Genomic DNA, 55271 nt, shown 5'->3' on the forward strand with positions numbered 1-55271 from the left:
TGTCGCGGACCTGGCTGGTGAGGTTGCCCGCCATCGCGTTGACGGAGTCGGTCAGGTCCTTCCACGTACCGGAGACCGAAGGCACCTCGGCCTGGCCGCCGAGCCGGCCCTCGGTGCCGACCTCACGGGCGACCCGGGTCACCTCGGACGTGAACAGCGAGAGCTGGTCGACCATTCCGTTGAAGACGGTGGCGATCTCGCCGAGCAGCCCGTCCGCCTCACCGGGCAGTCTCGTGCCGAAGTCGCCGTCGCGCACCGCGGTGAGACCCGCGAGGAGCTGCCGCAGCTCCGACTCGCCGACGTGTGCGGAACCGGCCCCCGGCGCCGGCCGTTGCTGAGCAATGTTGGATTTCGTCGAGCCGGCCATCGACCATCGCCTCCGTCACCTTCGCCGGGCCCACGACCCGTCATTGCCGCCCAGTTGGTGGGGCGCGATGCCACGAGGACCTCACGAGATCCCCACCGCGCGTACACGCACCGCCGAGGAGGTTATCCCACCGCTCGGACCCCTCGGAGCCGACCGACCGAACTGCCGCGCCCCGGTGGGAGTCCGGGGCCCGCGCGAGCCTCCCGGGGCAGGTCCGGGGCCATCTGCGGGCCCATGCCGACGCCGCGAAGGTGGGCTGCGCACCACCATCCGATGCCCCCGGACCTGGACCCCGGCGCCGCCCGCGACGACCGGGATGCCCGACCCTGCGACCCGGCTCGGCCCAACCCGCCCCGGCCCGCGCGACGTTCCTCGACGCCGCCTCCCCGCCACCCGCTCCCCTTCCCCTCCCTCCGGGCGACCCGGTTCGAGCGGCCACTTCGCGACGCGATAAGTTGAACGTGTTCAAATACGCGGTGTGACACGCCCCGGCGGGCCACCCGGCACCGGCACGAGCAGACAGCGAGCACACGGATGTTCAACGAGTGGATCATCGCGGGCCTCTTCCCCGTATGGCTGATTGGTCTGATCGCGGCCATCTACGCCGTCGCGGCGTCCTTCTTCGTGAGCGAGGAGAAGAAAACGGGATGCCTGTGGATATCGGTGTCGTTCCTGGCGGTTCTCCTCTATCCCGTCCTCATGGTCTGGGTCAGCCTCTCGTGACCGAGCCGACTGGGGGCGCACGAACTTCTCACGCGCCGGGGCGCGTACGCCGTTGCAGCTGACGGTGCGTCAGGTTCTGTATTTGGTCACGCGTGGGGTTTCTCCGCCCCGGCGGCACCTTCGCAGGCCAGAGTGTGCGCGTCCGGCCGAACCAGCGCCGGGCATCCGCACGATTCGGCGCCCTCACGCTCGTGTTGGGGCGCCGCGAATTAGGGGTTCACATGTCTCCTCGTTCCATCCGCCGCATCGCCGCACTCGCCCTGGCCGCCGCGGGCCTCGCCACCGCGGCAGCCGTTCCCGCCACGGCGGCGGACCGGCCCGCTCCGCACTCGCCCGTCGTCCTGGGGGCCATCCAGTACGACAGCCCCGGGCGGGACGATCACTCCCAGAAGAGCCTCAACGCCGAGTGGGTCACCGTCACCAACACCGGCCGCGGCACCGTGAACCTCAAGGGCTGGACCCTGACCGGCCGCTCCCACCAGACGTACACCTTCCACGACCTGCGCCTGGGCGCCCACCAGTCCGTGCGCGTCCACACCGGCAAGGGCCGCAACACCAGCCACGACGTCTTCCAGGACCGTCGCGACTACGCCTGGGACAACCACGCGGACACCGCGGTCCTGCGCGACCACCACAAGCACACGATCGACACCAAGTCGTGGCGCCACCGCTGATCACGCGCTGATCGGGCACTGATCACGTCACGCCCGGTGCGCCACGCACCGTGAACGGGCCGGTGCCCGGCGCCCCGAAAGGGATGCCGGGCACCGGCCCGTTGGTGCGGCTCCCACCGACTACCACCAATAGGCGGGATATTCGGGGGCCGTTCGACGAATGCGGGACGCCGCGTACTCACCGAGGACGAGCAGCACGCAGGCACCCACGAGCAGCGGTACGAAACGCGACGCCGCGGGATGGTGGAGCACGACGACGACGGGGGTGGCGCAGGCCGGTGAGTGCGGGGCGCGGGCCAGGAGGGTGAGCGCGACGGTGGCGGCGCCGGCCAGAGCGGTGGCCCAGGGCGAACTGCCGATCGTGGCGAGGACCGCGTAGCCGGTGGCTGCTCCCAGCAGGTGGCCGAGGATGACGTTGCGGGGCTGGGACAGCGGCAGGGTGGGTGCGCCGTGCACCAGAGCGGCGCTGGCCGCGAGCGGCGTATCAGGACCGGCTCGAGAATGAGCGTGCCGATGGCCACCAGGGCAAGCAGCACGGTGGCGGCGGCACTGATCGTGTGGAACGCGGCGCCTGCCGCAGGGCGGGCCGGAGCCCGGCCCACCAGTCTTCTCCAGTCGATAGGCACGGTAGGGGCGGCGGACGCGGGACGGGTCCCGCAGGCGCGGCCCGGAGCGGACTCGTTCAGCTCCGACAGCTCGGAGAGCTCTGACAACGGGGATATGGGCGCGGTCTCCGGGCAGGCGGCCCTGGGCCGGGCAGGTCGACGGGGGCGGGAACGGTCGACACTGCGCGGGGCAGGTTCTGCGGTCGGCAGAGAACGTGACCTCGCGCCGGCCCGGGAGGGCCGACACAGTCCGCCGCTCGTGGTATCGAAGCCCCTGCGGCGCCGGGAATTCGGCAGCCGTGGGCGCGCGCGAACTGGCCGCCGTCCCCGGAGGGCGTCCACCCGGGGCTGTTCGCCGAGGTGTCCGGGCGGCTCCTCACGGGCCGGCCGCACCGACCCGGGCAGGACGGCTGCCGCCGGAGGACGCCGAGCCGAGGATGGAGCCGCTGGTGGAGCCGCAGATGGAGCCGCTGGTGGACCGGCTCGCGACATTCTGACGGGCCCCCGACCGCTTCCTCGGCCTCGGCGAGTGGGCGGTACTCGTCGCCCGGCCCGCCTGCGCCGTCAGGACGTACAGCAGGGCGAGGCTGATCAGCCAGTCGGTCACCGCGGAGAACTGGTTGAGCGTGAATTTGAAGGCCTGGCCGAGGAGGAGGTCCACGAGGAGCGCGGCACGCAGGCTGCGCAGGGCGGCGTCCCGGTCCCGGCGCAGCAACGTCGTACCGCGCAACGCGAGGACCAGGGAAGCGAGTGAGCAGGTCAGGACCCCGGCGATGGACGTCCACTCCGTCTCGTGGGCGAGGGCGCCCGTGAGCCCTGCGACGGCGACGGCGATGAGCAGGGCCGCCGCCTGCAAGGTCGTGCCCCAGGCCGCGATCCGCACGAGGCCCCGACGCCGCGACACCTGGGCGCTCAGCCACGCGCGGACGGCTCGCCACACCTCGTGGTGCGGGCCGGGCGCGCGCGCCGGGGCCTCGGGTACCGCTTCGATGAGGGCCGCCAGGGCCGCGTCCAGTTCGGTGGCGGGTGCGCCCGCGCCGCGCAGGCGACGCAGCGCCTCCTCCCGTTCGTGCGGGGTCAGACCGCACAGGACGCCGTGCAGTGCGGTGTCCGCGGCGGCGGCCGAGCGGGTCGCGCCGGGGGCCGCCTCCCTGTCCACGCGCGTGCGGCACGTGACCCACCAGGCCAGACCGGTCAGGGCGGCGAACGTGAGATAGATGATTCCGGCCGCGGGCCGGTAGAAGTAGCCGACGTCGGCGACCAGTTTGCCGACCTCGTCGATGAAGAGGCCGAACCCGACGCCGCCGACGAGGGCGCCCCGCCGCCGGGAGGCGACGCCGGTGAAGACGAGCATGACGAGAAGTCCCGCCAGCATCAGGAGCCCGCCCCACAGCATGTGGGAGATGTGCAGCCTGCCGGCTCCCGCGCCTCCCCCGAGTTTGGGGTAGCCGGTCATCGCGAGGAAGGCGCGGGTCGCCAGGACGGTGACGATGCCGGTGAGAACGAAGAGCCACAAGTGCGACGCGGCGCTCGCGGTGCGCAGGAATCCGTTGGTCACATGCGTACGGGGCATGGTTCGAGCGTCGCGGGTTCGGTCCGCCCGATCCATGGGGGCAGCCCCCCACTGGCCGACGGGCTGCCCCCCCCTGGGCAGTTGGGGGCCAGACGGTGTCCGCCCGCGTCCCGCGCCGAGCGGGCGGACGGCCGGGGCGCGCACGAGCCGCCCGCCGGCTTCAGTCGTTCCGCGGGCGCGCCGTCCTCGTGGCCCGGATCCGCTGCGTGAGGAAGAGAGCCGCACGGTCCAGTGCCTCGTCGGCCTCGTCCAGGATGCCGGCGAACGCCTGGAAGACGTGAGGTACGTCGGCGACGACATCCAGGACCACGTCCACCGCGGCTTCCCTCGCCCGAGCGGCGAGGCGCGTGGAGTCGTCCAGGAGGATTTCGTTGGTGCCCACCTGCAGGAGCATCGGCGGGAGTCCGGCCAGGTCGGCGAGGACGGCGGGGCTGAGCAGGGGCTGGTGCGGGTCCTGACCCGCGGAATACAGGGCCCCGGTGTGCTCAAGTCCCGCACGGGTGAAGTACGGGTCGGCGCCGGCCCTGGTGTCCATGCTCGGCCCCGTCCGGGTCATGTCGAGTCCCGCGGAGAACGCCACGATCGCGGAGGGCATGGGCAGACCGGCGTCACGGGCGGCGAGGCACGTGGTGACGGCGAGGCCGCCGCCGGCGGAGTCCCCCGCGAACGCGATGGCCGACGGGTCCTCGCCGCCATCGAGCAGGGCGCGGTACGCGCTCAGCGCATCCTCGATCGCGGCCGGGAACGGGTGCTCGGGGGCGAGCCGGTAGTCGAGCGAGAGCGCCCTGAACCGGGTTCGGCTCACCAGGTTCCCGGTCAGCGACAGCGCCGTGTGCGGCGAGCCGACCACGTAGGAGCCGCCGTGAAAATAGAGGATCGTCCCGGCTCGTGGGGCGTCGTGGGGCTCGACGAGCAGGGCGGGCCGGGCGCCGAGCGTCGCGGCTCGGGTGCGTATCCCCGTCGGGACGATCATCTCGGCCATCATCGCCCTGAACCCGGCCCGCAGCTCTTCCACCGACCCCGGGCCTTCTGTGCCCTCCGGGCTCTGCGAACCCTCTGCCCCGGCGGGTCCTTCGCGCCGCGGACGGCGGATCATCGCGTCGATCTCCGCGCGCTGCTGCCTGCTCATGGTCGCCTCCATCGCGAGTACATGCCCAGGAATCATATGCCTGGGCATGCAGGTAAGATATATGCCATGGCATCCAAGTCAAGTGACGGCATCGACCTGCCGGCCCTCTTCGCCGATCTCGTCCGCTGCGAGACGCGTCTCTACAACGCGCTCAACGACCGACTCCGTGAGGGGCACGGGATCCTCACGTCGCAGTTCGAGGCCCTGCGCTTCCTGCGCGACCGCCCCGGATCACGGGTGGCGGAGCTCGCCGTCGAGTTCGCGATCGGGATCGGGGCGAGCAGCAAAGGAGTCGACCGCCTGGAGAAGCAGGCCTGGGTCGTGCGGCGGCCCCATCCGTCGGACCGCCGGTCGTCGCTGCTGTACCTGACCGACGACGGCCTGCGGCTCACCGAGGCGGCGGAGGCGACGTTCGCACGGACGCTGGCGGAGCTGACGGCGGGCACCCTCGACGGCCCCGCGGGGCCCGCCGTCGCTCAGGTCCTTTCACGGCTGCGCTCCGCGCTCGAACGCGAGCAGATCGGCCTGCCCACGGGCTGACTCCGACCGGAGGGCGCCTGCGCGGGACGCGTCTTCGTACGTGACGCGCTCAGTTCGGCATACGACGCGCTCAGTTCAACGCGGCCGCGAAGGAGCCGACTTCGTAGGAACCTCCCCGCTGGTGCACGATCACGGCGAGCCGGTTCGCCGCGTTGATCAGGGCCACCAGGGCGACCAGCGCCGCGATCTGGTCGTCGTCGTAGTGCTTGCGCACCGCTGCCCACGTCTCGTCGGAGACACCCTCGTGGGCATCGGCGAGCCGGGTGCCCTCCTCGGCGAGCGCGAGCGCCGCCCGCTCGGCGTCGCTGAACACGGTGGACTCGCGCCAGGCGGCGACCAGATTGAGCCGTACCGCCGTCTCACCGGCGGCCGACGCCTCCTTGGTGTGCATATCGATGCACCAGCCACAGCCGTTGATCTGGCTGGCCCGCAGCGACACCAGCTCCTGGGTGGACGCCGGCAGGGGCGACCGGTGGATCACCAGGGCGGCATTGGCGAAGCGCTTGGCGAACTTCGCGGCGATCTCGTTCTCGAACAGGTTGAATCGAGCGTCCATGACCTCGTCCTCACTCGTATCGGCTCATAGCGTTGCGCTGGACGGACACAAGACGCCGCCCGCCCGCCCGCCGTGACAGATCCGCGATGTGACGTGGACCATGGCTCACGGATGTCACAGAACCGCGGGGTCCGGCGTCTCGTGGGCGTCCCAGTGGAGAGCGAAGAGCGAGGAGCAGCCAGTGAAGAACGAGCACAGCGAGGGGGCCGGGGAGACGGCCGGGCGGCTTCCCGGCGACGAGGGCGCGGGCCCCGCCACCGAGGCGTTCGTGGCCCACCGGAATCTGCTGTTCACCGTCGCCTACGAGATGCTCGGCTCGGCCGCCGATGCCGAGGACGTGCTGCAGGAGACGTGGCTGCGGTGGTCCGGTGTCGATCTCGCGGCGGTGCGGGACCGGCGTGCCTATCTGGTCCGGATCACCACGCGGCAGGCGCTGAGCCGGCTGCGGACCCTCGGTCGCCGCAAGGAGTCCTACGTCGGCACCTGGCTGCCCGAGCCCCTGCTCACCACTCCGGACGTGGCCGACGACGTCGAGCTCGCCGACAGTGTCTCGATGGCGATGCTGCTGGTGATGGAGACGCTCACGCCGACCGAGCGGGCGGTGTTCGTGCTGCGTGACGTGTTCGGCCTGGAGTACGACGAGATCGCCCAGGCCGTGGACAAGAGCCCGGCCGCGGTCCGCCAGGTCGCGCACCGGGCGCGGGCGCATGTCGCGGCGCGGCGGCCGCGCGGGGCCGTGTCCGCCGCCGAGACCAGGGACGCGCTCGACGCGTTCCGGCGGGCGACCGACACGGGTGATCTCCAGGGCCTCCTGGACATCCTGGCGCCCGATGTGGTTCTCCTCGGTGACGGTGGCGGGATCAAGCAGGCGGTGCTGCGTCCGGTCGTCGGCGCGGACAAGGTGGCCCGTCTGCTGGCCCACGGGCTCGGCAGGATCGCGGCAGCGTCGCTGCGGCCTGCACAGGTCAACGGCTGGCCTGCGCTGGTCCTCCACCAGGACGGCGACGTCGACACCGTTCTGGCCCTGCGCATCGACGACGGCCTCGTCACTGGGATCTATGCCGTACGCAACCCGGAGAAGCTGTCCCACATGGACCGTCAGGCCCCCCTTCTGCGTCACTGAGACCGGGTACGCGCAGGCATCCATCCGTTGTGCGAAGTGACATTTCGCGCCGCTTCCCACGGGCTTATACCGTCGGGTCCATACCGTTGAGTCCATACCGTCGGGTCCATGGGCTCGAATTTTTCGACGGCCGAGCAACTCACCGCTGCCTTGCGGGCCGGTGAAGTGATCTCCGCGGAACTGACCGCCGCGGCGATCGCCCGTTTCGAACGGGACGACGATGCGATCAACGCGATCTGCGTGCCGGACTTCGACCGTGCGCGGGCCGCCGCACGCGGCGCCGACCAGGCGCGTGCCCGGGGGGAGGACCGGCCCCTGCTCGGCAAGACCAACGTGCCCGTGGGGCTGCAGGACATCCCTCGGGCTGCTGGCGAGCCGCCGGTCTGCCCGCCACCGCCGTACCGACGGGCCGGTCGCCCGAAGGTCTGCCCGTGCGAGTGCAGCTCATCGGTCCGATGATCGAGGACCGCACCCCACTGCGGCTGGCCGAATTGCTTGAACGGAAGATCGGCGGCTTCCAAGTGCCGGAGTAGGGCGCGGACGCCATCCGGAACGGCATCCGCCAGTGCCAATGCGTCGGCGGTCGGCCGATGACCGAGAGGTCCAACTCTTCTACAGGTGGCGCAAACGAGCCATTCCGCTTATCGGACCGACATGTCCAAATGTGGGCCCTGCCTGGCCGAAATGAATCGAATGTGCAGGTGGGCAGCCGTGGAGCGCTTGGAGACCTTGCCGAATTAGTGTCGTCTCCATTGAGCCACCGCATCGAGCTGGGCCCACATAAAAGGTTGAGCCTCGCACGCAAGTTGGCCTTACTTTCTCTCGCTCGTCGCCGTTGCCTCGGTGAACCGATTGGCCGCGAGCGGAATATGACCGGGTCTGATACTCACAGTGCTTGAGGAGCCACGACGATGAAGAGAAACATCCGTAAGACCCTTGTCGGCTTTGCGTTACCGGAATGATGGCCGCCGGCCTCACCGTCGGGACCGCGGCAACAGCATCGGCTGCATCCCTGTGTCCCGGCTCGTTGATCGACACCTACTACAACAAGACGTCCGAAGGAACTGTCGTCAGCAAAGTCCAGCTGTACTACTCGTCGGCGAACAACGGAACCGACTGCGCTGTCAACACCGCGGTGCTGTATGCCGGGAAGACAACCCAGCTCTCCGTCTACATAGGGGTCGGGTCGACGTACGACGGCGACATGGGGAATTACACGTCCTACGCAGGCCCAGTGAAGGTGACTGGAACCAACGGTCGTTGCGTCGACGTCGGCGGGAGCGCCGCGAACACGCGCGACGGAGGCCCGGGAGAGATCATCTGGAGCGTCGACCCGGGTTCCGTGCACTGCGGATAGAGGCATGTGGACCAGGGACGTTCACCGCTCGGCGGATGAACGTCCCTGTCCATACGGCTCGTAGAGCGGGCGGACCCGGCGTCGAACGGCAACGTCCCCGGGGCGTCCGCCGCGTGACCGCCACTGAAGCGTGCCGGCGCGCTACACCCGCCCGGCGGCCATGCCGATCAGGCGGTCGAGTACGCGCCCGCCGCTGACCCGCAGTCCGTCGTGCTCCCATTCGTTGGTCACCCAGGCCCGCAGCCCGCCCACGGCGTCGGCGGTGGCCAGCGAATCGGCGGTGTCGACGTACATGTCGTCGTGGTAGACGGCGGCGAACACCGGGACCCGGTTGGCGGCCAGGACGTCGGGGGCGTACAGGTCGGGCCAGTCCGTGCGCCGGGCCAGGAGGTCGGCCGTCTCTCGCAAGGGGCGCAGCGCCGGGTCGGTGTCGAACATCCAGGGGTAGATCATCTCGCCGGTGAACCGCACGGGCGCGCCGTCGGACAGGGCCTGGGCCGCGTCGAACTCGGGGAACTCGTGACGTACCCGCTCGGCGGCCCAGCCCGTCGGCCCCGGGTCCACCGACCGCTGCCCGTAGATGGATTCGTGCAGCACGGCGTAGAGCGGGCCCTCGGCGAAGGAGAGCTTCGCCTGGACGCCGGCCAGGAAGGCGTCGGAGAGCTCGGGGCCGGCGCCGCCGTGCACCCAGGCGTCTTCGAGCAGGTAGTGCAGCACGTCGGAGCCGTTGCCGGTGCCGAGCATCAGGCCGAGCGACTGGAAGGCCTGAACGGTCAGGGTCGCGCCGTCGGGCAGTTCGGCGGGCGCGGCGAGCAGGTGCTCGGCCACCCGGCGGACGGCCTCGACGTCCTGCGGGTAGCGCGCGTAGTGCGCGGCGTTCTTGCGGGCGACCCGCGGATAGGCCGCCCGGTACACGTCCGTGGCGCTGCTGCGCAGGCCCGCGAGGCCGCCGGTGACCAGCGCCTCGCGCAGTCCTTCGGGGGCGAGCGACAGATAGGTGAGCGTGCAGAAGCCGCCGAAGCTCTGCCCGAGCAGGGTCCACCGGCCCTGATCGCCGAGCAGCCGGCGCCGGATCAGCTCGGCGTCACGGACGATCGAGTCGGCGCGGAAGTGGGAGAGGTAGTCGGCCTGCTGGGCCGCGCCCCCGCGCAGGGGCAGGGTCTGGCGGTTCGCCGGGGTGGAGCGTCCGGTGCCGCGCTGGTCGAGCAGCAGGACCCGGTAGTCCTCCAGCGCCCGGTCGAGCCAGCCGTCACGGCCGAGCGGCCTGCCCGCCCGTCCGCCGGGGCCGCCCTGGAGGTAGAGCAGCCAAGGGAGTTGGGAGGTGTCCCTGCCGGCCGCGACCACCTCGCGGGCGTACACCTCGATCTGCTCGCCGTGCGGCGCTTCGTGGTTCAGCGGCACCTGGAAGCGGTGGTCGGTCAGGACGACACCCGGCTGTCGGATCACGGCGGACATGAAGCTCCCTGTCTGCGGTCTGCGGTCTGCGGTCTGCGGTCTGCGGTCTGCGGTCTGCGGTCTGCGGTCTGCGGTCTGCGGTCGATGCTCTTGCGGGGCCCACGGCACCGGTGGTTCGGGGGCTGTGCTCCGCGCCCGCCCTCGCGGCCCGGCCGGGCGATCCCGTCCCGACACCGCCCGGCCGAGCGGCCGCCCGGTCGTGCCAGGCGCGGTGCCGGCGCCCCCTGCGTACGGTAAGCGAGGGGGCCTGCGGCGGTCGCGGCGGCCCGTGGTGTACGAAGTTCTACGTGACCGAAGAGAATCAGCCGCCGACCGTCCGCGTCTTCATAGCGCTCGCCCCGCCCGACGAGGCGAAGGACGAGCTCGCGCGGGCGCTGGCACCGGCCTACGAGGCCTACCCGCGGCTGCGCTGGAACCGCATCGAGGACTGGCACATCACCCTGGCCTTCCTCGGGGAGCTCCCGGCCACGACCGCCCCGCAGCTGGTTGACCCGCTCGCCGCTCTCGCCCGGACGCGTCGAGCGCTGCGGCTGTCCCTGCGGGGCGGCGGGCACTTCGACGAGCGGGTGCTGTGGAGCGGGATCGAGGGCGAGGTCGACGAGCTGCACCGGCTCACCGCCGACGTGCGCGGGGTGGTCGGGCAGTGCGGGGTCGTCTTCGAGGACCGCGTCTTCCGGCCCCATCTGACCCTTGCTCGGGCGCGCCGCGACGACGTGTCCAGCGTGCGGGAAGCCGCCGAGGGCCTCGCCGGGTTCGTCGGTCGGCCGTGGCTCACCGCACGCCTGCACCTGGTCGCCAGCAACGTGGGCCGGGGCCCGGGGCCGATCCGCTACCGGGACATCGCGGCGTGGGACTTCGACGGCGGACGCTGAGCCGACGCCGGCCGAGCACGGCCACGGTCGAGCCCGGCCGCACCCACGCGTGGGCCCGGCGCCCCCAACGGCCTTACCCGATCGGGTAGTTCAGCGTGCGCCGAGCAGATGGTCCATGGCGAGCTGGTCGAGGTGCTCGAAGGCCATGCCGCGCTCCCCCGCCGCCTCGACGTCGAACTCCTCGAAGGCGGTGCGGTCGGCGAGCAGCCCCGCGAGGCCGTCGTCGGCGGTGGGCCGGGCGAGGTCGTCCAGGCGAGCGGCGCGCAGCGCCTCGCGCACCTCGGGGTCGGCGCGAAATGCGGCCGAACGCTCCTTCAGGATCAGGTAGTTGCGCATGTTTCCGGCCGCCGATGCCCACACCCCTTCGATGTCCTCGGTGCGCGGCGGCTTGAAGTCGAAGTGCCGGGGGCCCGTGTAGTCGGAGGATTCCAGGAGGTCCACCAGCCAGAAGGCGTCGCGCAGGTTGCCCGATCCGAAGCGCAGGTCCTGGTCGAACTTGATCCCGGACTGCCCGTTGAGGTCGATGTGGAAGAGCTTGCCCGCCCACAGGGCCTGGGCGATTCCATGGGTGAAGTTGAGGCCGGCCATCTGCTCGTGCCCGGTCTCGGGATTGACGCCGACGAGCTCGGGGCGTTCCAGGCGTTCGATGAAGGCGAGGGCGTGGCCGATGGTGGGCAGCAGCATGTCGCCGCGCGGCTCGTTGGGCTTGGGCTCGACGGCGAAGCGCAGGTCGTAGCCTTGCTCGGTGACGTACTGGCCCAGCAGGTCGAACGCCTCCTTCATCCGGTCGAGGGCGACGCGAACGTCCTTGGCGGCACCGGATTCGGCGCCTTCGCGGCCGCCCCAGGCGACATAGGTGTGGGCGCCCAGTTCCACGGCCAGGTCGATGTTGCGCAGGGTCTTGCGCAGCGCGTACCTGCGGATGTCGCGGTCGTTGGCGGTGAACGCCCCGTCCTTGAACACCGGGTGGGTGAAGAGGTTGGTGGTGGCCATCGGCACGGTCATGCCGGTGGCGTCGAGTGCCCGCCGGAAGCGCTTGACGTGCGACGCGCGCTCGGTGTCGGAGGCGCCGAACGGGATCAGGTCGTCGTCGTGGAAGGTCACGCCGTACGCGCCAAGTCCGGCCAGGCGGCGCACGGTCTCGACCGGGTCGAGGGCGGGCCGGGTGGCGTCGCCGAACGGGTCGCGCCCCTGCCAGCCCACGGTCCAGAGCCCGAAGGTGAACTTGTCGTCGGGGGTCGGGGTGAAGCGGTGCGTCATGCTCGTCGCCACCTTCGCGCGGGGTGTGTCCGACGATCGCGACGATCGCCGTAGCTATTTGTTTTCTGTCTTACCAAATCCAGACTCCCCACATACTGCACGACCACATCGGGTTCCGTAACCCCGTCCGGTCGCCTAGGTTGGTCGAGCCCTTTTTGTCGCCCCCGATTGCAAATGGCATGTACGACGCAGGAGAGGTGCCCCGGATGTCGCACGACCCGGTCGTCATCGGCGTGGACAGTTCCACCCAGTCCACCAAAGCCCTGTTCGCCGACGCCGCCACCGGCAGGACGCTCGCCGTCGGACGCGCCCCACACCGCGTCACCGGCTCCGGGGGCGCCCGGGAGAGCGATCCCGATCAGTGGTGGCAGGCGCTGCGCGAGGCCGTCGCCAGGGGGCTCAAGGAGTCGGGCGCCCCGGCATCCTCCGTACGCGGCATCGCGATCGCCGGACAGCAGCACGGGCTCGTGGTCCTGGACCGGGGCGGCCGGCCCCTTCGCCCGGCGCTGCTCTGGAACGACACCCGCTCCGCCCCGCAGGCCGCGGCCCTCGCCGGACGGCTGGGCGGCCCGCGCGGCTGGACCGACCGCACCGGTTCCGTGCCCGTCGCCGCGGTGACCGCCGCCAAATGGGAGTGGCTGCGCGAGCACGAGCCGGCCACGGCCGAGCGCTGCGCGGCCGTCCGGCTGCCGCACGACTTCCTCACCGAGCGGCTCACCGGTGTCGCCACGACCGACCCCGGCGACGCCTCGGGCACCGGCTGGTACTCCACCGCCACCGGCACGTACGACCACGAGATCCTTCAACTCCTCGGCCTGGAGAGGCAGTTGCTTCCCGACCTGGCCGCGACGGGCGGCACCCGCGTCGGAGGTCTCACCGCGGCCGCCGCAGAGGCCCTCGGGCTCCCGCCCGGCGTCGCGGTGGCCGCGGGCACCGGTGACAACATGAGCGCCGCCGTGGGTCTCGGGCTAGGCGGCGCCGGCCTTCTGGACCACCCCGCCCTCAGCCTCGGCACCTCGGGCACGGTCTTCGCCGCGACCCGCCACCGCCCCGCCGACCCCGCGCTGAGCGGTTTCGCCGCCACCGACGGCGCCTACCTCCCGCTGGCCTGCACCCTGAACTGCACACTCGCCGTCGACCGGATCGCAGCGCTGCTCGGCCTCGGGCGCGACGACGCGGCACCCGGCGGCGAGGCGGTCCTGCTGCCCTACCTCGACGGCGAGCGCACTCCCGACCTTCCGGCCGCCTCGGGACTCCTCACCGGTCTGCGCCACGCCACCACACCGCACCAACTCCTCGGCGCCGCCTACGAGGGCGCCGTCGTCACCGTCCTGCGCGCGCTGGACGAAGTGCTGCGCGCCTGCGGCCTCGACCCCGCCGCGCCCGAGGTCGCGACCCGGCCGCTGCGCCTGATCGGAGGCGGAGCCGGGGGGCGCACATGGGTCGAGACGGTACGCCGTCTGTCCGGGCGGCCCCTGATCGTTCCATCGAGCACGGAACTGGTGGCGGTCGGTGCGGCCGCGCTCGCCGCCTCCGCCGTGTCCGGCGCCGACCCCGTCCTGATCGCCCGCTCATGGAAGGCCGGCACCGTCCGCGAACTGCCGCCATCGGAAAGGGACTTGGCCACCTGGGACCGCGTCGTTTCGGTGCTCGACAGCGCCACGACGACGTTGCTCGGCAGCCCGTAGCGAAGGGGCCGCGCCCGCGACGGGGCCCGCGGCCCCTTCGGCCCGCCCCCGGCGGGACAGCGGCGCGGGGCCGATGACCGCCGCCGCGGCGACCCGATCCGGCCACGGGCGGAGCGTGACGGCGCCCTCGTCATCGTCACCTTCGCCTCGCGTCCGCCGCCGCCACCTTGTCCGAAACTCGCACCATCACGCACCGTCACATACGTGAGATCCTCAGATCATCGGGGCATGAGGACTACCAGGGGGTTTTCCATACACCTCCCCTTCACGCCTCGGCGGGTGCGTCACAGAGAGTGAAATTCTTTGGGGCGCTGACGCCGTTCCAAGCACCGGGACTCAAGAGACAGGCAGGGCACGACGTGGGCGCAGACGAACTCGCCTTCTGGCTGCGGGCGCGCACCGTGGGCGGCACCATCATCATCGAACTGCACGGCGAGCTGGACATGCTGGCCCACGGCGAACTCGGGCCGCGCATCCACGCCCTGGTGTGCCGGGGCGGCGCCGACGTGATTCTTGACCTGCGGGCGGTGACCTTCCTCGACGCCGGCGGCATCCGACTGCTTCTGGCGGTGCGCGACCACGTGGCCCGGTGCGGCGGTGTGCTGCGGCTGATACGCGGCACTCCCCGCATCTCCCACGTGCTGCGGATCGTCCGCCTCGACGGCTCCTTCACCATGCTGGACGCGCTCCCCCGCGCGTTCGCCGGGGAAGCCGGCGCAGACACCGGCGCCCCTTGCGCCACCGGGACCGGTGCCGACATCACCGGCACCGGCACCAGCACCAGCACCGGCGTCAACACGGGCTCCGATGCCGGAATCAGACCGTCCGCCTGACCGCCGATCAGCAGCGCCGGTCTCGCTGCGACTACGCGTCCCGTGCCGGGTTCCGCAGGGCCTGGACGAGTCCAGCCACCAGGTTGGCCCGTTCGGCCATGGTGTCCACCACCACGTATTCGTGGTCGGCATGGGCGCCGCCCCCCACCGCCCCGAGCCCGTCGAGGGTGGGCACCCCCAGGGCCGCCGTGAAGTTGCCGTCGCTTCCGCCCCCGACCGCCTTCCCTTCGAGGCCGGGCACCAGTCGCTGGGCCACCGCGAAGAGCCCGGCCGAGGCGGACTCGGGCATCGGGGGCCGCCCCACGGCGCCCTCGACCCTGAGCTTCGCCCCGTCGAGGTGCGGGGTCAGCGCGGCGAAGGCGGCCTCGATCCGCTCCTTCTCCTCGGCCGACTCGACCCGTACGTCCACCGTGACGGTGGCCGCGGCGGGTACGACGTTGTCCAGGGTCCCCGCGGACGCCACGGTCGGGGTGACGGTCGTGCCGATGCCGGGCCGGCCGAGCGCGGCGATCTCCAGGACCTGGTGAGCCGCCTCGACCAGGGCGTTCACCCCGGCCTCGGGTTCGAGACCGGCGTGCGAGGCCCGTCCCTCGACGAAGACCTGGAACGTGCCGCAGCCCTTGCGGCCGGTCTTGACGCCTCCCCCGTCGGCCGCGCCCTCGCACACCAGGACGGCGCCGCACGCGAGGGCGCGCTCCTCGATGAGCGCGCGCGAGGCGCGGGAGCCGACCTCCTCGTCGGCGGTCACCAGGATCTCGACGCCCGAGCGGTCGTCGAGGGCCGCCACCCCGTGGACCGCCTGCACCAGACCGCCCAGCATGTCGAAGACACCCGGTCCCGTCACCCGTCCGTCCGCGACCCCGAACGGGCGGCGCCCAAGGGTGCCCAGCGGAAAGACGGTGTCGTGGTGGCCGAGGATCAGCACCGCGGGATCGCCCCCGCCGGACCAGTGGACGTGCGGTCCCGCCTCGCTCTCCACGAGCACGGCACGGCCGCCGAGACGGTTCTCGATGACCGTGGCCACGGCTCCGGCCGATGCCGCCAGGGCGTCGAGGTCGCGCGACGGCGACTCGACCTCGACAAGAGTCCTGAGATCCTCGATCATCGCGTCCACACTCACCGGGACCGCCGTGCGCATCGTCATCCGGCCAGGTTAGTGAACGCGCACCCGGCCGCCCCGGCCAGGTCCCCGCCCGAACTACTGCCAAAAGGACATGTCGATGGAGCCGCACAGCGGGTACTCGCCCAGTGAGGCCCCGAAAGCGGCGACGTACGGCATGCAGAGGTGAGTGATGTGACCGCACCCGAGGACGGGACCACCCCGGATACCCGGACGGGGCGAGACAGGGGGAACACCTTGATCGGCGTGCGGCCCCGCACCGATGTGGACCTGGCGCTCAAGTACCTGACGGCACGCTCGGAGGCGCCCGCCCAGTTCGCCCTGGGTGTGGCCGCCGCCTACAACTGGGCCACCGGCCGCGCCCCCCGCGCCCCCGTCACGGGCACGGCCGCCCGGCATCGCGTACCCGACCTGCCCCTGCTGACCGCCGAGGTGGACGCGGCCGTCGTCCAGCTCGAGGATCCCACCGCCCAGAGCGGCGCCCGGGACTTCACCCGCGGTGTGCACGACGGCCTCGCCTGGGTGTGCGGCTACAGCGACCAGCGGATCTGAGCGGTACGGCCCCCGGCCCCGTGCCGTCGAACCGCCCCGGCACGGACGGTCAGGACACGTCCGTAGGGAACGGTCAGGACGCGTCCGTACGGGAGAAGACGTGCTCGTCCAGGATCAGCCCGATCGCGACGGCGACCGGGATCGCGACCAGGGCTCCGACGATGCCGAGCAGCGCGCCCCCGAGGAGCACGCCCACGACCGTGACCAGCGGGTGCACGTCGACGGCGAACCGCATCACGCGGGGCACGATCAGATAGTCCTCGGCGACCCGGAACGCGACGTAGAACCCGGCTGTCGCGAGGGCCACGGGCAGGGAGACCGACAGCGCCACCAGGCTGACGACGAAGCCGCCGATGGTGCTGCCCACGATGGGGATGAGGTCCATCAGAGCGATGAAGACGCCGAGCGCCGCGGGATAGGGCACGCCGAGGGCCACGCACCACAGGAACGAGGCGAGGCCCGCGATCACCGAGGTGACGACGTTGCCGAGCATGTAGCGGCCCACCCGGTTCAGGATCTCGTCGGTCACCTCCTTGGCGTGCGGGCGCTTGCTGGCCGCGACGAAGCGCAGACAGAACCGCTTGAGGGACGGCAGGAACGCCATCACGTACACGGTCACCACGATGACGACGACCGCAGAGGTCACCGCCCCCACCACGACCCGGCCGGCGCCCAGCAGACCGCCCGCCAGCCCGGCCGCGCCGCCCGACGAGAACTGCTGCTTGACCTTGTCCAGGACGTGGTAGCGGTCCTCGAACCTGCCCAGCGTCGAATTGTGGTCGTGCACGTCCCGCAGCCAGCCGGGCACCGCCTTGGCCAAGGCACTCACCTCGTCGCTCACCGGCGGCACGACCAGCGCGAGGAACCCCGCGAAGACGCCGAGGAGCACGACGAGCACCACGAGTACGGCCCAGACGCGGGGCAGCCGGTGGCGGGTGAGCCAGGCGACGACGGGTTCGAGTGCGAGCGCGCTGAACACGGCGAGCAGCAGCAGGGTCAGGAGACTGCCGACCTCCAGGACGGTCTGGACGGTCAGCCACGCCAGTGTGGCTCCGAGGCCGAGGCCGAATCCGACGGCGATCCACGATCTGCCGCCGACCACGACCCTTCTGCCGGCGCTCCGGGCGCCCGCCGGGCCCACCGTGGACCGCTCGACGGGCTCGGGGCCGTCGCCCTCAGGCCGGGCCGCTGCCATCACGGTCCTCGTCTCCGCCCGGCGCGAGTGAGGCGCGGGCGTGCGGTGAGTGCATCTCCCAGTACCTCTCTGCGAGGCCGCCGTTGCCGGTCGCTTCCAGCTTCGACCCTAGGCAGGGATCCGGCCACCGGCGTCGGGCGACGGTGGCGCCGCCGCCATCCGGCCGAGGGCGGCGGGCGGCCCGCCGCGCCGGGGCAGCAGGTGCACGGAACCTCTGCGCCGGCCGGCACTCCGGTCACATCGGCGACCACGTGGCCTGGCTGCTGGTGGGCACGGCCCCGCTCGATGGCCCGGCCCTGCCGGGCATCCTCATCGGCTGACCGGTCGCGCGCGACACGCGCGACGGCCCCTCGTTCGCTCTGGGGGCGCGAGGGGCCGTCGTGACGCGGGCGCTCCGTCACATGGGGTCGATGCCCCTGCCCTCGGACGCCATCCGGCTCTGCTCCTGCAGGTGACGCGCCTTCTCCTTCAGCCGACGGCGCTCCTCCGGGTCGGTGGCACGCTCCGCGGTCCGCTCCAGCTCCTCGGCCTTCTGGCTCAACTGCCGGGCACGCGCACCGAACTCGTCTGCGACGCTCATGATCACTCCTGCGAATCGGGTGGGGTACAGCTGGCCCAAGCCAAACAGGGCCCCGCCCTGAACGCATCCCGAACAGTCACACACGGTGACAACTCGGGGTAGAGGACGTCTCCGGGGAGGAGCTCAGCCTCCGGCCGTCTGCGAGTGGGCGGCCCGGTCGGACAGGTCGTTCAGGTCGAGCGGCCTCGCCGGCGGGTCCGGCACCGCCAGTCGCTGCTCGGCCCGGCCGTCGGGCGTGACGCGGAGCAGCATGCCGGGCTCCATCAGACGCCAGTCGGGGTGATCGTCCATGGGCTCGCTGGCGACGACACACGCCGGGGCGTCGGCCAGGTCCCCGGAATGCACACGCATCCGGCCCGCGGTGCCGCTGTGGTCGAGGTGCCGGGCCCCGTGCGGGCCGCCCGCCTCACGTTCCAGTACGTACAGCTCGTGCGTGGCGGGGTAGCGCAGCGCCCAGAGTTCGTCCGCGGTGATCAGGACGAAGTTGAGGGAGTAGACCGGCAGTTGGGCGGCGATCCAACGGGTGGCGCGCTCGATGCCCCGGCCGATGTCGCCGCCCGCGTCACGGACCTCACGGGTGATCAGGGCGAAGACCCGTTCGGAGTCCGTGTCGCCGCGCACCAGGCCCATGTCCTCTCCGAGGTGGGCCTCCAGGGCGGGGAGGTCCTCGATCACCCCGTTGTGGGCGAACAGCCGGCCGTCCTGCTGGAAGGGGTGGGTGTTGGCGGCGTTGAGGCCGCCGGTGGAGGCCAGCCGGATGTGGGCGAGGAAGGTGGCCGAGCTGATCCGGCGCGCTTGGCGGGCGAAGTCACGGTCCGCGTACGCCGCGTCGGGCGCCTTGCGGACCTGGGGCGCTCCATCGGCGTCGAAGTATCCGAGTCCCGTCCCGTCCGGGTCGCGGTGGCTCTGCGCGCTGAGGCTGTCGGGGGCGTCCAGGAGCCAGAAAGTCGCCCGGCTGCGGCGCGGGGCACTGCTCAGTCCGAACAGACGGCACATCGACGCCACCTCCACGCTCGCTCACAGACCTGGGCCCGTCGGGGCATCGTGCCCCGCCGGCCCGATGAACGCAACGCGCCGGGAGGGCCGGCCGCGTGCGAGGCGGGAGCCCGCCGGTGGTTGGTGGTGGGGGGTGGTTCAGGCGGGGGTGCTGAGGGTGAAGGTGGCTCCGTCGGGGTCGCTGACACGGACCCAGGGCCCCGCGGGTGAAGTGCCCTCGGCAAGCACCGTCGCACCGTTGGCACGGGCGGTACCGGCCACCGCCTCGGGATCCTTCACCGTGAAATGCGTGTGCCAGTGCGGACGCAGACCCGGATCGGGAGCCGCCTCCACGGCACCCGACGTCAGCCGCGCCACCACATGCCCGCCGTGCCGCAACACCACCTCGTCGTGCTCGTACCGCACCTCACAGCAGCCCGGCCGCTCACACGCCCAGTCCAGCACCTCCCCGTAGAAGATCGCCGCATCGAACGCATCCCGCGTCCGCAACCGCGTCCACGCCGGCGACGTATCCCGCCACACCTCCCACTGCGACACCAACGGACCCTGCCACAACCCGAACACCGCCCCGTCCCGGTCCGCCGCCAACACACCCCGCCCCGTATGCAGAGCCACCGGACCCACCCCCACCGTGCCACCCCGCTCCTTGATCCGCGCCACCGTCACATCCGCGTCCTCCACCGCGAAATACGGCGTCCACGCCACCGCCACCCGAAGCGCCGGAGCCAACGCCCCGATCCCCGCCACCGGCACCCCACCCGACGACGCGATACGAAACTCCTCACCCAACGCCCCCGACCGGAACGACCACCCGAACACCGCACCATAGAAATCCAGCGCCGCACCCAGATCCCGAGCCATCAGGCTCACCCAGCACGGCACACCGAACACGGCCTCACCAGAGCGGAGTCGGGCGGTGGAGTCTGTCGATGGGGGCGTCACGAAGGGCCTCTTTTCCAGGTTGTTCCGGGTGGCTGCCGGGTGGCTTCCGGGTGTCGGCGCACACCGGTGATGGTCGTTCCACTATCCCGCCGCCGAGTCGGGGGTGCCCGTCGGCGGGGACGGGGCCGACGGGGGACGGCGCGACGTCCCCCGCCCCCCTTCCCCCGTGCGGCGGAGGTGGCTCGTGTTGCGGATGCCGCCGTACGGGTCATGCTGGAGGAATCCGCGCTGTGCTCACCTGGCTACTTTTAGTAGTCCTTGCGTGGCTGCGGACGCGGGAGTGGCCGGCGAGCCGCTCCCGCCGACAAGGGAGCCGTAGTGGTAGCCAACGACAGTCCCCGCCAGTACACCCTGAGCCTGCTCGCGACGCCGGACCGCATACCTCAGGTCCGCCGCATCGTCGCCGCTCATCTGCGCCACTGGCGGTTGGAGAACATCATCCAGCCCGTCAGCCTCGGCGTGTGCGAACTTCTCACGAACGTCCACCGCCATACCGAGGGCGATCGGCCCTGTGTGCTCGAACTGCGGTGGGCGCGCGGGCAGTTCGCCGCGTCCGTCGCGGACGGCGACCCGCGCCTGCCCCGCCTCCAGGGGCCCCGGCCCTTCGCCGAGCGCGGTCGCGGACTCGCCCTCATCGCCCACCTCAGCGACAGCTGGGGCACTCAGCCCACGTCGGACGGCAAGGTCGTCTGGTTCACGCTCACCGCCCAGCCACAGGCGCTCCGCCCGCTGCGCGCGCTGCCCCCGACGCCGACGCTGAGCACCACCGTGAGCGTGTCCGACCTGCCGCGCCTCGACACCCTCGTCCACGAGCGCCCGGCGCGCCCCGACCAGTGGTGCCTCAGCGACGCCTGAGACCACGGGGCGTGGGGAAGGCAACCCCTGCGCGCGGGGTGCCTTCCCCAGGTGACCTGACGGTCGCGGGAGGGGCGTCAGGCCGCGAGTTCACCGATCAGGGTCTCGCAGAACGCCTTGAGGTCGTCCGGCTTGCGGCTCGTGATCAGGGTGTTGGGACCGCCGGTGCAGACCTTCACCTGCTCGTCGACCCACGTGCCGCCCGCGTTGGTGATGTCGGTGCGCAGGCTGGGCCACGAGGTGAGGGTGCGGCCGCGCAGCACGTCCGCCTCGACGAGCGTCCACGGCGCGTGACAGATCGCGGCCACGGGCTTGCCCAGGTCGAAGAAGCCCTTCGCGAAGGCGACGGCGTCCTCGTTCATGCGCAGCGCGTCGGGATTGGCCACGCCACCGGGCAGCACCAGCGCGTCGTAGTCGTCCGGCCGTGCCTGGCTCACGGTGCGGTCCACCGCGAAGGTGTCGGCCTTGTCCAGGTGGTCGTAGGCCTGGACGCGACCCGAGTCGGTGGAGACCAGTTCCGGGGTGTGGCCGGCGTCCTTCACGGCCTTCCACGGCTCGGTCAGCTCGACCTGCTCGATGCCTTCCGCCGCCACGAGAAATGCCACCTTCATGGTGTCGCTCCCTTCCGAGTGCACCGCGCCGATCGCGGTGAGGTTCATGTCGTGTGGATGAGCTTCGCGTCTTCCGAGTGAGGCTCAGGTCTTCTTGAGGTACCGGCGCGGCGCCCACCCCGCCGTGGCCGGCGCGCCCGACGCGGTGTCGGCGGCAAGGGCGGGGTGGTGGGCCGTCATGGCCCATGTCCTCGCGCTGCCGCGAGCCGTACCCGGTTCTGGCCAGGCAGCGCTCGCCGTGCGCGGAGCCGACTCGGACGATCGTTCCCCCGTCGTGGGGGAGCATGCGTGCCAGTGCGGTGTGCGTGCCTTGCGCGAAGCCGAGGTGGCTCGCGGCCGAGGCGGCTCACGTCGGTGACGCGCCGGAACTCCTCCGCGCCCGAAGCGGGGCTGTCGGGCACGTGCATCACTCCACTTTTCCGTCGTCGCCGTCGCTCGCTCCCCGGCCCGCGAGAATCCGTGCGCGGGGGCTCACGCCCTCCCTACGGCTACCCGAGGCCGCCCCTCCCCGCCACTCGGCCGCTCACCGCCTTCTCGCGCGTGCGGGGGCGGGGGGCCGCCCCTAGGGTGACGAGGGACGGGCCCCCGCGCCGCGGAACTCGTGGCCCCGGGGCGGTTTCCCCGTGCCCGCTACGGCCACCCGGACGGGGAAACGTCGCGTCAGCCACCCGTGAGGAGTCCCCATGACGGAATACGGCTACTTCCTGTCCAGCGAGGAGCACACGCCCGCCGAGCTGGTGGAGCAGGCCAGAATGGCGGAGCAGGCCGGCTTCACCTCGCTGTGGATCTCCGACCACTACCACCCGTGGAACGGCGAGCAGGGGCAGAGCCCGTTCGTCTGGTCGGTGATCGGGGCGCTCTCCCAGGCGGTCTCGCTGCCCGTGGAAACCGCCGTGACGTGCCCGATCGTCCGGATGCACCCGGCCGTCGTGGCCCAGGCCGCGGCCACCAGCGCCGTGCAGCTCGACGGGCGGTTCCGGCTGGGCATCGGCAGCGGGGAGGCGCTCAACGAGCACATCCTGGGCGATCCGTGGCCGGAGGCCGCCGTGCGCCTGGAGATGATGGAGGAAGCCGTCCGGGTGATGCGCCAGCTCTTCACCGGCGAGCAGGTCAGCCATCACGGCAAGCACTACACGGTGGAGAACGCCCGGCTCTACACCGTGCCCGACGAGCCCGTGCCCATCGATGTCTCCGCCTTCGGACCGCTCGCCGCGGAGGTCGCGGGACGGATCGGGGACGGCTTCATCACCATGGCGCCCGACGCCTCGTCCATCGAGCGGTTCCGGCGCAGCGGCGGCGGCAGCAAGCCGGTGATGGCGGGGCTGAAGGTGTGCTGGAGCGCGGACGAGGACGAGGCGCTGCGCACCGCGCACCGGCTGTGGCCCAACGAGCAACTGCCCGGCGAACTGGCGCAGATCCTGCCGACCCCGAGCCACTTCGAGCAGGCGTCCGAGCTGGTCACCCCCGACCGTGTCCGCGAGAACGTGACCTGCGGACCCGACCCGGACGCTCATGTGGCGGCGGTCAAGGGGTATGTGGATGCGGGATTCGACACCGTCTACATCAACCAGATCGGCAAGGACCAGCAGGGCTTCTTCGACTTCTACCGCACCAAGGTGCTGCCGCAGCTCGGCTGAGTCCGCCCCGCACCACCGCATCAACGCACCGACCACGGGAGTGACATGACCCACCCGCACCAGCAGGACACCGGCTCTTCCGATTCCCACTCGGACACGGCGCTCGACGAGGTCCTCAAGGAGTTCGAGGACGCGGAGACGCGCGACCCCAGGCGGGCGGGGTACAAGGACTCCCACGACGGCGAGGCCGGCGATGCGCTGACGCCCAACGAGGGGGCGCAGGAAGAGGCGTCGGACGACTGAGCCGCACGACGGGCCCGGCACCGCACGGCCGGGCCCGCACGGCACACACGAGGGGCGTCTGGCCGGGTACCACTCACCCGGCCAGACGCCCCTCGGCTGCGCCCGCTCCCGCTCCCGTGCGGACGCGGGCGTACGGACGCGCTCAGTCCTTGCGTTCCATCTGGGCGAAGATGCTGGTGTCCAGGCGGGAGAGGAGTTCCGCCGGATCCCCGTACACGGCCAGCGCGCCCGCCTCTTCGAGGTCGGCACGGGCGATTCCGCCGGCGAGCAGCGCCACGGCACGTACGCCGGCCGCAGCGGCCGCCTTCATATCCCAGACCGTGTCCCCCACGAACACCGCCTCCGCGGGCTCGGCCTCGGCCAGTTCGAGGGCCCGCTCGACCGGGTCGGGGGCGGGCTTGCCGTTGCTCACGTCGTCCGCGCTCGCGACGCCCGCGATGACGTCGTCGGCATCGATGGCACGCCGCAGCGCCTTCAGCTCGGGCCCGCCCGCCGAGGTGGCCAGCACGATCCGCCACCCCCGCCCGGCCAGTTCCCGCAGCAGGCGACGGGCACCGTCGAGGGAGGGCAGGCGCTCGAAGTAGGTCCCGTACAGGGTGGTGTGGGCGGCGCTCAGGGTCTCGTCCTGGTCCTTGTCGCGGTCCTCGCCGAGAAGGTGCTCGATGAGGTCGTCGGAGCCCAGGCCGACGGCGCGGTGGATGTCGTGCATCGACACGTCGTGCCCCGCCTGGCGGAATGATTCCCACCAGGTGACCACGTGCAGATGATTGGTGTCGACGAGGGTTCCGTCGACGTCGAACAGCGCCGCACGTGCCATGCGTCCAGGCCTTCCTTCGTTCCGTACTCGGGTGTGTTCCCGTACTCGGGCGTTCCGTGTCCGGGTTCCGCCCCGGCTTCCGCCCCTCTGCCGATCATGCCGTGATTCGCCGTCCCCGACATCCGCAGGGCGGCTCGTGAATCATGCCGCGGGCCGCTCCTGTGCGGGTGCGGCTCCGTACGGCCGCACCCGCTCCGGATCACCCGGCCCGGCCTCCGGCAGGTCGGGCACCGCGACCAGGTGGCGACCGGGTGGCGCCTGAACCGGTTCTTCCCCGCCCAGCATGAGTTCTTCGTACCTGGCCAGTGCCAGAACCGCCATCAGCATCAGCGTGGGCAGGAACACGGCTATGAGGACCACGACAACTCCTTGCAGGGGAGACGGGTCTGCTTGGACCGGGTTGCCCGGGGCGCGCGCTCGAAACATGTCGGGCGGAAGTCGTCCGCGGGGCGCATCCTGGCCGCGTACGTCCCGTGTGGGCGGGTACGCGGCGTGCTGTCGGCCGCACGCCGGGCGGGACGGAGGTTTTGGCCGCAGCCGATCGGAAAAGGGTGATTTATGGTGCAAATCGGCTACACGATGATGACAGAGCAGGCCGGCCCGCGTGCCCTCGTCGACGACGTCGTCGCGGCCGAGCGGGCGGGCTTCGATTTCTCCGTCACCTCCGACCACTACTTCCCGTGGCTGACGTCGCAGGGCCACGCCCCCTACGCGTGGAGCGTGCTCGGGGCGGCGGCGCAGGCGACCAGCCGGATCCCCCTCATGACGTACGTGACGTGCCCTACGGTGCGTTATCACCCGGCGGTCGTGGCGCAGAAGGCCGCCACGATGCAGCTCCTGTCCGAAGGCCGCTTCCGGCTGGGCCTCGGCTCGGGCGAAAACCTCAACGAGCATGTGACGGGCGAGGGTTGGCCCTCCCCTCAGGTGCGTCTGGGCATGCTGGAGGAGGCCGTCGGCATCATCCGGGCGCTGTTCGAGGGCGGCAACGTCAACCATCGGGGCACGTACTTCGACGTGTCCGACGCCCGCCTGTGGGACCTTCCCGACGAGCTCCCGCCGATCGGTGTCGCGGTCTCGGGCGAGCGCTCCTGCGAACTGGCCGGCCGGCTCGCCGATCTCGTGATCGCCACCGAGCCGAAGAAGAAGCTCATCGAGTCCTTCGACCGGCACGGCGGCCGGGGCAAGCCGCGCGTGGGGCAGCTGCCCGTCTGCTTCGACACCGACCGGGACGCGGCGGTCTCCCGAGCACACGACCAGTTCCGCTGGGCCATGGGCGGCTGGCCGGTCAACTCCGAACTGCGCGGCCCGTCCGGCTTCGAGGGCGCGACGAGCTTCGTGACCCGTGAGGACGTGGCGGACGCGATCCCCTGCGGCGACGACGTCTCCGCGTTCGTGGAGGCCGTACGCCCATACGCCGAAGTCGGGTTCACCGAGGTCGCCCTCGTCCAGATCGGCGGCGAGCAGCAGCGCCCCTTCATCGACTGGGCCGAGAAGAAGCTGCTTCCCGCCCTGCGCGAACTCTGACCGGACACCCCGAGTCGGACACCCCGAGCCCGACGCCCCACCTCCTGGACACCCGTTCCCGGACACCCCGGTATCCGGGAAGCCCGCAACTCAAGAGCACGGAGAACAGCGTGAACGACACATCTTCCCCGGCGTCCCCCGACGTCTCCCCCGACTCCCCCGACCTGGTGCACGTCATGCTCGCGGAGTGCTCCCCTGCCGACGCGGACGCGGTCTTCGAGGTGCTGGGCGCCCACTTCGCCTCCGATCGCGCCGGGGTCGTGCCGCACCGCGGCGAGAGCCCGCAGCCGGCCGCCTGGACCGGCAGTTTCCGCGTCGACCACGCCCCGGAGCAGGTGGCCGGGGTGCTCCTGGCCGGGCCCGTCACCGCCGATCTCCAGGGCGGCCCCGTGGCGGTGGACCGGCTGCGCAAGACACTGGCCGAGGCTTTCGCGGTGGAGGCCGCGGGCATGTCGGCGGGCGACCAGGAGGTCGACGTCCAGATCCGTCTCACGAGCGCCTAGGCGGTCAGGGGCGCCGCCGACGTGCCCCCCGGGAAGGTTCGTCGTGTGCGAACCGGTCCCGTATCGGTCGCATGGACATACTCTGGTACGAGGAGCGGGAACCCTTCACGAGAGCGGAGGACATCATGATCGTCCTCGGAATCATCCTGCTGGTCGTCGGCTTCGTGGCCGGCATTTCCATCCTGTGGACCATCGGCGTCATCCTCGTCGTCCTGGGCGCGATTCTGTGGATCCTGGGATCCGTGGGTCACGCGGTCGGTGGACGGCGGCACTACTGGTAACGGCTCGGAGCGGACGCACTCCGTCCGCCGCACAAGAAGCGCCCCGGGGACCGTGCCCGCCCATGCGCGGCACGACCCCCGGGGCGCGCGCGTTCAGAGGCCTGATTGAGCGGCCTGGTTCAGAGCCCCAGGACGATCAGCGCCGTGTCGTCGGTGGCGCCGCCGGTCGGGAGCAGATCGGCCAGAACGGCGTCCGCGAGAAGTTCGGGGCCGGCGCCGCAATGGCGCCCCAGGGACCCGGCGAGCCGCTGGAGACTGGTGTCGATGTCCTCGTCGCGGCGTTCCACCAGGCCGTCGGTGTAGAGAACGAGACTCGCGCCCGTGATGAAGGCCGCCGTGGCCTGCGGGCGGTCGACGTGCTCGGGGCGGGCACCGAGCGGGGGATCGGTCGCCGCGTCGAGGAATTCCACCGTGCCGTCCGGGTGCACGAGCGCCGCGGGCGGGTGCCCGGCGCTGCTGTACGTGACGGTGTGCCCGGCCCAGTCGACGACGGCCAGGAAGGCCGTGCTCGACTCGGCGCCGGCCACCGAGCGCGCGTACAGGCCGAGCACGTCCAGGGCGCGGCCCGGTCCTTCGGCCACGCGTGAGGCCGCGCTCAGGGCGCTGCGCAGCTGCCCCATGACCCCGGCGGCGGCCAGACCGTGCCCGACGACGTCGCCGACGGCGACCGCGACCCTGTCCCCGGGCAGTTCGGCCAGGTCGTACCAGTCGCCGCAGACGTTCAGGGCTCCGACCGCCGGGCGGTAGCGCACGGCGGCGTCACGCCGCTCCAGGTGGTCGAACGCGGGCAGCATCGCGGCCTGGAGGGACAGGGCGACCTCGTGCTCCCTGGCGTGGGCCTGACGCAGCTTCTCGTTGACTTCCTGCAGGTCCCGGGCCCGGCTGTAGAGCTCCGCCTCCAGGACCCTCGCCCCGTCCCCGCCGGCCCGGCCGGCCCGGCCGCGGGCACGGATGAGTTCGGTGACCTCCTCCACCCGGTGCAGGAGCAGGACGACCTCGCCGTCCGGCCCGAGGACGGGGGTGTTGACGGGGCTCCAGTACCGCTCCTCCCACACCCCGGGCCGCGTGGGGTCCTCCACGTCGTAGCGCTGCAACGCCATGGTGTCGCGCTCGCCGGTGGCCGCCACCCGGCGCAGCGAAGCGCCCAGGTTGCGCATCCCGCTGGCGCTCTCGTCGTCGGGGTTGTCGGGGAAGACGTCGAAGAGGTACTGGCCGACGAGCTGCTCGCGGGTCCGGCCCGTCAGCGTGGTGAACGCGACGTTGACATCGGCGTAGACGAGATCGGTGGTCAGCAGGGCCACCGGGGCGGGCAGGGCCCGGAACACCGCCTCGTAGTGGATGCCGGACCCGTTCACCATGCACCTGCCCGCACGCCGCCGCCTCGCCTGTCGTGTGCTTTTCACGATAGGCGGCATCGGTCGGGCGGGCCCGCCGGACGGCCCGCGCCCCACCCGTACGGGGATCGGGCCGTCCGGTACGGGCGAAGGGCAACCGGATGCCGTCGCATCCGGTTGCCCTTCGATCCGGCGTGCCGCTCGGGTCAGAGCGCGGGCACCGGGTAGGTCGGGTACTCCACCCCGGAGACGTGCTGGACGACGCGGATGACCTGGCAGGAGTAGCCGAACTCGTTGTCGTACCAGAGGTAGAGGATCGCGTTGTCGCCGTCGACCTTGGTCGCGCCGGCGTCGACGATCGAGGAGTGGCGCGAGCCGACGAAGTCCATGGACACGGCGTCGGGAGCGGTCGTGAAGTCGATCTGACGCTTCAGCGGCGAGTGCAGCGACACGTCGCGGAGGTGGTCGAGGACCTCTTCACGGGTGGTCTCGCGGCCCAGGCGCAGGCTCAGGATGGCGATCGACACGTCCGGGACGGGCACGCGGATGGAGCTGCCGGTGATCGGCGCCTTGAGGTCGGGCAGCGCCTTGGCGACGGCCGACGCGGCACCGGTCTCGGTGATGACCATGTTCAGCGGCGCGGAACGGCCGCGGCGGTCGGCCTTGTGGTAGTTGTCCAGGAGGTTCTGGTCGTTGGTGAACGAGTGGACGGTCTCCACGTGGCCGCGCAGCACGCCGTACTCGTCGGCCATGGCCTTCAGCGGCGGGACGATCGCGTTGGTGGTGCAGGACGCGCAGGACAGGATCTGCTCGTCCGGCTTGATGGTGTCGTGGTTGACGCCGTGGACGATGTTGGGCACGTCGCCCTTGCCCGGGGCCGTCAGGACGACCTTGTCGATACCGGGGCGCAGGTGGTTCGAAAGCCCCTCGCGGTCACGCCACTTGCCCGTGTTGTCGATGAGGATGGCGTCCTTGATTCCGTACGCCGTGTAGTCGACCTCGGACGGGTCGTTGGCGTAGATCACCTTGATGGTGTTGCCGTTGGCGACGATCGTGTTCGTCGCCTCGTCCACCGTGATGGTGCCCTGGAACTGGCCGTGGATGGAGTCGCGCCGCAGCAGCGAGGCCCGCTTGACCAGGTCCGCCTCGCCGCCGCCCCGGACGACGATGGCGCGCAGTCGCAGCCCGTTGCCCGAGCCCGCCTTCTCGATGAGCAGGCGGGCGACGAGGCGGCCGATGCGGCCGAAGCCGTACAGGACGACGTCGCGTCCCTCCCGGCGCTCGATCTTGTTCGCGCCGGTCGCGCCGATGACGGCGTCCGCGGTGAACGCCTCGACCGAGAGGCCGCGGTCGTCGGCCTTGTACGTCGCGGCGAGCATGCCGATGTCGATCTGGGAGGGGCCGAGATCGAGGGTGGTCAGAGCCTGCAGGAAGGGCAGCGTCTCGGTGACCGAGAGCTCCTCCCCGGCTATCTGCCGGGCGAATCGGTGGGTCTTGAGGAGGCTGACCACCGACTTGTTCACCAAGGAGCGGCTGTGCAGCAGGATCGTGACGTCCCGCTCCCGGTGCAGCTTCCCGATGATGGGGATCATCGACTCCGCGATTTCCTCGCGGTTCTTCCAGTTGGTGAACGAGTCGTCATTGACAGTCACGGGTTCATCTTTCGAGCTAGGCGGCGCTCATATGCTAACCCCCTCGACTTTTGATCGTTCATCCGGTGCCCCTTGAAGGAAACGGCTGGTGGGAGGGTGGGACCCGGTCGCAGCGACGGGCCGCGCGGCGACCGGGTCCCGGCGTCTCAGCCGATGGTCCAGCGCTGCAGCGCGGAGCCCGTGTCGGGCTGCTGGGTGACCAGTGCCCCGTCGGCCGTGGATGCGGTGGTGAGGAGCAGTCCCCCGGTCTTGGAGGCGAGCGTGTAGCGGCCGTCGGCCGTGGCGGTGACCGTCCAGTGCTGGTTGGCGCCGCCGGTGCAGGCCCACTGGATCACCTTGGCTCCGGCCGCGTGGGAACTCGCTGTCACGTCGGCGCACAGCTTCGACTCGGCGTTGACGATCTGGTAGCTGCCGTCGGGCTGCCGGGTGAAGACCCAGTTCTGGTTCGCTCCCGCGTTGGGGCTCCAGGTGATGAGCTGCGTCCCCTGCTCCGTCGAGTGCCCCGGGTCGTCGAGGGACGCGTCCGACGCCGAGAGGGTGTGGGTGCCGTCGAGGGATCCGCCGCTGGCGGCTCCGGTGGCGGTCAGGGCCAGCGTCTGTTCGGCGGCGGTGCGCGATCCGCCGACCGAGCCGCCCGTGGTGTCGCTCCAGCTCCGGGTGGGCGTGGTCTCGGCGAGCCGGCCGGACTTGGCGGACAGGCCGAGCACGAGCCCGCTGTAGCGGTTCACCAGCCGGTAGGAGCCGGTGGCGGCGACGGGCACGACGAACCACTGCTGACCGACGGTGGGACCGCCTGCCCCGGCGGCGGCGAGCGCCGGCTGGGCTCCCCAGGCGCGCCCGGCCTTGGAGGTGGCGGGGACTCCGAGGAGCTTGCCGCTCGACGCGGCGGCGACGCGGTACGAGCCGTCGCCGTTCGCGGCGAACGTCCAGGCCTCCGCGGCGGACCCGGCGGGGGCCGCGAGGGAGGTGACCGACGTGCCGTCGGCGGCCTGGGCCAGGACCCGGCCGTCACCGCTGCCGATGCGGTAGCTCTTGGTCACGTCGACCGGAGGCGCTGCGGGCGCCGATGAGCCCACCGTGATGTCCACGTATTCGCCGTCGGCACCGCCCTGGCACTCGATGGAGCAGTACGACCGGAAGGTCTTGCCGACGATCGCGGAGTTGGTGCGGTTGGCGCCGTCGAGGAACCAGCGGTACCAGGAGTTGTTGGTGTAGCCGCCGGTGTCACCCAGCAGACGCCACTTCTGGCTCGCGAGGTCGTCGGTGGCGTAGATGCGCTGCGGCGCCGTCCCGTTCACCGCCTCGGGCTCGCCGATGTAGAGGCCCAAGTACGCGTCATAGGTGATGTTCATGACGAACAGCGGTGATTTGGTGGGCAGTTGACCCGCCGCGATCTGCTGCGCCACCGTGCCCGCGTGGGCCGGGCTGTAGTCGCCGGCGACCGGGGTGTACCCCGTGGAACTGGAGGCGTCGACCGGCACCATGTTGCTTTCGAGGCCGCCCACGCCCGGCTGCGACCAGTGCCCGTCGTACCACTTCTGCCAGGAGCCGCTCGCCATCTTCGAGGAGATCGGCGCGCGGGCGACGTGCGCCAGGCTGTCCTCCCAGTTCCCGCCCTTCGCGACGATGCGGGAGCCGTAGTAGACGTAGAAGTAGCCCGACTTGGTGTCGACGAAGAGCCGCTGGTCGCCGTCGCCGTAGGAGTACGTCTCGTGCGGGAACTGCGTGGTGTCGCCGCGCTTGGTGCTGTACGGCGAGGTGATGGCGTGGTCCTTGATGGTCCAGGTGCGGCCCTGGTCCTTGGAGACCGCGTAGTCGATCGCGTCGAAGTGGATGCCGTCGGAGAACGGCGCCGGGGTGAACTCATTGTGGACGAGCCCGTACCAGTCGCCGGTGTCCGGGTCGACCCACACGCCGGAGAGGTCGCAGTAGTTCTTCTGCGAGTAGCCCGCGTTGCCGACGGCGTAGCTCGCCCCGACACCGGTGGGGCTGTTGTTGCAGCGCCAGGTCGTGTCGTTGTTCTTGTCGGCGGAGTTGGCGGGGTTCACCGCGTCGCTGATCGCGCTCGACCGGGAGGCGCTGTCCATGTCGGTGCCGGTGAAGAAGTCCCAGTAACGGGGGTCCTTGGCCCCGTACAGGGCGGCCGACTGCTGGAAGTAGAAGGTGCCGTCCTTGTCGATGTACGTCGAGGCGGGCGTGTCCGTCGGGTGCGCGTACGGCACGGGCGAGCCGACGCCGATGGTGTAGGTCGCGTCGCGGGGCGCGGCCGACGCGGGCGGTGCCACCGCGGCGGCCAATGCCAGAGCCGCGGCGCCGACGGCCGCGGCGACTGCTCTGAAGGTGGGGGATGACACGGGCGCTCCTTCTGTGACGGCCCACGGATGTGGGGGCGGGGAACGGCGCTCGCCGGCGACAGGGCCGCCCGCGTGCTGGGCAGTCTGTGCACCGCCGTGGCCGCCGTCCACGGACATCCGTCGGCCGGGCTTGGACTTTTGTCGCCTCGGCGCGGCGCCGCCGTGCCGTCCTGCGCGCCGCGCGAAGCGGCCCCGCGCGAAGCGGCCCCGCGCGCAGGAGGGGTCGCACGGCCCGCCGCGGCGAATGCGCCGAATACGTACGCAGTCGAGCCACGCGGCGGAATGTGTGGCCGAAAACCGACTCGAAGCCAATGGATTCATGAGCATCGCTCACCCCTGCCCGACTTACCAAAGCGCACGGAACCAGATATTCCGGGCGACGAGTTTCGATGGGCCTAAAGGATGAGTAAGGTGTGGGTCGCTGTCGGTGAACCTGCGTACGAGCTCGGGCTCCGGCTGAATTCCGCATGGCTGGGATTCGTAGGGCGCGGGGTGTCGTCCGCGGGGACACAGGGAGAGGATCGTGGCTGCCGGCTCGTTCGAGGGACACTACGTGTGGCATCCGGCGGCCGACGATCGCGAGCTGGCACGGGCGTGCACCGATGTGCGGGCCGGGCGCTACCTGGGCGCCCACAACGTTCTCCAAGAGACGCGCGGGGACTACGAGTTGAGGGCCCATCGCTCCCTGGTGCTCGCCTCGGAGGCGGCCGACTCGGACCTCGCGGAGCGCTGGCTGGCCGAGGAACCCGGCCCGGAGGCGGCCCTGTTGGCGGCGCGCGTGGCGATGATCCGCGCGCTGCGCACGGCCGACGCCGGTGACGCACGCTCCGACACGCTGCTGCGCATAGCGCAGGCGGCCTGTGTGCGGGCGGCCCGGCTGCTGCCGAACGATCCCACGCCGTGGGCCGCCCAACTGGCCCTGGCCCGCATCGACGGGCCCCGGGACGCGGCGCCCAGGGGGCTGCTGACCGCGCCGGCCGGGCCCTGGCAGATGTTCGCCCACGTGCTGCGGCTCGACCCCTGGCACCGCGAGGCCCACCACCGCTTCCTGGCCTGCTTCTTCACCCGCCACGGCGGCTCGGCGAGCGCCCGGTGGGACGTCGCCTCCTTCCTCAGTCACCGCGCGCCCGGCACCTCGGCGCTGCGCCTGCTCCCGCTGGTCGCGCTGGTCGAGGACTACGACCCCAACGCGCTGTTGGCGAACGAGACCTGGCAGCAGCCGCAATGGGCGACGACGGCCCTGGGTATTTACCACAACTGGTTTCCCCAGGCGGCGAGTTATCGCTTCACACCCGTCCTCGACCTGGCGTATCTGGCGCACGCGCTGTTCATGGCGAAGCGCGAATTCGAGGCGCGTGAAGTCCTCACGGCCATGGGGCCCTACGCCTCGCGCATGCCCTGGAGCATGTTCGGCGATCCCGGGGAGCAGCTGACCCGGGCCAGGAAGTCCTGTGGCCTCCCGACCCCCGCGCCGACCTGATCACGGCCGGCGCGCACGGCCCGCCCGCGAGACCACGCGTCTTTTCATCCCCGAGGAAAGGTTGCCCCTGTGTCCGAGCGCACGTCCCCCGCCCGCCCGTCGACCCGTCCCGTGGAACCGTCGTCCACGTTCGACGACGACGCCACGCTGCACGCGATGGGATATCCACGGAAACTCACCCGTAGATTTCACGCCTTCGACAATTTCGCCATATCCTTCACCATCATCAACATTATCTCCGGCATCTTCTCCGCATTTGGTTTCGGAATGGGCGCGGGCGGTCCGAGGATTCTTGTCTTCGGCTGGATAGGCGTCTCGGCCATGGTTCTGTTCGTGGGCGCCGCGATGGGTGAAATCGCGTCCGCCTACCCGACGAGCGGCGCCCTGTACTTCTCCGCCGGCAAGCTCGCGAAGCGGCATCGCGGCGCCTGGTCCTGGTACACGGGGTGGTTGAACTTCGTCGGGCAGGTCGGCGGAACCGCCGCCACCAACTACGCCGCCGCCACCTTCATCCAGGCGTTCATCTCCATGCAGTGGCCCTCGTACGAGGCGACGCCGCAGCAGACGGTCGGCATCGCGACGGCGATCCTGCTCGTCCAGGCGCTCGCCAACACCTACACCGTGCAGCTCGTCGCCGTGGTGAACCGGATCTCGGTGTGGTGGCTGCTCATCGGCATGGTGGTGATCGTGGTCGCGCTGACCGTGAAGCCCGGCTCCCACCAGCCGGTGTCGTTCGCCACGCACTTCGCCAACAGCACCGGATTCAGCAACGGCTGGTACGCCGCGATGCTCGGCCTGCTCGTCACCAGCTGGACGTTCACCGGCTTCGACGGCAGCTTCCACATGTCCGAGGAGACGGTGAAGGCCACCGTGAACACGCCCAAGGGCATCATGCGGGCCATCCTCTACTCGGCCCTCGCCGGACTTGTCCTGATGCTGGCCCTGGTCTACTCGATCCGTGACTACGCGAGCGAGATCGCCGCGTCGGCGCCGCCGGTGCAGATCCTCATCGACGCGCTGGGCCTCGGCATGGCCAAGCTGCTCCTGCTGATCGTCATCGGCGCCATGCTGTTCTGCGGTCTGGCCAACATGACCAGCAACACCCGCCAGATCTTCGCCTTCTCGCGCGACGGGGCGATGCCCGGGTCCCGCTGGTGGCATTCGGTGTCGCTGCGCACCCGCACGCCCGTCAAGGCCGTCTGGCTCGCCGCGGCCTGCGCCCTGGTGCTGATCATTCCGGGCTGGTGGTCGCACACGGCGTTCACCGCCATCGTCAGCGTCAACGTGGTCGGCCTGTACCTGGCGTACGGCGTGCCCATCTTCCTGCGGCTGCGCCTGAACGACTTCGAGCCCGGTCCGTGGAACCTGGGCCGCTACGGCAGGCCGGTCGCCGCGGTCGCCGTGGTGTGGATCGTGCTCAGCAGCGTCCTGTTCATGCTGCCCCAGGTCTCCCCCATCACCGCGGATTCCTTCAACTACGCGCCGATCGCGCTCGGCGCGGTCCTGCTCATCGCCACCGTCTGGTGGTTCGCCACCGCCCGCCGGCGCTTCCAGGGGCCGGTCAGCTACGGCAGCCCCGACGAGGTGGCCGCGATGGACCTCATCTAGGGACGCTCGCAACCCGCTTGCAACCACCCGCGTGGTGAGGTGAGCGGGGCCGGTCCGCGCGGCGGCGCCCACAGGGGCCCGCGCGCGGACCGGAGGAGCGAGGAGAGATGACGCCCGCGCAGCACCCGGAGCCCGCGCAGCACCCGGAACCGGCCCGCCGGCCCGCCGCCGCCCCTGCGGCAGCACCGCACGACGGCGCGCCCCTCGTCGAACTCACGTCGGCGGCCCACGAGTTGCTCCGCGCGCTGGCGGCGGCCCACGGGCCCCTGATGTTCCACCAGTCGGGCGGCTGCTGCGACGGGAGCGCCCCCATGTGCTATCCGGCGGGCGAGTTCCGCACCGGCGGCTCCGACATCCTGCTCGCCTCCCTCGCGGTGGCCGGCGTGGCGGAGCCCGTGCCGTTCTGGATGTCGACGAGCCAGTACGAGCTGTGGCGGCACACCCGGCTGATCGTCGACGTGGTCGAGGGCCGCGGCAGCGGGTTCTCCCTGGAAGCGCCGGAAGGGGTGCGGTTCCTCATCCGGTCGCGCCTGGTCTGAACCCGCCGCCGCTCCTTCCTCAGCCCCGGTCGTGCACGGCCACGATGCCGTTGAACACGCCGATGTAGGCGGTGCCGTCCGGGCCGATGGTGATCGGGGCCCAGTTGTTGTCGTAGGCGGGGCCGGTCCCGGTGAGCTTCTTCCAGCGGACGGCGCCGGTCCGGAAGTCGACGGCGGTCAGGTACCACGCGTCGATGCCGAGCGCGTTCGGCTCCTTCTCGTAGAAGTACACGAGCCCGTTGGCGGTGGACAGCTTCGGCACCACGGAGGGCGAACGCACCGCGCTCTGCCACACCGTGTCGCAGCCGCTGCCGTCCGCGCGCACGTCGATCCGGGTGGCGCCGCCGACCACACTGCGGCCGAAGGTGAGCGACGTGAGATTCTCGTAGCCGTAGTTGTTCTCGACGACGAGGCTGTTGCCCCAGCTGATCAGGGAGTTGTCGGTGGTCGACTGCCCGGATCCGAACACCGGGATCCGGCACACCTCGCGCCGCCCGTCCGGCACATCGTTGCCGCGGCGGTAGACGACGACGTTCATGCGGTCGTCGGCGTTGTCGGTGATCGCCACATAGCCGTCGCCGAACAGGTCGGGGGTGGTGCCCGAACCCTGGTTCACGGAGCCGGGCTTGGTGCCGGTCCCCCGGTCGTAGGTCTGGCGCCACTGCACGACGGGCGTACCGTCGGCGGCGGCCCGGAAGCTGTAGAGGGCGTGGTCCGAGACGATGGACACGCCGTCCTCGGCCACCGAGAAGGAGTTCTGGATCTCCTCGCCGGCCAGTTGGACGGAGTGGACGGCCCCGGTCGCCGGGTCGACGGTGCCGACGCGGCCGAGCCGGGTCACCCACCAGACGCGCCCCTGCCAGTCGGGCATCACCGAGGTCACCGGGTCGCAGGTGCCGCTGGGGAAGAGGTTGGTCCAGCTGACGCAGTCGTGCGGGACAACGCCGGTGAGGTCCCAGTCGTCGTCCACGGCGAAGGACCAACTGCCGTCCGCCGCTTGGTGGTGGGCGATGCGCAGGATGTGGTGGCGGGAGTCGGCGAGGACCACCCGGTCCTGGTTGTCGAGGTAGAAGTAGGCGCCGCCCGAGGTGTCCTTGAAGATCTTCTCGAAGTCGAGCCGGGTGATCGCCTCGACGGTGGAGGAGCGCTGCGGCAGCTGGTACTCGGCGAGGGTGGCCAGGCTGTGCGGATCCAGGAGCTTCAGCTTGAAGCCCTGGAAGGTGCCGCACACGGTGAGGAGGCGGCCCGCCGCGTCGAAGGTGGCGGTCGCGCACTCGCCCCCCAGCGGTGCGATCTGCTCGCTGGTGACCTGCGGGTCACGGCCCAGCGGCCCGGAGTAGGGGTGGGTGCCGCTCCCCCAGGAGTCGCCGTGCATGCCGTTGCGGCCGTTCGCCGCCATGAACGGGTTCTGTGCCGGGGCCGGAGCGGGGACGGGCTGCGCGGTCGCGGGGGCGCCCTCGTACTGGCTGACGAGACGGTGGCCGGGGGCCTTCGGTATCTCGGCGGCCCGGACGCCGGCCGGGCCCACGAGGGTGCTCGCGGTGACGGCGAGCGTGAGGGCCAGTGCGCGGGCGAGCGCTCTGCGGGACATGCGGCTCCTTGGGGTGCGTACCTACGACAGTTGTCGCGCCGCACCGGACGTTAGGGCCGGCCGCTTGAAGTGTCCATGGAAGATGAGGCTGTTTCATGTTTGCTTCATGCGGGCGCAACACAAGCCCGCGGAAGCCCTGTTGGAGACACCGGCCGGGCCGTGCCTGGCCTTCATCGGGCGAGCCGGCGCTCCAGCGGAGTTCGGAAGCTCGGCTTGATGCGCACATCGGCGAAGAACGCGGCGATCCTGGCCGCCTCGCCCTCGATGGCGGCGCGGGCCTCGCGCCCCACACCGCCCGGCGCGAGGAGCTCCGTGACGATCTCGCCGTCGGGCCGCTGGGCCCAGCCGCCCACGATGCGCCCGTCGCACCACACGCTGGGCCCGATGTTGCCGTTGGTGTCGAACAGTTCGGACTTGTGGCCGACGTCGAAGTACCAGCCGCGCTCGCGCCAGCCCATGGGCGTGGGGTCGAGCGCGGGCAGCAGCGCGACCCAGGGGCCGGGTTCGGCGGGCGCGTCGAGATGGGCGGGCAGCGCATGGCCGGGGCCGGAGTCGAGGTCGGCCTCCACCGCTTCGGTACGGGCCAGGGCCTTGCGGGTGTCGGTGAGGGTCCAGCCCGTCCACCACTTGACGTCCTCGGTGGTGGCGGGGCCGAACGCCTCCAGGTAGCGGGCGGCCAGCCGCGCCTTGGCCTCGTCGGCCGGCAGGTCGGGGTGGGGCTCCGCGGGGATCCAGCGGTACTGGCTGGAGGCCCACGTCCCGAGCGGGCGGCCACGCCGGATGCGCCCCTCGGCGGCCATCACTCCCAGGAAGCGACTGGTGATGCGCGGCCGGGCCTCGTACGGCTTGCCCTCGGCCTGGACGATCTGAGACTTCAAGCCCGGTACGGCGTCGGCCAGTTGGGCGGCCGTCGCCTCCCCTCGCTCAGCGAGTGCGGCAAGCACCGCGGACTCGGTCGCGGCGAACCAGCGTTCGTCGAAACCCAGTTGCTCCTGGATGACCTTGGTGAGGTTGCGGCGTTCGCGGGCCGCCACGGCGCGGGCGGTCGAGGCGTCCACGACGGGGGCGAGCTCGCGCGGCACCACGAACATGGTGCGCCGCATGCACAACATCCGTACCAGCGTCCGGTCCTCGTACAGCGCGCGCTCCAGCTCCGTCACGGACGGGTTCTTGAGGCGGGCGGCGACGGAGAGGTACACGGAGGCCGGGTCCGTGGCGTGCAGCCCGAGCAGCGCCTCGGCGACCGCCTCCGGGGTGCTCGCGCGCGCGGCGGGCGCGAGCAGATGGCGTGCGCCCAGGCGGGCACGGCGTTCCTCAGCGGTGATCTTGGGGCGGGCCTTGGTCATGGTTTGAGGCTACCGACCACACCCGCCGTCGCGTTCAGGCCCTCCAGAATCGTCGGAGCCATGCTCGTACCGGCCAGGAAGAAGCCGAGCAGCGCGCAGACGACCGCGTGCGAGATCTTGAGACCTCCGCTCCGAAGAAAGATCATCGCGAGGACCAGCAGCAACAGCACCACCGAGATCGAAACAGCCATGACGAGCCTCCTCCACCGCGCCGGAATGGCGGCGTCCGGGCGTCAGTGTGGCGGAGGAGGTGCCGCGGCCCGCACCAAGACGTGTCCGCCGTACGGGTGTTGACTGCGCGTTACTCCTCACGCGCCGTGCCGGTCAGGCGGGCACGCCGTCCGCCGGCGGCGCGTCCCAGATGACCGTGCGGTCGCACCAGGTGGCGAGAAGCGCCCGGTCGTCGCCGACGGCGAGCAGGGACGCCCTCGTCTCGCGCCGATAGCCCTGCACCGCCGCGATGAGGGCGGCGGCGGTCTCGGCGTCCATGAGCGCGGTCATCTCGTCGCAGACGAGCACACGCGGCCGGAGCACCAGGGCGCGTGCGAGGAAGGCGCGTTGGAGCTGGCCGTCGCCGACCTCGCGGATGTCCCGGGCCAGGAGGTCCCCGCCGAGGCCGACGGCGTGGGCCAGTTCGTCGACCCGCTCACGGATCTCGATCCGCCGTCCGGATGCCTTCAGCGGCTCGGCGATCAGATCGCGCAGACGCAACGAGGGGTCGGCGCCGGCCCGGGGCGCGTGGTGGACGAAACCCACGGTGGTGCGCAGGGCGCGCGGGATGCGGTGGCGGTGCCCGGCGACGGGGGTGCCGTCGACGACGACCGTCCCCTCGTCGGGGCGGTGGAGCAGGGCGGCGACCCTGGCCAGGGTCGACTTGCCGCACCCGCGCGGGGCGAGCAGTCCGACCGCCTCGCCGCGGGCCACGGCCACGCTCATGTCCCGCACGACGGGCTTGCCCCGCTCGTAGCCGGCGGTGATGTTGCTGAGTTCAAGCACTGCGGTAGTCCTCCCCGTGGGCGTGGTGGCAGGCGGACCGGCCCTCGGGCCGCGCCCCCAGCCCCGGCGGAATGTCGGGGATGAGCCTGAAGGAACGTTCCGTCAGGATATCCAGCAGACTACGAGCGTAGCGTCCCGCGGTGCCAGGGCGGAGCGGCGCTGGAGGGCCAAAGCCCCTCCGGAAGGACTTTGGCCGCGGGTCGTGGGCGGCTGTGTGCGCGGTTCCCCGCGCCCCTGGCGGGGGCCGGGCGGGCGGCGTTTGGGGGACGGGCCCCTCCGATGCGGTGCCGGCAGGGAAACGGCCCCGGCTCGCGCGTCGCGCGGGGCGGGGCCGTGGGTGGGGGTGGGGCGCTCGTCGTCAGGGGGCTGTGAGGTTCACGAGTCCGGCGATCGCCGCCCGGTGTTCGCCGGCCGAACCCAGGGCGATCTGGGCCGACTTGGCGCGCTTGAGGTAGAGGTGCGCCGGGTGTTCCCACGTCATGCCGATGCCGCCGTGCAACTGGACGCACTCCTCGGCGGCGTGCACCGCGACCCGGGCGCAGTACGCCTGGGCGACGGCCACCGCGAGCGGCGCCTCGGGGCTGCCGGTCGCGAGCGCGTCCGCGGCGTTGCGGGCGGCGGCCCGCGCCGAGACGACCTCCAGCCAGAGCTGCGCCATGCGGTGCTTGAGCGCCTGGAAGGAGCCGACCGGCCGGTTGAACTGCTTGCGCTCGCGGGTGTACGCCACCGTCTCGGTCAGGCACCACTCGGCGACCCCCAGCTGCTCCGACGCGAGCAGCCCCGCCCCCGTCAGCAGACCCCGGCGCACGGCGGCGGCCGTGGCGTCCGGGCCGGCCAGCAGTGTGCCGCTCACACCGTCGAGGGTGACGGCGGCCAGCGGTCGGGTCAGGTCGAGCGGGGTGAGCGGGGTGGTCGTGACGTCGGCCGCGTCCAGCGCGTACAGGCCCTGTCCGGTCGGCACGAGCAGCACATCGGCGGTCGCCGCGTCCGCGACGGCGGAAACGGTCCCGGCGAGAGTGACGGGCAGCCGCACCGAGTCCGGCCCCGCCGAGAAGGGCACGACCAGGGCGGCGGTCCGATGGCCGGCCGCCAACTCCCGTACCAGTGAAGCCGTTTCGGTGTTCTCGGCACCGAGCGCGAGGAGGGTTTCCGTCGCGATCACGGCGCTCGTGAGGAACGGGACCGGTGCCACCGCCCGGCCGATCTCCTCCAGGACCACCGCGGCTTCCCGGTGCGAGGCGCCCTGGCCGCCGAGCTTCTCCGGCACGAGCAGTCCCGCGAGCTCCATGCCCGCGCCGAGCGAGCGCCACAGGTCCGGGTCGTACGGCGTGTCCGACTCGGCGCGGGCGAGCGTGGCCGGGGTGTCGGCGCGGTCGGCGAGCAGGGATCGCACGGCCGCCCTGAGATCGTCCTCGGCCTCGGAGTACAGCAGGTCGACGGTGGCTTCTTCGGCGCTCTGTGCTGTCTGCGCTGTCATCGGGTCAGGTCCTTCCAGGCGACGTCCTTGTCGTTGCGCGGCTCGGCGGGCAGCCCGAGGACGCGTTCGGCGACGATGTTCAGGAGCACTTCGCTCGTGCCGCCCTCGATGGAGTTGCCCTTCGAGCGCAGATAGCGGTAGCCGGCGTCACGTCCGGTGAAGTCGACGAGTTCGGGCCTGCGCATCGTCCAGTCCGAGTACAACAGGCCGTCGGAGCCCAGGAGTTCCACTTCCAGGCCGCTGATCTCCTGGTTGAGGCGGGCGAAGGCGAGCTTCATGCCGGAGCCCTCGGGGCCGGGCTGTCCCGCGACGAGTTGCTGTCGAAGGCGTTCGCCGGTGAGCCTGGCGACCTCGGCCTCGACCCACAGGGTGAGGAGCCGCTCGTGCAGGTCGCGGGTGCGCAGTTCCGGGCGCTCGCGCCAGGTGCGGGCGGCCGGCCCGATCATGCCGCCCTCGCGCGGGATGCGCATGCCTCCGATGGAGACCCGCTCGTTCATGAGGGTGGTCTGGGCAACCTTCCAGCCCGCGCCGATCTCGCCGAGCCGGTGCGCGTCGGGGATGCGCACTCCGGTGAGGAACACCTCGTTGAACTCGGCCTCGCCGGTGATCTGCCGCAGCGGCCGCACCTCGACGCCGGGGTCGCTCATGTCGCAGATGAAGTAGCTGATGCCCTGGTGCTTGGGCAGGGCGGGGTCGGTGCGGGCGATGAGGATGGCCCAACGGGCGAGGTGGGCGCTGGAGGTCCACACCTTCTGCCCGTCCACCACCCAGTCGTCCCCGTCGCGCACCGCGCGGGTGCCGAGCGCCGCGAGGTCGGAGCCGGCGCCCGGCTCGCTGAAGAGCTGGCACCAGACCTCCTCGCCCACCCACAGCGGGCGCAGGAAGCGCCGCTTCTGCTCCTCGGTGCCGTACGTGAGGACGGTCGGGGCGGCCATGCCGAGCCCGATGCCGATCCGGCGCGGGTCGTTGTCGGGCGCTCCGGCCGCCGCGAGCTCGGCGTCGACGACGGGTTGCAGGGAACGCGGCGCGTCGAGGCCGCCGAGCCCCACCGGGTAGTGCACCCAGGCGAGCCCGGCGTCGAAGCGGGCCCTGAGGAAGTCGAGCGGTTCCGTCGTGGCCGGCGGGTGGGCGACGAGCAACTCGCGTGTACGGGTGCGCAGTTCGGCGGCGTCGGTCATCGGTCCGCTCCGTCCGTGAGGACGACCACACGTCCGGTGGTCGTGCCGTCGGCGACGCGCTGCACGGCCGCGGCCGCGTCCTTCAGCGGGACGCGCTCGCTGATGAGCGGTTTGATCGCGCCGTCGGCGGCGAGCCGGGTGAGCCGCTCGTGGCAGCGGAGGATCGAGGCCGGGTCCTTCTGCGCGTACAGACCCCAGTGCAGCCCGACGATCGAGTAGTTCTTGACCAGGGCGTGGTTGAGGGCGGGTGCCGGAACGGAGCCGCTCGCGAAGCCGACGATCACGATCCGCCCCTCGAAGGCGACGCACTTGGCCGACTTGGCGTACGCGTCTCCGCCGACCGGGTCGTAGATGACATCGGCGCCGCGTCCGCCGGTGGCCTCCTTCACGGCCGCCACGATGTCGTCCGCGCGCCGGTCGATGACCAGATCGCACCCCAACTCTCGTGCTACGGCGACCTTTTCGGGTCCTCCGACGACGCCGATGACACGCGCTCCCGCCGCCTTGCCCAGCTGCACGGCCGCGCTGCCCACTCCCCCGGCCGCGGCGTGCACGAGCAGCGTCTCGCCCTCCTGGAGGCGCGCCCTGCGGTGCAGTCCGAACACGCCGGTCTGATAGCCGATGTGCAGCGCGGCCGCCTCGGCGTCGTCGAGCGCCTCGGGCGCCGGCAGCAGGGCCGCCTCGTCGGCGACGACGTACTCGGCGAGGCCGCCGCTCGGCAGCGCCGGGTTGGCGATCACACGGCGGCCGTCCTCGGTCTCCCCGCAGATCTCGACGCCGGGCGTGAACGGCAGCGGCGGCCGGATCTGGTACTGGCCGCGGCACAGCAGCGCGTCGGGAAAGTTGATGTTGGCGGCGCGCACCCTGAGGAGCACCTGGCCCGCGCCGGGCACGGGCCGGTCGATCTCTTCGAGCCGCATCACCTCGCCCGGCTCGCCGTTCTCGTGCACTCGCCATGCCTGCATTCGGGGGCCTCCACACGCCGGGCGCGATACGGCTGCGTACCGCTGAGTACGTTCCTGTGCTTGTGCTCGCGAGCATACTAAGCGGTCGCTTGCCACAAGGGAATCATCCGGGGCCCGGTGGCCGGCCCCGGGCGGGAGGCCCCTCGCGTCCACGCAGGCCAGGGACGAGCCGGTCACCGGGGTGAGGGGGTGTCCCGGCACACCGCCCGACAGCTGCGGACGAAGGAGGCGACCGCGGTATCGACGATCCGGGCACGGGGCCGGGGCGACGCCGACCCGGCCGGGCTGGACTCCGCGGGGATCAGGCCCGTGCCGGCCGAACGTGGGGCCACCGTGGGCCGCCCGCGCAAGGAGGTCGTGGCACGGGCATGGCGATGTGGAGCGGCAGCCGGTAGGGATGCGGTCATGACCGACGCCGACGCACCGTCCCCGCGCCCCGCGCACCCGGCGCACCCCGGGCTTCCCGCGCCGCCGGCGCTCGGTGCGTGCGCGCTGCCGCCGGGCACGTATGCCGGCAGTGTGGTACTGGTCACCGGCGGCGGGTCGGGGCTCGGCAAGGCGATGGCCGCCGAATTCGCGCGGCTCGGCGCCGATCTCATGATCGTGGGCCGGTCCGCGGACCGGCTCGAGGCCGCGGAGCGGGAGCTGGCGGCGCTCGGCGGCCGGGTGGCGTGCGCGGTGTGCGACATCAGGGAGCCGGAGCGGATCGCCGAGGTCTTCGACGCCGCCGAGGCGGCCCTCGGGCTCCCCGCCGTGCTGGTGAACAACGCCGCGGCCAATTTCCCCTCCCCTGCGGAGGACCTGACGCCGAACGCCTGGCGGGCGGTCCTGGACATCACCCTGACCGGGACGTGGTTCATGACCCGCGAGTTCGCCCGCCGTCACCTCGCGGCCGGCACTCCCGGGTCGGTCATCAGCATCGGCGCCTCGTACGCCTGGACCGGCGGGCCGGGACACGCTCACTCCGCCGCGGCCAAGGCGGGCGTGCGCAACCTCGTCGAGACGCTCGCCGTGGAGTGGGGCCCCTACGGCATCCAGGTCAACGGCCTCGTGCCGGGCCTGATGCCGCACCCCGATCTGCCGGAGTCGGTCCGCGCGAGCCTCGACCGGGCCGACGACAGCGGCGAACTACCGCTGCGCCAGCCCGCGTTGAGGGTTGGCCTGCCCCGCGAACTCGGCTGGGCCGCGACCTTCCTCGCCTCGCCGTACGCGCGTTTCATCAGCGGCCACACGCTGGTGGTCGACGGGGCGAACTGGCAGCGGCGCGCGCTGGTGGCGCCGCCGGTGAGCAGCGTGCGGGAGCAGCTGGGACGCGGGCCGTTCGGCGCGTAGCCCGCCACGGAAGCGGAGCTCCCGGGACGGGCGGAGGAACGGAGCTCCCGGGACGGGCACGGGAACGCAGGTCGCCGGGCGTTCGTCCTACGTCCCGTCGAAGGAGGGCGGCCGCCTGGCGGCCTTGGCGGCGTAGCCCTCTCGGGCGTCCTCGGAGGTGAGGGTGAGCGCCGCGGACAGGGCCGTACGGTCGAGGGCCTCGGCGAGGCCCGCGTCGGCGAACGCGTCGATGTCGCGCTTGACGGCGCGGACGGCGAGCGGCGCGTTGGCCGCGACCTCGGCCGCCACGGCCCGCGCGGACTCCTCCAACTCTCCTACCGGTACGACCTGTTGGACAATCCCGATGCGCTCGGCGGTGGCCGCGTCGATGCGGCGGCCGGTAAGGGCCAGCAGCTTGGCCCAGCCGGCGCCTGCGTCGCGCGCGATCCGCAGGTCACCGCCGGCGTCGACAGCCACCCCGATGCCCGTCTCGGGCAGCGCGAACACGGCGTTCTGCGCGGCGATCCTGATGTCGGCCATCAGGGCGAGCTCGAAGCCGAATCCGAGACAGTAGCCCTGGACCGCGGCGATCACGGGCTGGGGCAGTCGCGCGAACGCGGCGAAGCGCTCATGGGCCCAGCGGATGCCTTCGTAGTACTGGTGGGTGCGGTCGGCCGGCGAGCGGCCCGTGATGGCGCCGCCGGGGGCGCTGACGTCGATCCCGGCGCAGAAGGCCCGCCCCTCGGCCCGCAGCAGCACGGCCCTGACCGACTCGTCGAAGCGGATGCGGTCGGCGAGCAGGCCCAGTTGGCGGCTGGACTCCCAGCTCCATCCGTTGAGCTTGTCCGGCCGGCACAGGGTGAGGACGCCGATGCCTCCGTCGGTGACGTCGAGCGTGATGCGTTCCTCGCCCTCGGCGACCCGCCGGTCCAGGGTGTCGATCATCACCCCTCCTCCTGCCTATGCTGACTATCCGTCAGGTCAGTTGTCGAGACTAGGGGACTTCCCCGTACGGCGCATCCCCTGCGGGAGGTGACGCCGTGCGAGACGGGTGAGGCTCCGCCCCGGGCTTGGTCAAGCCCTTGCACTTCGTTGGGCTCGTGTTCACCGGTTCCCTCCACCGCGCCACACCGGACGACGCAAGACTGACGCACAGGTCCACGCCACTGGTCTCAACCGACAGCTCTGGAAGGGGCGTTCATGGCCGAGTTGACACGACGCAGACTCCTTGGGTCGGCAGCCGGAGCACTCGGAGGGGCGGCGGCACTCTCCCTGCTGCCGCCCAGCGTGCAGAAGGCCGTCGCGGCGGGAGCGCCGCGCCGCGGCTCGCTGCGCGACATCGAGCACGTCGTCATGCTGATGCAGGAGAACCGGTCCTTCGACCACTACTTCGGCACCCTCTCCGGCGTCCGCGGGTTCAGCGACCCCCAGGCCCTCAAGCTGGCGAACGGGCGATCGGTGTTCTACCAGCCCGACACGGTGAACCCCAAGGGCTACCTGCTGCCGTTCCACCTGGACACCCACAGCACGAGCGCCCAGGCCATCCCGTCCACGAGCCACGCCTGGGCCGTGCAGCACCAGGCGTGGAACGGCGGGAAGATGGACCAGTGGCTGCCCGCGCACCGCAAGGCGGACGGCGTCAACGGGCCCTATGTGATGGGCTATTACACGCGCGAGGACATCCCGTTCCAGTTCGCGCTCGCGGAGACCTTCACGATCTGCGACAACTACTACAGCTCCGTCCTCGGCCCGACCTGGCCCAACCGCCTGTACTGGATGACGGCGAGCATCGACGCGGCCGGCACCAAGGGCGGTCCGGTGATCAACAACACCGCCCCCACGCCGTACCGGTGGACGACGTACGCGGAACGGCTCCAGGCCGCCGGCGTCAGCTGGAAGGTCTACCAGCAGGACGACGACTACGGCTGCAACGTCCTCGAACAGTTCCAGACCTTCCGCGACGCCAAGCCCGGCTCCCCGCTGTACGAGCGCGGGGTGCGCCCGCAGCCCGTGGGCACCTTCGAGGACGACGCCCGTGCCGACCGGCTCCCGGCGGTCTCCTGGATCATGCCGACGAGCTACCAGTCGGAGCACCCGGACTACCTTCCGGCCGCGGGCGCCGATTTCGTGGCGAGCAAGATCGAGGCCATCGCGTCCAACCCGAAGGTGTGGGCGAAGACCGCGTTCGTCCTCAACTACGACGAGAACGACGGCCTGTTCGACCATGTGGCCCCGCCGACCCCGAAGGCGGGCACCGCGGACGAGTACATCGGCGGGCTGCCCATCGGCGGCGGGTTCCGGGTGCCGGCGATCATCATCTCGCCGTGGACGGTGGGCGGCTGGGTGGCGAGCGAGGCCTTCGACCACACGTCGGCTCTGCGGTTCCTGGAGCAGTTCACCGGGGTCAAGGAGCCCAACATCAGCGAGTGGCGCCGTCGCACCTTCGGCGATCTGACCTCGGCCTTCCGGTTCAGCGCGAGCACGCCCCAGCCGCCGAAGCTGCCCGACGACACGGCGGAACAACTGGCCGAGGCCAAGCGCGAGGTGGCCACCCTGCCGAAGCCGACCCTGCCGGGCGCGAACCAGTCCTTCCCCCAGCAGGAACGCGGCCACCGCCCGCACGTATAGCTCCCCGCGCCCACCCGCCCGAGCAGCCGGCCCGCTGCTCGGGCGGAGACCCGCTGTGCCGGTGCTCCTCTGACACCGCATCGGCACCGGCACCGGCACCGGCTAGCGGTGGCAGGCGCCGCCCCGGCGGCCCGCCCTGGACAAGGCCCTCGGGCAAGGGCCGTGGTCACCGCGCGGTGGGGAGGGAGCGGGCTGCTGCGAGCCTGGCCATCGCCCGCAGTTTCGCGAAGTAGGACGCGCAGTACTGGCGAGCTCGGCCGTGATGAGGCCCGCGTCGCCGGCATGCTCGATGAGGCCCTTGAGTGGTGCGTCGATCGCCACCGCTCGGCCAGGACGTGTTCCAGAGCGAACAGGGAGTGCGTGACGGCGACGGTGGCGAACTCGTACCGGTAGGAGGAGTGCCGGATGAGTTCACGGGCCGTTTCCAGCGTGCTCATGACGTACATCGATGCGTCGCCGGGCAGCACCAGGTCGGTCACCAGGGCGTGCATGCCCGCATGGTCGAGAACAGCCCGGCGCACACGCGGGTCCACGGCCGGCAGAGGGAGCGGGCCGGGCGGCGGCAGAGGTTGCACGAGTGCAGTCTTGTCATCCGCGGCCGCCGGGGCCGGCCGATTTGCCAACTGCCGCCGATGCGACCCGAGCGGGGCCGCAGGCCGACGCAGTCCCTCCCTCCGATCCGCGTCCCGTCAGGGAGTTGGCGTCGAAGAGGGGGCGGCCGCACCCGAGCGGCCCTGCTGCGGCAGCAGCGCCTTGCAGATCTGGAGGGCCTGGGCGGACTTGGGGTCCGAGGTGTTGAGCCCGCGCATGCCCCCGCCCCCGGCGCCGGGAGACGCTGAGGGCAGGACCACGCCGTGGTCCTTGAGGCAGCTGGTGAACGCCTTCATCGCCGTGCTGTCGCCCCCGCCGCCCCGCCCGTTGAACTGCGGGCGCTGACTCGCGCACGCCTGTGCGGCCTGACGCTGGGCCGGGTCGGCGGAGGCCCCGCCGCCGAAACCACCGAAGCCGCCGCCCCCGCCGGGGCGCCGGGCGCCACCCGACGGCCGCCCGCTCGGACGCCCGCTGGGCCACCCGCTCGGCCGTCCGCTTCCGGCGGGCCTAGGCGCCATCGTGACGCCGTGCTGCGCCAGGCACTGCCGGTAGGCGTCCATGCCCTTGGCCGCGGAGGACGACGAGGACGCCGACCCGGACGGCTTCGCCTGCGCGGAGGGTGACGCCGAGGACGAGCAGGCCGCGAGCAGCAGGCCGCACGCCGCGAGCGCGGCGGTGGAGACGGCGGCCCGCACGGCGAGCGCGGTGCGCGCGGTGGCGGGCCGACGCTTGGTCCAGGTCATGTCCGTTGTCTCCTCGGTACGTTGGGCGGACGACGGCCCCGCTGGAGTGTGCACGCCGTCGGCGACCCATGACTGAACCGCACAGGGGTGGGTGCCTCCGGGGGAAGAGCTGGGAGTTTCCTGAACCCGCCGCGCCTCGCGGGGCTCCTGGGACACACAGGGTGGACCGATTCGTACCTCTCATCCTCGAATGAGAAGATTCGTGGACCCCACCGCTCCCAGGGAACTCCCAGGAAGCTCCCAGGGGTTCCAAAGTGCGGGCGGCCAGGATCCGGCGGCATGAAGGTGCTCCCACGACGGCGCAAAGCCGTCCTGATCAACTCGGTGCTCGGTGTGGCCGTCCTCGCGGGCGCCGGCGGCGCCTACGCGGCGGTGACCAGCCACGACAGCGCTCCCGCACGGAGCGACGCGAAGAGCGTGGCGGTCACCAAGGGCACGGTCCTCGCCACCGTGTCCGGCTCGGGATCCCTCGCCTCGCCGAGCGACGCCGGGGTGAACTTCACCACCGGCGGCAAACTCACCGCGGTCGACGTCAAGCCGGGCGACAAGGTCACCGCGGGCCAGGTGCTCGGCAAGGTGGACGCCACCGCGGCCAGAGAGACCCTCGCGCAGGACGAGGCGTCCCTGACGGCGGCGCGGGCCAACCTCACCAAGGTGCAGGAGGGCCAGGCGAGTTCGAGCACCGCCACCGGCTCGGGCGGGGGATCCTCGGCGCGCGGCGCGGCCGGCACCGCCCCCGCGCCCGCCGCGTCCCCCACAGTCGATCCCGCTCAGCTCGCCCAGGCCGAGGCCCAGCTCACCCAGGCCCAGAACGCGGTGGACGCGGCGCAGCGGGCGGTGGACGGGACCACGCTGAAGGCTCCGGTCTCCGGAACCGTGGCATCGGTGTCCGCCAAGAAGGGCGACACCGTCTCCGGGACCGGCGGCACCACCACGAGCGGGGGCGGCGGCGCCTCCGGCGGTGGTTCCGGCTCCGGTTCCAACTCCGCTTCCGGCAGCTCGGGTTCGGGCTCCTCCTCGTCGGCCCTGTCCGGCTTCGTGGTCCTCACCAACCCGTCCGGCATGCAGGTCGGCGCCAACTTCTCCGAGGCCGACGCCCTCAAGCTGAAGCCGGGCCAGCCCGCCACGGTGACGCTCAACGCCGAATCCGGCCGGACGCTCAACGCCAAGGTCCTGTCGGTGAGTTCACTGCCCGTCAGTAGCGGCTCGGGTTCCGGCGGAGGCAACGGCAGCAGCTCGGGGAGCGCCGTGCAGTACGCGGCGACCCTCGCCATCACCAGCCCCACCGCCGACCTGCGCACCGGGCTCAGCGCGAGCATCCAGGTCGTCACGGGCGAGGCGTCCGGCGCCCTGTCGGTGCCGACGGCCGCGGTGAGCGGCACCGGCGCCAACCGCACCGTGACGGTGGTCAGGGCGGACGGCAGCACCGAGCGGACCGCCGTCACGGTCGGTCTTGAGGGCGACAGCTCGGACCAGATCCTCAGCGGCCTGAGCGAGGGCGAGAAGGTGCAGCTGGCCAGCGTGTCGGCGACGGGCAACGGCGGGTTCCCCAGCGGCGCCTTCCCCGGCGGCCTCGGCGGCGGTGGAGCGCGCACCCGCACCGGCGGCACCGGTGGCGGCGGGGCCGGCGGCGGCTTCCGCGCCAGTGGTGGCGGCGGGGGTGGCCGCGGATGACGCCGCCGCTGTGGCCGCGCAGGACCGCGGCGCCGCCCGAGCCCGCGGACGCGGGACCCTGGTCCCCGGCGCCGGTGATCGAAGTGCGCTCGCTGATCAAGACGTACGGCCGGGGTGACGCGGCCGTGCACGCGCTCAGCGGTCCGGTGGACCCGGTCAGCGGGGCGGCCCTCGGGGTCGAACTGGTCGTCGAGCAGGGCGACTTCGTGGCCGTGATGGGCAGTTCCGGCTCGGGCAAGTCGACCCTGATGAACATCCTGGGCTGCCTCGACGTGCCGACCTCCGGCCGCTACCTCCTGGACGGCATCCACGTCGGCGGGCTCGACGAGCGCCAGCTCTCGCTGGTCCGCAACCGAAAGATCGGCTTCGTGTTCCAGTCGTTCAACCTGGTGCCGCGCACTCCGGCGCTCGCCCAGGTCGAGCTGCCGCTCGCGTACGCGGGGGTGAAGCCGGCCGAGCGGCGCAGGCGTGCCGAGGCCGCACTCACCCTGGTCGGGCTCGCCGACCGGATGGACCACCGCCCCAACGAGCTCTCCGGCGGCCAGCAGCAGCGGGTGGCGGTCGCCCGCGCCCTGGTCACCGCGCCCGCGATGCTGCTCGCGGACGAGCCGACCGGCAACCTCGACAGTCACAGCACCGAGGAGGTGCTCGCCGTCGTCGACCGGCTGAACGCGGCGGGGCGCACCATCGTCCTGATCACCCACGAGGACGAGGTGGCCCGGCACGCCAAGCGGGTCGTCCGGCTCGTCGACGGAAGGATCGTCGAGGACGTACGCCAAGCGCCCGTCGACGGCCCGCCACCGGCCGTGCGCGAAGCCGGCTCCCTGGTCGGAGGCGGTCGGTGAATCCGTTCGAGACGCTGCGCTTCGCCTTCGGCGGGCTCGCGGCGAACAAGGTACGTTCCGCCCTGACCATGCTCGGCGTCCTGATCGGCGTGGCCGCGGTCATCGTGCTGCTCGCCGTGGGCAACGGCTCCTCGCAGTCCGTGAAGGACTCCATCGAGAAGCTGGGCACCAACGCGCTCACCGTGTCGTCGGGCGGCGGCTTCGGGGGTTCCCGTTCGGCCACCGCCACCAAACCGCTGACCGTGGACGACGCCAGGGCGCTCGCCGATCCGGCATCCGCGCCGCACGTCGAGTCGGTCGCCCCGGAGACCACCACCTCCCAGACCGCCCTGTACGACGGGACGTCGCACACGGTGGGGCAGGTCGTCGGCACCTATCCGGCGTACTTCAAGGCGTCCAACAGCAAGGTGGCCAAGGGCGACTACTTCGGTTCCGACGACGTGCTCGGCTCGCGCAAGGTGGCCGTGATCGGCTCGACCACCGCCACCGATGTGTTCGGCACGGCGGATCCGGTCGGCAAGAAGATGACGCTCGGCGGCACACCGTTCACGGTGGTCGGCGTCCTGGCCGCCAAGGGCGGCACCGGCTTCCAGGACCCGGACGACGTGGTGGTGGCGCCGCTGCCGACCGTGCAGAACGCCTTCACCGGCTTCGGCTCGCTCGGGCAGATCCTCGTCGAGGCCAAGTCGGCCGACGCGACGACGGCGGCGCAGAGCGAGATCACCACCGTCCTGATGGGCCGGCACGGCCTCAAGGACCCGACCGCGCTCGACTTCCGGGTCAGCAGCCAGGCGTCCCTGCTCACCACGCAGGCCGACACCAACAAGACGTTCACGGTGCTGCTCGGCGCGGTGGCGGCGATCTCCCTGCTCGTCGGCGGGATCGGCATCACCAACATCATGCTGGTCACGGTGACCGAGCGGACCCGCGAGATCGGCATCCGCAAGGCGATCGGAGCGCCCCGGGGCGTCATCCTCGGCCAGTTCCTCGCCGAGTCGACGCTGCTGTCGCTGATCGGCGGCGGGCTCGGTGTCGCGGCGGGACTGATCGGTTCGCACTTCACGATCGCCGGCATCAAGCCGGTGATCATCCCCGAATCCGTCGTCGGGGCCTTCGCCATCGCGGTGGCCATCGGGCTGTTCTTCGGCGGTTATCCCGCCAACCGCGCCGCGAGCCTGCGGCCCATCGAAGCGCTGCGTCACGAATGAACCCCATGTACGAACAGGGAGAGGACATGTTCGGCAACGCCGAGATTGTGGAGAGCGCCCGCCCCACGGCGGCCGCAGGACCGGAGGACATCCTCGCCGAACCGCCGGACACGCGGGACATCTCGGCCGAGCTCGGCGCTCCGCCGCGACCCCAACTGCCGTGGCTCACCCTGCTGTTGTCGGGCGGCCTGGTGGCGGGGCTCGCCTTCGCGGGCGGCGCCCTGGTGGAGAAGGACCAGAACCGGAGCTCCGCCTCGGCCCAGCGCGCCCCGGCCGCGGCCACCCGGGGCGGCACCGCGCAGAGCGGCCAGCGCCAGGGCTTCGGCGCCGGTCAGGGCGCGCAGAGCGGCCAGCGCCAGGGCTCGGGGACGGGGCCGGGCGCGGCGGGCGGCCTGACCATCGGTACGGTGAAGCTCGTCGACGGCAACACCCTCTACGTCACCGACGCCCAGGGCAACGTCGTCAAGGTCACCACGGCCGGCAGCACCCAGGTCACCGAGTCCAAGAGCGGCAAGGTGTCCGATCTCCAGCCCGGCCAGACGGTCACCGTCCGCGGCAGCCAGAATGCCTCGGGGGACGTCGCGGCGACCACCGTCACCCAAGGCGGCGCGAGCGGATTCGGCGGAAGCCGGGGCTGACCGCGCCCACCGCCCACGCCGCCACGAGGAGGAAACCGATGGCCCCGACGGACGCGGCCGCGCCCGAGGCGAGCCTGCTGGTCGTCGACGACGAGCCCAACATCAGGGAACTGCTGTCGGCCTCGCTGCGCTTCGTCGGCTTCCGGGTCGTCTCCGCGGCGACGGGCGCCGACGCGCTCGCCGCCGTCGCCAAGGAGCGCCCCGACCTGGTGGTGCTCGATGTGATGCTGCCCGACATGACCGGCTTCGCGGTGGTGCGCAGGCTGCGCGAGGAGGCCGGGGGCGGCCTCGGTCCCGACCATCTTCCCGTGCTCTTCCTCACCGCGAAGGACGGCGTCGACGACAAGATCAACGGGCTGACGGCGGGCGGCGACGACTACGTCACCAAGCCGTTCAGCCTGGAGGAGCTGATCGCCAGGATCCGCGCGATCCTGCGGCGCACCGGCGGCCCGAGCGGTGAGGGCCGCCTCGTGGCGGGCGATCTCGAACTCGACCCGGTGGGCCACCAGGTGCTGCGGGCCGGGCGGCCGGTCTCGCTCTCGCCCACCGAGTTCAAGCTGCTCGCCTATCTGATGGCCAACGCCGACCGCGTGGTGTCCAAGCCGCAGATCCTGGACCACGTGTGGGCGTACGACTTCGGCGGCGACCTCAGCATCGTCGAGTCGTACATCTCCTATGTGCGCCGCAAGGTCGACTCCGGGGCGGACGGCGCGCCCAAGCTCATCCACACCGTGCGCGGCATCGGCTATGTGCTGCGCCGCCCGCAGTCCTGAGGTGCCCGCCCCATGCTGAGGTATCTGCGGGCCCGGCTCGGGCGGCTGACGCGCCGCTTCGCCGCGCTGTCGCTGCGTTCGCGCCTCGTGCTGCTCGCCATGGCGCTGGTGGCGCTCGGCCTGACGGTGAGCGACACCGTGGTGCTCAGTTCCGTACGTGCCCAGCTGGTCCAGCGGGTGGACCAGCAGCTGAACCGGTTCGGCGATTCGGTGGCGCACCGGGTCGGCGTCGAGGGCACCCCCACACCCAGGCCCGGCCGTACGGGGGGCGGCCGGGCCTGGCTCCCCAGCCAGTACGTGATCGCCTTCGCCACCGACGACGGCAAGGTCACCGAGCAGTTCCGCCAGCCCGTCGCCGCGGGCGACCCGCGGCCGCTGTGGCCGGTGATGGACGCGCGGGCGCTGCGGGCCCGCCTCGGCAAGCCGTTCGAGGTGCCGAGCGATCACGGCGGCGGCAGCTGGCGGATGCTGATCGTGCCGGTGGACAGCGGCGATCCGGCGCTGCCGGCCGGGGTGGTCGTCGCCGCGCCCCTGGAGGAGGTCTCCTCCACCGTCGACCACCTCGCCACCGCGTTCCAGATCATCGGCGTCGTGGTGGCGCTGCTGCTGGGCGTGGCCGGCTGGTTCGCGGTCGGGGCGGGGCTGCGCCCGCTGCGCCGCATCGAGGCGACCGCGGTGGAGATCGCCGCGGGCCGCCCGCTCTCGCACCGCATGCCGGACGCCTCGCCACGCACCGAGGCCGGCCGGCTCACCAGCGCGCTCAACGGGATGCTCGCCCAGCTCGAATCGGCGTTCGCGGCGCGCGCCGAGTCGGAGAAGCAGATGCGGCGCTTCGTCGCGGACGCCAGCCACGAACTGCGCACGCCGCTCGCCGGCATCCGCGGCTTCGCCGAGCTGTACCGGATGGGCGCGCTGCCCGACGAGGCCGACGTCAAGCGCACGATGGCCCGCATCGAGAGCGAGGCGGTGCGCCTGGGCGGTCTGGTGGAGGACCTGCTCACCCTGGTCCGCATGGACGAGCAGCGTCCGCTTCAGCTCGCGCCGATGGATCTGCGCACCCTCGCGGTGGACGCCCTGCACGACACCAGGGCGCTCGACCCGGCGCGCGAGGTGACGCTGACCGGGCCCGACGGCGAGGGCCAGCCCGGCCCGGCCCCGGTGCTCGGCGACGAGGCGCGGCTGCGCCAGGTGGTCGCCAACCTCGTCGGCAACGCCGTCGCCCACACCCCGGCGGGCTCCCCCGTACGCATCGGGGTCGGCGCCCGGGACGGGCACGGCGTCATCGAGGTCGCCGACGCGGGTCCCGGGCTCGCCCCCGAACAGGCGGCCCGCGTCTTCGAGCGCTTCTACCGCGTGGACGCCTCCCGCAGCCGTCAGACCGGAGGCGGCGCGGGCCTCGGCCTCGCCATCGCCTCCGCCCTCGTCCAGGCCCACGCGGGCCGGGTGGAGCTGAGGACGGCGCCCGGCGAGGGCGCGGTGTTCCGAGTGGTGCTGCCCGGCGCGGCCTGAGCAGCACGGCAGTCGTACGGGAGTCGCAGGCGGACCGTACGGGGATGCCGTACGGGGAGCCGCCTCGGGCCCACTCCCCCGGCCCGGCCCGAGTGCGGGCGGGGCCGGGGGCTCCTAGCGTAGATTCATGATCCGGTTCGAGCAGGTCAGCAAGGTGTACCCGGACGGCACGCGTGCCGTCGACGACCTGTCGTTCGAGGTGGCGGAGGGCGAACTGGTG

At 71.9% G+C, this 55271-nt stretch carries 55 protein-coding genes (2 of these 55 only partly in view); 28 read left to right on the plus strand and 27 right to left on the minus strand.

What is annotated here, in order from left to right; genetic code table 11:
• A protein-coding gene (locus tag OG432_RS01540) for a HAMP domain-containing protein (RefSeq protein WP_328306893.1) crosses the window boundary here: on the minus strand, positions 1-367 show its start. The gene continues 4214 nt to the left of window position 1, outside the view; only the first 367 of its 4581 coding nucleotides appear in the window; its start codon is at positions 365-367; the stop codon falls past the left edge of the window.
• Positions 368-901: 534 nt separating this feature from the next.
• On the opposite strand from OG432_RS01540, the gene OG432_RS01545 reads away from it, so the two are divergent.
• Both OG432_RS01545 and OG432_RS01550 read left to right on the plus strand, forming a co-directional pair.
• A complete protein-coding gene (locus OG432_RS01545) occupies positions 902-1090 on the plus strand; it encodes a hypothetical protein (RefSeq protein WP_328306895.1) in 189 nt (62 codons plus the stop codon).
• A gap of 221 nt (positions 1091-1311) precedes the next feature.
• Positions 1312-1764, plus strand: a complete 453-nt coding sequence (locus OG432_RS01550; RefSeq protein WP_328306897.1) for a lamin tail domain-containing protein — start codon at positions 1312-1314, stop codon at positions 1762-1764.
• A 120-nt stretch (positions 1765-1884) separates the two neighbouring features.
• On the opposite strand, the gene OG432_RS01555 is transcribed toward OG432_RS01550, so the two are convergent.
• From OG432_RS01555 to OG432_RS01565, 3 genes are all read right to left on the minus strand, one after another.
• Positions 1885-2220, minus strand: coding sequence for an HPP family protein (locus tag OG432_RS01555; protein WP_328306899.1), 336 nt, complete (start codon positions 2218-2220; stop codon positions 1885-1887).
• 525 nt (positions 2221-2745) lie between these two features.
• Positions 2746-3942 carry a hypothetical protein gene (locus OG432_RS01560; RefSeq protein WP_328306901.1) on the minus strand — a complete coding sequence of 399 codons (1197 nt, stop codon included), beginning with the start codon at positions 3940-3942 and terminating at the stop codon, positions 2746-2748.
• 160 nt (positions 3943-4102) lie between these two features.
• Positions 4103-5071: an alpha/beta hydrolase gene (locus tag OG432_RS01565; protein ID WP_328306903.1), complete on the minus strand. Its 969-nt coding sequence runs from the start codon at positions 5069-5071 to the stop codon at positions 4103-4105.
• Between the two features lie 66 nt (positions 5072-5137).
• Between OG432_RS01565 and OG432_RS01570 the strand changes: the two genes are divergently transcribed.
• The gene (locus OG432_RS01570) at positions 5138-5611 is read left to right on the plus strand and encodes a MarR family winged helix-turn-helix transcriptional regulator (RefSeq protein WP_328306905.1); all 474 of its coding nucleotides are present in this window, start codon (positions 5138-5140) and stop codon (positions 5609-5611) included.
• A gap of 70 nt (positions 5612-5681) precedes the next feature.
• Here OG432_RS01570 and OG432_RS01575 read toward each other — a convergent pair whose 3' ends face one another.
• Positions 5682-6167, minus strand: coding sequence for a carboxymuconolactone decarboxylase family protein (locus OG432_RS01575; RefSeq protein ID WP_328306907.1), 486 nt, complete (start codon positions 6165-6167; stop codon positions 5682-5684).
• 181 nt (positions 6168-6348) lie between these two features.
• Here OG432_RS01575 and OG432_RS01580 point away from each other — a divergent pair, with 181 nt between their 5' ends.
• From OG432_RS01580 to OG432_RS01590, 3 genes are all read left to right on the plus strand, one after another.
• Complete coding sequence (locus OG432_RS01580) at positions 6349-7290, plus strand: RNA polymerase sigma-70 factor (RefSeq protein ID WP_328306909.1); 942 nt, start codon at positions 6349-6351, stop codon at positions 7288-7290.
• A gap of 108 nt (positions 7291-7398) precedes the next feature.
• Complete coding sequence (locus tag OG432_RS01585; RefSeq protein ID WP_328306911.1) at positions 7399-7749, plus strand: hypothetical protein; 351 nt, start codon at positions 7399-7401, stop codon at positions 7747-7749.
• 499 nt (positions 7750-8248) lie between these two features.
• Positions 8249-8647, plus strand: a complete 399-nt coding sequence (locus OG432_RS01590) for a hypothetical protein (protein ID WP_328306913.1) — start codon at positions 8249-8251, stop codon at positions 8645-8647.
• Between the two features lie 141 nt (positions 8648-8788).
• Here OG432_RS01590 and OG432_RS01595 read toward each other — a convergent pair whose 3' ends face one another.
• A complete protein-coding gene (locus OG432_RS01595; RefSeq protein ID WP_328306915.1) occupies positions 8789-10102 on the minus strand; it encodes an alpha/beta fold hydrolase in 1314 nt (437 codons plus the stop codon).
• Positions 10103-10389: 287 nt separating this feature from the next.
• On the opposite strand from OG432_RS01595, the gene thpR reads away from it, so the two are divergent.
• Positions 10390-10974 (plus strand): RNA 2',3'-cyclic phosphodiesterase, encoded by a 585-nt coding sequence (thpR, locus tag OG432_RS01600; protein ID WP_328306917.1) that lies wholly within the window; start codon positions 10390-10392, stop codon positions 10972-10974.
• Between the two features lie 90 nt (positions 10975-11064).
• Here thpR and xylA read toward each other — a convergent pair whose 3' ends face one another.
• Positions 11065-12234, minus strand: coding sequence for a xylose isomerase (xylA, locus tag OG432_RS01605; RefSeq protein WP_328306919.1), 1170 nt, complete (start codon positions 12232-12234; stop codon positions 11065-11067).
• A 206-nt stretch (positions 12235-12440) separates the two neighbouring features.
• On the opposite strand from xylA, the gene xylB reads away from it, so the two are divergent.
• Positions 12441-13922, plus strand: coding sequence for a xylulokinase (xylB, locus tag OG432_RS01610; RefSeq protein ID WP_443058539.1), 1482 nt, complete (start codon positions 12441-12443; stop codon positions 13920-13922).
• A gap of 359 nt (positions 13923-14281) precedes the next feature.
• On the plus strand, positions 14282-14755 hold the full coding sequence (locus OG432_RS01615) for an STAS domain-containing protein (protein ID WP_328306923.1): 474 nt from the start codon (positions 14282-14284) through the stop codon (positions 14753-14755).
• Between the two features lie 31 nt (positions 14756-14786).
• Here the strand turns inward: OG432_RS01615 and OG432_RS01620 are convergent, their stop codons facing one another.
• On the minus strand, positions 14787-15899 hold the full coding sequence (locus OG432_RS01620; RefSeq protein ID WP_328306925.1) for a M20 family metallopeptidase: 1113 nt from the start codon (positions 15897-15899) through the stop codon (positions 14787-14789).
• 222 nt (positions 15900-16121) lie between these two features.
• Here OG432_RS01620 and OG432_RS01625 point away from each other — a divergent pair, with 222 nt between their 5' ends.
• Positions 16122-16427: a hypothetical protein gene (locus OG432_RS01625; protein ID WP_328306927.1), complete on the plus strand. Its 306-nt coding sequence runs from the start codon at positions 16122-16124 to the stop codon at positions 16425-16427.
• A gap of 73 nt (positions 16428-16500) precedes the next feature.
• On the opposite strand, the gene OG432_RS01630 is transcribed toward OG432_RS01625, so the two are convergent.
• The 4 genes from OG432_RS01630 to OG432_RS01645 all read right to left on the minus strand — a co-directional run bounded on the left by OG432_RS01630 (position 16501) and on the right by OG432_RS01645 (position 20059).
• Positions 16501-17622: an AI-2E family transporter gene (locus tag OG432_RS01630; RefSeq protein ID WP_328306929.1), complete on the minus strand. Its 1122-nt coding sequence runs from the start codon at positions 17620-17622 to the stop codon at positions 16501-16503.
• A gap of 397 nt (positions 17623-18019) precedes the next feature.
• A complete protein-coding gene (locus OG432_RS01635; protein ID WP_328306931.1) occupies positions 18020-18202 on the minus strand; it encodes a DUF6381 family protein in 183 nt (60 codons plus the stop codon).
• Between the two features lie 123 nt (positions 18203-18325).
• Positions 18326-19198, minus strand: a complete 873-nt coding sequence (locus OG432_RS01640; RefSeq protein ID WP_328306933.1) for a class II glutamine amidotransferase — start codon at positions 19196-19198, stop codon at positions 18326-18328.
• A 138-nt stretch (positions 19199-19336) separates the two neighbouring features.
• Positions 19337-20059, minus strand: a complete 723-nt coding sequence (locus tag OG432_RS01645) for a VOC family protein (RefSeq protein ID WP_328314962.1) — start codon at positions 20057-20059, stop codon at positions 19337-19339.
• Positions 20060-20458: 399 nt separating this feature from the next.
• Here OG432_RS01645 and OG432_RS01650 point away from each other — a divergent pair, with 399 nt between their 5' ends.
• Entirely contained in the window at positions 20459-20995 is a 537-nt protein-coding gene (locus tag OG432_RS01650; protein ID WP_328306935.1) for an ATP-binding protein, read from the plus strand.
• Between the two features lie 77 nt (positions 20996-21072).
• Here the strand turns inward: OG432_RS01650 and OG432_RS01655 are convergent, their stop codons facing one another.
• Complete coding sequence (locus tag OG432_RS01655) at positions 21073-21606, minus strand: type 1 glutamine amidotransferase domain-containing protein (RefSeq protein WP_328314963.1); 534 nt, start codon at positions 21604-21606, stop codon at positions 21073-21075.
• Positions 21607-22289: 683 nt separating this feature from the next.
• Here OG432_RS01655 and OG432_RS01660 point away from each other — a divergent pair.
• Together OG432_RS01660 and OG432_RS01665 are read left to right on the plus strand one after the other, a co-directional pair.
• Entirely contained in the window at positions 22290-23243 is a 954-nt protein-coding gene (locus OG432_RS01660) for an LLM class F420-dependent oxidoreductase (protein WP_328306937.1), read from the plus strand.
• Between the two features lie 45 nt (positions 23244-23288).
• Positions 23289-23486: a hypothetical protein gene (locus OG432_RS01665; RefSeq protein ID WP_328306939.1), complete on the plus strand. Its 198-nt coding sequence runs from the start codon at positions 23289-23291 to the stop codon at positions 23484-23486.
• Positions 23487-23628: 142 nt separating this feature from the next.
• On the opposite strand, the gene OG432_RS01670 is transcribed toward OG432_RS01665, so the two are convergent.
• The gene (locus OG432_RS01670) at positions 23629-24303 is read right to left on the minus strand and encodes an HAD family hydrolase (protein WP_328306941.1); all 675 of its coding nucleotides are present in this window, start codon (positions 24301-24303) and stop codon (positions 23629-23631) included.
• Positions 24304-24444: 141 nt separating this feature from the next.
• Entirely contained in the window at positions 24445-24663 is a 219-nt protein-coding gene (locus tag OG432_RS01675) for a hypothetical protein (protein WP_328306943.1), read from the minus strand.
• 198 nt (positions 24664-24861) lie between these two features.
• Here OG432_RS01675 and OG432_RS01680 point away from each other — a divergent pair, with 198 nt between their 5' ends.
• The 3 genes from OG432_RS01680 to OG432_RS01690 all read left to right on the plus strand — a co-directional run bounded on the left by OG432_RS01680 (position 24862) and on the right by OG432_RS01690 (position 26611).
• Complete coding sequence (locus OG432_RS01680; protein WP_328306945.1) at positions 24862-25827, plus strand: LLM class F420-dependent oxidoreductase; 966 nt, start codon at positions 24862-24864, stop codon at positions 25825-25827.
• A gap of 110 nt (positions 25828-25937) precedes the next feature.
• Positions 25938-26330 carry a hypothetical protein gene (locus OG432_RS01685; protein WP_328306947.1) on the plus strand — a complete coding sequence of 131 codons (393 nt, stop codon included), beginning with the start codon at positions 25938-25940 and terminating at the stop codon, positions 26328-26330.
• 125 nt (positions 26331-26455) lie between these two features.
• Positions 26456-26611, plus strand: a complete 156-nt coding sequence (locus tag OG432_RS01690) for a DUF6131 family protein (protein ID WP_328314964.1) — start codon at positions 26456-26458, stop codon at positions 26609-26611.
• Between the two features lie 119 nt (positions 26612-26730).
• Here the strand turns inward: OG432_RS01690 and OG432_RS01695 are convergent, their stop codons facing one another.
• From OG432_RS01695 to OG432_RS01705, 3 genes are all read right to left on the minus strand, one after another.
• Entirely contained in the window at positions 26731-27969 is a 1239-nt protein-coding gene (locus OG432_RS01695; protein WP_443058317.1) for a PP2C family protein-serine/threonine phosphatase, read from the minus strand.
• Between the two features lie 182 nt (positions 27970-28151).
• Entirely contained in the window at positions 28152-29597 is a 1446-nt protein-coding gene (locus OG432_RS01700; RefSeq protein ID WP_328306949.1) for a glyceraldehyde-3-phosphate dehydrogenase, read from the minus strand.
• A 146-nt stretch (positions 29598-29743) separates the two neighbouring features.
• Complete coding sequence (locus tag OG432_RS01705; RefSeq protein WP_328306951.1) at positions 29744-31951, minus strand: RICIN domain-containing protein; 2208 nt, start codon at positions 31949-31951, stop codon at positions 29744-29746.
• 523 nt (positions 31952-32474) lie between these two features.
• On the opposite strand from OG432_RS01705, the gene OG432_RS01710 reads away from it, so the two are divergent.
• From OG432_RS01710 to OG432_RS01720, 3 genes are all read left to right on the plus strand, one after another.
• The gene (locus OG432_RS01710) at positions 32475-33431 is read left to right on the plus strand and encodes a hypothetical protein (RefSeq protein WP_328306953.1); all 957 of its coding nucleotides are present in this window, start codon (positions 32475-32477) and stop codon (positions 33429-33431) included.
• Positions 33432-33587: 156 nt separating this feature from the next.
• A complete protein-coding gene (locus OG432_RS01715) occupies positions 33588-35039 on the plus strand; it encodes an amino acid permease (RefSeq protein WP_328314966.1) in 1452 nt (483 codons plus the stop codon).
• A 107-nt stretch (positions 35040-35146) separates the two neighbouring features.
• Complete coding sequence (locus OG432_RS01720) at positions 35147-35578, plus strand: DUF779 domain-containing protein (protein ID WP_443058318.1); 432 nt, start codon at positions 35147-35149, stop codon at positions 35576-35578.
• 19 nt (positions 35579-35597) lie between these two features.
• On the opposite strand, the gene OG432_RS01725 is transcribed toward OG432_RS01720, so the two are convergent.
• The 7 genes from OG432_RS01725 to OG432_RS01755 all read right to left on the minus strand — a co-directional run bounded on the left by OG432_RS01725 (position 35598) and on the right by OG432_RS01755 (position 43131).
• On the minus strand, positions 35598-37169 hold the full coding sequence (locus tag OG432_RS01725) for a hypothetical protein (protein ID WP_328306955.1): 1572 nt from the start codon (positions 37167-37169) through the stop codon (positions 35598-35600).
• A gap of 170 nt (positions 37170-37339) precedes the next feature.
• Positions 37340-38515: a winged helix DNA-binding domain-containing protein gene (locus tag OG432_RS01730; protein WP_328306957.1), complete on the minus strand. Its 1176-nt coding sequence runs from the start codon at positions 38513-38515 to the stop codon at positions 37340-37342.
• Positions 38512-38706 carry a hypothetical protein gene (locus tag OG432_RS01735; RefSeq protein WP_328306959.1) on the minus strand — a complete coding sequence of 65 codons (195 nt, stop codon included), beginning with the start codon at positions 38704-38706 and terminating at the stop codon, positions 38512-38514. The genes OG432_RS01730 and OG432_RS01735 overlap by 4 nt, the downstream gene beginning before the upstream one ends.
• Positions 38707-38839: 133 nt before the next feature.
• Positions 38840-39511: an ABC transporter ATP-binding protein gene (locus tag OG432_RS01740; RefSeq protein ID WP_328306961.1), complete on the minus strand. Its 672-nt coding sequence runs from the start codon at positions 39509-39511 to the stop codon at positions 38840-38842.
• A gap of 358 nt (positions 39512-39869) precedes the next feature.
• On the minus strand, positions 39870-40988 hold the full coding sequence (locus OG432_RS01745; protein WP_328306963.1) for an acyl-CoA dehydrogenase family protein: 1119 nt from the start codon (positions 40986-40988) through the stop codon (positions 39870-39872).
• Complete coding sequence (locus OG432_RS01750; RefSeq protein WP_328306965.1) at positions 40985-42166, minus strand: acyl-CoA dehydrogenase family protein; 1182 nt, start codon at positions 42164-42166, stop codon at positions 40985-40987. Before OG432_RS01750 ends, OG432_RS01745 begins: the two co-directional genes overlap by 4 nt.
• On the minus strand, positions 42163-43131 hold the full coding sequence (locus OG432_RS01755; protein WP_328306967.1) for an NADPH:quinone oxidoreductase family protein: 969 nt from the start codon (positions 43129-43131) through the stop codon (positions 42163-42165). The genes OG432_RS01750 and OG432_RS01755 overlap by 4 nt, the downstream gene beginning before the upstream one ends.
• Positions 43132-43536: 405 nt before the next feature.
• Between OG432_RS01755 and OG432_RS01760 the strand changes: the two genes are divergently transcribed.
• Complete coding sequence (locus OG432_RS01760; RefSeq protein WP_328306969.1) at positions 43537-44463, plus strand: SDR family oxidoreductase; 927 nt, start codon at positions 43537-43539, stop codon at positions 44461-44463.
• An 87-nt stretch (positions 44464-44550) separates the two neighbouring features.
• On the opposite strand, the gene OG432_RS01765 is transcribed toward OG432_RS01760, so the two are convergent.
• Positions 44551-45387, minus strand: a complete 837-nt coding sequence (locus OG432_RS01765; RefSeq protein WP_328306971.1) for an enoyl-CoA hydratase/isomerase family protein — start codon at positions 45385-45387, stop codon at positions 44551-44553.
• Positions 45388-45642: 255 nt separating this feature from the next.
• Between OG432_RS01765 and OG432_RS01770 the strand changes: the two genes are divergently transcribed.
• Positions 45643-47070, plus strand: a complete 1428-nt coding sequence (locus OG432_RS01770) for an alkaline phosphatase family protein (RefSeq protein ID WP_328306973.1) — start codon at positions 45643-45645, stop codon at positions 47068-47070.
• Positions 47071-47759: 689 nt separating this feature from the next.
• Here OG432_RS01770 and OG432_RS01775 read toward each other — a convergent pair.
• Positions 47760-48404 (minus strand): hypothetical protein, encoded by a 645-nt coding sequence (locus OG432_RS01775; protein WP_328306975.1) that lies wholly within the window; start codon positions 48402-48404, stop codon positions 47760-47762.
• A gap of 279 nt (positions 48405-48683) precedes the next feature.
• Between OG432_RS01775 and OG432_RS01780 the strand changes: the two genes are divergently transcribed.
• The 7 genes from OG432_RS01780 to OG432_RS01810 all read left to right on the plus strand — a co-directional run.
• Positions 48684-50078: an efflux RND transporter periplasmic adaptor subunit gene (locus OG432_RS01780; RefSeq protein ID WP_328306976.1), complete on the plus strand. Its 1395-nt coding sequence runs from the start codon at positions 48684-48686 to the stop codon at positions 50076-50078.
• A complete protein-coding gene (locus OG432_RS01785; RefSeq protein WP_328306978.1) occupies positions 50075-50923 on the plus strand; it encodes an ABC transporter ATP-binding protein in 849 nt (282 codons plus the stop codon). Before OG432_RS01780 ends, OG432_RS01785 begins: the two co-directional genes overlap by 4 nt.
• Positions 50920-52131: an ABC transporter permease gene (locus tag OG432_RS01790; RefSeq protein ID WP_328306980.1), complete on the plus strand. Its 1212-nt coding sequence runs from the start codon at positions 50920-50922 to the stop codon at positions 52129-52131. The genes OG432_RS01785 and OG432_RS01790 overlap by 4 nt, the downstream gene beginning before the upstream one ends.
• Before the next feature lie 5 nt (positions 52132-52136).
• On the plus strand, positions 52137-52769 hold the full coding sequence (locus tag OG432_RS01795) for a DUF5666 domain-containing protein (protein WP_328306982.1): 633 nt from the start codon (positions 52137-52139) through the stop codon (positions 52767-52769).
• 38 nt (positions 52770-52807) lie between these two features.
• Positions 52808-53542, plus strand: a complete 735-nt coding sequence (locus OG432_RS01800) for a response regulator transcription factor (RefSeq protein WP_328306986.1) — start codon at positions 52808-52810, stop codon at positions 53540-53542.
• A gap of 12 nt (positions 53543-53554) precedes the next feature.
• Complete coding sequence (locus OG432_RS01805; protein ID WP_328306987.1) at positions 53555-55051, plus strand: sensor histidine kinase; 1497 nt, start codon at positions 53555-53557, stop codon at positions 55049-55051.
• Between the two features lie 127 nt (positions 55052-55178).
• On the plus strand, positions 55179-55271 hold the 5' portion of the coding sequence (locus OG432_RS01810) for an ABC transporter ATP-binding protein (protein ID WP_328306989.1). The gene runs 1068 nt beyond the window's last position; 93 of the gene's 1161 nt are visible here — the first part of the coding sequence; it begins with the start codon at positions 55179-55181; the stop codon falls past the right edge of the window.

Source organism: Streptomyces sp. NBC_00442 (assembly GCF_036014195.1).
Taxonomy (GTDB): Bacteria; Actinomycetota; Actinomycetes; order Streptomycetales; family Streptomycetaceae; genus Streptomyces.

Bases quoted from the DNA above. Each gene is read 5' to 3' on its own strand.
- OG432_RS01680 (WP_328306945.1), top strand. From the start codon at position 24,862: ATGGTGCAAATCGGCTACACGATGATGACAGAGCAGGCCGGCCCGCGT.
- OG432_RS01690 (WP_328314964.1), top strand. From the start codon at position 26,456: ATGATCGTCCTCGGAATCATCCTGCTGGTCGTCGGCTTCGTGGCCGGC.
- OG432_RS01750 (WP_328306965.1), bottom strand. From the start codon at position 42,166: ATGACCGACGCCGCCGAACTGCGCACCCGTACACGCGAGTTGCTCGTC.
- OG432_RS01720 (WP_443058318.1), top strand. From the start codon at position 35,147: ATGACGCCCGCGCAGCACCCGGAGCCCGCGCAGCACCCGGAACCGGCC.
- OG432_RS01565 (WP_328306903.1), bottom strand. From the start codon at position 5,071: ATGAGCAGGCAGCAGCGCGCGGAGATCGACGCGATGATCCGCCGTCCG.
- OG432_RS01795 (WP_328306982.1), top strand. From the start codon at position 52,137: ATGTACGAACAGGGAGAGGACATGTTCGGCAACGCCGAGATTGTGGAG.
- OG432_RS01590 (WP_328306913.1), top strand. From the start codon at position 8,249: ATGATGGCCGCCGGCCTCACCGTCGGGACCGCGGCAACAGCATCGGCT.
- OG432_RS01745 (WP_328306963.1), bottom strand. From the start codon at position 40,988: ATGACAGCGCAGACAGCACAGAGCGCCGAAGAAGCCACCGTCGACCTG.
- OG432_RS01635 (WP_328306931.1), bottom strand. From the start codon at position 18,202: ATGAGCGTCGCAGACGAGTTCGGTGCGCGTGCCCGGCAGTTGAGCCAG.
- OG432_RS01560 (WP_328306901.1), bottom strand. From the start codon at position 3,942: ATGCCCCGTACGCATGTGACCAACGGATTCCTGCGCACCGCGAGCGCC.
- OG432_RS01665 (WP_328306939.1), top strand. From the start codon at position 23,289: ATGACCCACCCGCACCAGCAGGACACCGGCTCTTCCGATTCCCACTCG.
- OG432_RS01755 (WP_328306967.1), bottom strand. From the start codon at position 43,131: ATGCAGGCATGGCGAGTGCACGAGAACGGCGAGCCGGGCGAGGTGATG.
- OG432_RS01655 (WP_328314963.1), bottom strand. From the start codon at position 21,606: ATGAAGGTGGCATTTCTCGTGGCGGCGGAAGGCATCGAGCAGGTCGAG.
- OG432_RS01630 (WP_328306929.1), bottom strand. From the start codon at position 17,622: ATGGCAGCGGCCCGGCCTGAGGGCGACGGCCCCGAGCCCGTCGAGCGG.
- OG432_RS01550 (WP_328306897.1), top strand. From the start codon at position 1,312: ATGTCTCCTCGTTCCATCCGCCGCATCGCCGCACTCGCCCTGGCCGCC.
- OG432_RS01570 (WP_328306905.1), top strand. From the start codon at position 5,138: ATGGCATCCAAGTCAAGTGACGGCATCGACCTGCCGGCCCTCTTCGCC.
- OG432_RS01695 (WP_443058317.1), bottom strand. From the start codon at position 27,969: ATGGTGAACGGGTCCGGCATCCACTACGAGGCGGTGTTCCGGGCCCTG.
- xylB (WP_443058539.1), top strand. From the start codon at position 12,441: ATGTCGCACGACCCGGTCGTCATCGGCGTGGACAGTTCCACCCAGTCC.
- OG432_RS01660 (WP_328306937.1), top strand. From the start codon at position 22,290: ATGACGGAATACGGCTACTTCCTGTCCAGCGAGGAGCACACGCCCGCC.
- OG432_RS01645 (WP_328314962.1), bottom strand. From the start codon at position 20,059: ATGGCTCGGGATCTGGGTGCGGCGCTGGATTTCTATGGTGCGGTGTTC.
- OG432_RS01765 (WP_328306971.1), bottom strand. From the start codon at position 45,387: ATGATCGACACCCTGGACCGGCGGGTCGCCGAGGGCGAGGAACGCATC.
- OG432_RS01775 (WP_328306975.1), bottom strand. From the start codon at position 48,404: ATGACCTGGACCAAGCGTCGGCCCGCCACCGCGCGCACCGCGCTCGCC.
- OG432_RS01725 (WP_328306955.1), bottom strand. From the start codon at position 37,169: ATGTCCCGCAGAGCGCTCGCCCGCGCACTGGCCCTCACGCTCGCCGTC.
- OG432_RS01760 (WP_328306969.1), top strand. From the start codon at position 43,537: ATGACCGACGCCGACGCACCGTCCCCGCGCCCCGCGCACCCGGCGCAC.
- OG432_RS01770 (WP_328306973.1), top strand. From the start codon at position 45,643: ATGGCCGAGTTGACACGACGCAGACTCCTTGGGTCGGCAGCCGGAGCA.
- OG432_RS01585 (WP_328306911.1), top strand. From the start codon at position 7,399: ATGGGCTCGAATTTTTCGACGGCCGAGCAACTCACCGCTGCCTTGCGG.
- OG432_RS01545 (WP_328306895.1), top strand. From the start codon at position 902: ATGTTCAACGAGTGGATCATCGCGGGCCTCTTCCCCGTATGGCTGATT.
- OG432_RS01595 (WP_328306915.1), bottom strand. From the start codon at position 10,102: ATGTCCGCCGTGATCCGACAGCCGGGTGTCGTCCTGACCGACCACCGC.
- OG432_RS01805 (WP_328306987.1), top strand. From the start codon at position 53,555: ATGCTGAGGTATCTGCGGGCCCGGCTCGGGCGGCTGACGCGCCGCTTC.
- OG432_RS01715 (WP_328314966.1), top strand. From the start codon at position 33,588: ATGGGATATCCACGGAAACTCACCCGTAGATTTCACGCCTTCGACAAT.
- OG432_RS01800 (WP_328306986.1), top strand. From the start codon at position 52,808: ATGGCCCCGACGGACGCGGCCGCGCCCGAGGCGAGCCTGCTGGTCGTC.
- OG432_RS01640 (WP_328306933.1), bottom strand. From the start codon at position 19,198: ATGTGCCGTCTGTTCGGACTGAGCAGTGCCCCGCGCCGCAGCCGGGCG.
- OG432_RS01620 (WP_328306925.1), bottom strand. From the start codon at position 15,899: ATGACGATGCGCACGGCGGTCCCGGTGAGTGTGGACGCGATGATCGAG.
- OG432_RS01730 (WP_328306957.1), bottom strand. From the start codon at position 38,515: ATGACCAAGGCCCGCCCCAAGATCACCGCTGAGGAACGCCGTGCCCGC.
- xylA (WP_328306919.1), bottom strand. From the start codon at position 12,234: ATGACGCACCGCTTCACCCCGACCCCCGACGACAAGTTCACCTTCGGG.
- OG432_RS01780 (WP_328306976.1), top strand. From the start codon at position 48,684: ATGAAGGTGCTCCCACGACGGCGCAAAGCCGTCCTGATCAACTCGGTG.
- OG432_RS01785 (WP_328306978.1), top strand. From the start codon at position 50,075: ATGACGCCGCCGCTGTGGCCGCGCAGGACCGCGGCGCCGCCCGAGCCC.
- OG432_RS01575 (WP_328306907.1), bottom strand. From the start codon at position 6,167: ATGGACGCTCGATTCAACCTGTTCGAGAACGAGATCGCCGCGAAGTTC.
- OG432_RS01735 (WP_328306959.1), bottom strand. From the start codon at position 38,706: ATGGCTGTTTCGATCTCGGTGGTGCTGTTGCTGCTGGTCCTCGCGATG.
- OG432_RS01670 (WP_328306941.1), bottom strand. From the start codon at position 24,303: ATGGCACGTGCGGCGCTGTTCGACGTCGACGGAACCCTCGTCGACACC.